Annotated in this window: 52 protein-coding genes and 1 riboswitch (2 of these 53 cut by a window edge); of the genes, 32 read left to right on the forward strand and 20 right to left on the reverse strand. The window is 71.0% G+C overall.

Annotation, left to right across the window (positions count from 1 at the left end; all coding sequences use genetic code 11):
• The 8 genes from ESP57_RS15175 to ESP57_RS15210 form a co-directional block, all read left to right on the forward strand.
• A protein-coding gene (locus ESP57_RS15175) for a heavy metal translocating P-type ATPase (protein WP_129232124.1) crosses the window boundary here: on the forward strand, positions 1–1,425 show its 3' portion. The gene continues 456 nt to the left of window position 1, outside the view; the window shows 1,425 of its 1,881 coding nt (coding positions 457–1,881); the start codon falls outside the window, past its left edge; it ends in the stop codon at positions 1,423–1,425.
• Positions 1,426–1,523: 98 nt separating this feature from the next.
• Entirely contained in the window at positions 1,524–2,735 is a 1,212-nt protein-coding gene (locus ESP57_RS15180) for an ROK family transcriptional regulator (protein WP_129232195.1), read from the forward strand.
• 68 nt (positions 2,736–2,803) lie between these two features.
• Positions 2,804–4,048: a sugar ABC transporter substrate-binding protein gene (locus ESP57_RS15185; protein WP_056010639.1), complete on the forward strand. Its 1,245-nt coding sequence runs from the start codon at positions 2,804–2,806 to the stop codon at positions 4,046–4,048.
• Positions 4,049–4,189: 141 nt separating this feature from the next.
• A complete protein-coding gene (locus ESP57_RS15190) occupies positions 4,190–5,179 on the forward strand; it encodes a carbohydrate ABC transporter permease (RefSeq protein ID WP_056010636.1) in 990 nt (329 codons plus the stop codon).
• Positions 5,176–6,135, forward strand: coding sequence for a carbohydrate ABC transporter permease (locus ESP57_RS15195; RefSeq protein ID WP_341539098.1), 960 nt, complete (start codon positions 5,176–5,178; stop codon positions 6,133–6,135). The genes ESP57_RS15190 and ESP57_RS15195 overlap by 4 nt, the downstream gene beginning before the upstream one ends.
• Positions 6,132–7,667, forward strand: a complete 1,536-nt coding sequence (locus ESP57_RS15200) for a glycoside hydrolase family 3 protein (protein WP_115961342.1) — start codon at positions 6,132–6,134, stop codon at positions 7,665–7,667. The genes ESP57_RS15195 and ESP57_RS15200 overlap by 4 nt, the downstream gene beginning before the upstream one ends.
• Positions 7,664–8,638 carry an ROK family protein gene (locus ESP57_RS15205; RefSeq protein WP_115961345.1) on the forward strand — a complete coding sequence of 325 codons (975 nt, stop codon included), beginning with the start codon at positions 7,664–7,666 and terminating at the stop codon, positions 8,636–8,638. The genes ESP57_RS15200 and ESP57_RS15205 overlap by 4 nt, the downstream gene beginning before the upstream one ends.
• Positions 8,617–9,402, forward strand: a complete 786-nt coding sequence (locus ESP57_RS15210; RefSeq protein ID WP_056010627.1) for a glucosamine-6-phosphate deaminase — start codon at positions 8,617–8,619, stop codon at positions 9,400–9,402. The genes ESP57_RS15205 and ESP57_RS15210 overlap by 22 nt, the downstream gene beginning before the upstream one ends.
• Positions 9,403–9,575: 173 nt before the next feature.
• On the opposite strand, the gene ESP57_RS15215 is transcribed toward ESP57_RS15210, so the two are convergent.
• A complete protein-coding gene (locus tag ESP57_RS15215) occupies positions 9,576–10,166 on the reverse strand; it encodes a TetR/AcrR family transcriptional regulator (RefSeq protein ID WP_056010620.1) in 591 nt (196 codons plus the stop codon).
• 101 nt (positions 10,167–10,267) lie between these two features.
• Between ESP57_RS15215 and ESP57_RS15220 the strand changes: the two genes are divergently transcribed.
• Complete coding sequence (locus tag ESP57_RS15220; RefSeq protein ID WP_115961348.1) at positions 10,268–11,323, forward strand: hypothetical protein; 1,056 nt, start codon at positions 10,268–10,270, stop codon at positions 11,321–11,323.
• Positions 11,324–11,368: 45 nt separating this feature from the next.
• Here ESP57_RS15220 and ESP57_RS15225 read toward each other — a convergent pair whose 3' ends face one another.
• From ESP57_RS15225 to ESP57_RS15265, 9 genes are all read right to left on the reverse strand, one after another.
• On the reverse strand, positions 11,369–11,734 hold the full coding sequence (locus ESP57_RS15225) for a YrdB family protein (protein WP_056010614.1): 366 nt from the start codon (positions 11,732–11,734) through the stop codon (positions 11,369–11,371).
• 23 nt (positions 11,735–11,757) lie between these two features.
• Positions 11,758–12,639: a formyltetrahydrofolate deformylase gene (gene purU, locus ESP57_RS15230; protein ID WP_056010607.1), complete on the reverse strand. Its 882-nt coding sequence runs from the start codon at positions 12,637–12,639 to the stop codon at positions 11,758–11,760.
• The gene (locus ESP57_RS15235) at positions 12,636–14,756 is read right to left on the reverse strand and encodes a sigma-70 family RNA polymerase sigma factor (RefSeq protein WP_129232125.1); all 2,121 of its coding nucleotides are present in this window, start codon (positions 14,754–14,756) and stop codon (positions 12,636–12,638) included. Before ESP57_RS15235 ends, purU begins: the two co-directional genes overlap by 4 nt.
• Positions 14,757–15,203: 447 nt before the next feature.
• Positions 15,204–16,364 (reverse strand): N-acetylglucosamine-6-phosphate deacetylase, encoded by a 1,161-nt coding sequence (locus ESP57_RS15240; protein WP_129232126.1) that lies wholly within the window; start codon positions 16,362–16,364, stop codon positions 15,204–15,206.
• On the reverse strand, positions 16,365–17,150 hold the full coding sequence (locus ESP57_RS15245; RefSeq protein WP_056010595.1) for a DeoR/GlpR family DNA-binding transcription regulator: 786 nt from the start codon (positions 17,148–17,150) through the stop codon (positions 16,365–16,367). It abuts the gene before it with no gap.
• A gap of 138 nt (positions 17,151–17,288) precedes the next feature.
• Complete coding sequence (locus ESP57_RS15250) at positions 17,289–18,137, reverse strand: class II fructose-bisphosphate aldolase (RefSeq protein ID WP_056010592.1); 849 nt, start codon at positions 18,135–18,137, stop codon at positions 17,289–17,291.
• Positions 18,134–19,126, reverse strand: coding sequence for a 1-phosphofructokinase family hexose kinase (locus ESP57_RS15255; protein ID WP_129232127.1), 993 nt, complete (start codon positions 19,124–19,126; stop codon positions 18,134–18,136). Before ESP57_RS15255 ends, ESP57_RS15250 begins: the two co-directional genes overlap by 4 nt.
• Complete coding sequence (locus tag ESP57_RS15260; protein ID WP_056010585.1) at positions 19,123–20,097, reverse strand: ROK family protein; 975 nt, start codon at positions 20,095–20,097, stop codon at positions 19,123–19,125. Before ESP57_RS15260 ends, ESP57_RS15255 begins: the two co-directional genes overlap by 4 nt.
• Positions 20,097–20,966 carry an SIS domain-containing protein gene (locus tag ESP57_RS15265; RefSeq protein ID WP_056013087.1) on the reverse strand — a complete coding sequence of 290 codons (870 nt, stop codon included), beginning with the start codon at positions 20,964–20,966 and terminating at the stop codon, positions 20,097–20,099. Before ESP57_RS15265 ends, ESP57_RS15260 begins: the two co-directional genes overlap by 1 nt.
• 416 nt (positions 20,967–21,382) lie before the next feature.
• Between ESP57_RS15265 and ESP57_RS15270 the strand changes: the two genes are divergently transcribed.
• From ESP57_RS15270 to ESP57_RS15280, 3 genes are read left to right on the forward strand one after another with little or no spacing between them, the layout of a single operon-like run.
• Entirely contained in the window at positions 21,383–22,630 is a 1,248-nt protein-coding gene (locus ESP57_RS15270) for an extracellular solute-binding protein (protein WP_115961363.1), read from the forward strand.
• A 58-nt stretch (positions 22,631–22,688) separates the two neighbouring features.
• Positions 22,689–23,675 carry a carbohydrate ABC transporter permease gene (locus ESP57_RS15275; RefSeq protein WP_129232128.1) on the forward strand — a complete coding sequence of 329 codons (987 nt, stop codon included), beginning with the start codon at positions 22,689–22,691 and terminating at the stop codon, positions 23,673–23,675.
• A gap of 2 nt (positions 23,676–23,677) precedes the next feature.
• Positions 23,678–24,586 carry a carbohydrate ABC transporter permease gene (locus ESP57_RS15280; protein ID WP_235507728.1) on the forward strand — a complete coding sequence of 303 codons (909 nt, stop codon included), beginning with the start codon at positions 23,678–23,680 and terminating at the stop codon, positions 24,584–24,586.
• Positions 24,587–24,790: 204 nt separating this feature from the next.
• Here the strand turns inward: ESP57_RS15280 and ESP57_RS15285 are convergent, their stop codons facing one another.
• Both ESP57_RS15285 and ESP57_RS15290 read right to left on the reverse strand, forming a co-directional pair.
• A complete protein-coding gene (locus ESP57_RS15285; RefSeq protein ID WP_129232129.1) occupies positions 24,791–25,180 on the reverse strand; it encodes a VOC family protein in 390 nt (129 codons plus the stop codon).
• Between the two features lie 100 nt (positions 25,181–25,280).
• Complete coding sequence (locus ESP57_RS15290; RefSeq protein ID WP_129232130.1) at positions 25,281–26,933, reverse strand: beta-N-acetylhexosaminidase; 1,653 nt, start codon at positions 26,931–26,933, stop codon at positions 25,281–25,283.
• 117 nt (positions 26,934–27,050) lie between these two features.
• A riboswitch (ZMP/ZTP riboswitch) is annotated at positions 27,051–27,131 on the forward strand.
• Positions 27,132–27,199: 68 nt separating this feature from the next.
• Between ESP57_RS15290 and glyA the strand changes: the two genes are divergently transcribed.
• The 5 genes from glyA (at position 27,200) to ESP57_RS15315 (ending at position 33,017) form a co-directional block, all read left to right on the forward strand.
• A complete protein-coding gene (gene glyA / locus ESP57_RS15295; protein ID WP_129232131.1) occupies positions 27,200–28,474 on the forward strand; it encodes a serine hydroxymethyltransferase in 1,275 nt (424 codons plus the stop codon).
• 8 nt (positions 28,475–28,482) lie between these two features.
• Positions 28,483–29,367, forward strand: a complete 885-nt coding sequence (locus tag ESP57_RS15300; protein ID WP_115961375.1) for a bifunctional methylenetetrahydrofolate dehydrogenase/methenyltetrahydrofolate cyclohydrolase — start codon at positions 28,483–28,485, stop codon at positions 29,365–29,367.
• Positions 29,368–29,438: 71 nt separating this feature from the next.
• Positions 29,439–30,827 carry an acylneuraminate cytidylyltransferase gene (locus tag ESP57_RS15305; protein WP_129232132.1) on the forward strand — a complete coding sequence of 463 codons (1,389 nt, stop codon included), beginning with the start codon at positions 29,439–29,441 and terminating at the stop codon, positions 30,825–30,827.
• Positions 30,828–30,837: 10 nt separating this feature from the next.
• Positions 30,838–31,713, forward strand: coding sequence for an N-acetylneuraminate synthase family protein (locus ESP57_RS15310; RefSeq protein ID WP_129232133.1), 876 nt, complete (start codon positions 30,838–30,840; stop codon positions 31,711–31,713).
• Positions 31,714–31,748: 35 nt separating this feature from the next.
• Positions 31,749–33,017 (forward strand): DUF6716 putative glycosyltransferase, encoded by a 1,269-nt coding sequence (locus tag ESP57_RS15315; RefSeq protein WP_341539099.1) that lies wholly within the window; start codon positions 31,749–31,751, stop codon positions 33,015–33,017.
• 61 nt (positions 33,018–33,078) lie between these two features.
• Here ESP57_RS15315 and ESP57_RS15320 read toward each other — a convergent pair whose 3' ends face one another.
• The gene (locus tag ESP57_RS15320; protein WP_129232135.1) at positions 33,079–33,615 is read right to left on the reverse strand and encodes a gamma carbonic anhydrase family protein; all 537 of its coding nucleotides are present in this window, start codon (positions 33,613–33,615) and stop codon (positions 33,079–33,081) included.
• A 9-nt stretch (positions 33,616–33,624) separates the two neighbouring features.
• Positions 33,625–34,944, reverse strand: a complete 1,320-nt coding sequence (locus ESP57_RS15325) for an APC family permease (RefSeq protein ID WP_129232136.1) — start codon at positions 34,942–34,944, stop codon at positions 33,625–33,627.
• A gap of 86 nt (positions 34,945–35,030) precedes the next feature.
• On the opposite strand from ESP57_RS15325, the gene ESP57_RS15330 reads away from it, so the two are divergent.
• On the forward strand, positions 35,031–35,516 hold the full coding sequence (locus ESP57_RS15330) for a YbaK/EbsC family protein (protein WP_129232137.1): 486 nt from the start codon (positions 35,031–35,033) through the stop codon (positions 35,514–35,516).
• 40 nt (positions 35,517–35,556) lie between these two features.
• On the opposite strand, the gene galK is transcribed toward ESP57_RS15330, so the two are convergent.
• Positions 35,557–36,726, reverse strand: a complete 1,170-nt coding sequence (galK, locus tag ESP57_RS15335) for a galactokinase (protein WP_056010557.1) — start codon at positions 36,724–36,726, stop codon at positions 35,557–35,559.
• Positions 36,723–37,892 (reverse strand): galactose-1-phosphate uridylyltransferase, encoded by a 1,170-nt coding sequence (gene galT / locus ESP57_RS15340; protein WP_056013069.1) that lies wholly within the window; start codon positions 37,890–37,892, stop codon positions 36,723–36,725. The genes galK and galT overlap by 4 nt, the downstream gene beginning before the upstream one ends.
• A gap of 100 nt (positions 37,893–37,992) precedes the next feature.
• On the opposite strand from galT, the gene ESP57_RS15345 reads away from it, so the two are divergent.
• A complete protein-coding gene (locus ESP57_RS15345; RefSeq protein WP_115961395.1) occupies positions 37,993–38,838 on the forward strand; it encodes a DeoR/GlpR family DNA-binding transcription regulator in 846 nt (281 codons plus the stop codon).
• Positions 38,835–39,767, forward strand: coding sequence for an aldose 1-epimerase family protein (locus ESP57_RS15350; protein ID WP_129232138.1), 933 nt, complete (start codon positions 38,835–38,837; stop codon positions 39,765–39,767). The genes ESP57_RS15345 and ESP57_RS15350 overlap by 4 nt, the downstream gene beginning before the upstream one ends.
• 21 nt (positions 39,768–39,788) lie before the next feature.
• On the opposite strand, the gene ESP57_RS15355 is transcribed toward ESP57_RS15350, so the two are convergent.
• On the reverse strand, positions 39,789–40,967 hold the full coding sequence (locus ESP57_RS15355; protein WP_158556771.1) for a MarP family serine protease: 1,179 nt from the start codon (positions 40,965–40,967) through the stop codon (positions 39,789–39,791).
• Between the two features lie 153 nt (positions 40,968–41,120).
• Positions 41,121–41,789, reverse strand: a complete 669-nt coding sequence (locus ESP57_RS15360) for a fasciclin domain-containing protein (RefSeq protein ID WP_129232139.1) — start codon at positions 41,787–41,789, stop codon at positions 41,121–41,123.
• Positions 41,790–41,946: 157 nt separating this feature from the next.
• Here ESP57_RS15360 and ESP57_RS15365 point away from each other — a divergent pair, with 157 nt between their 5' ends.
• The 6 genes from ESP57_RS15365 (at position 41,947) to ESP57_RS15390 (ending at position 47,570) form a co-directional block, all read left to right on the forward strand.
• Positions 41,947–43,659, forward strand: coding sequence for a cytochrome c biogenesis protein CcdA (locus ESP57_RS15365; RefSeq protein ID WP_165877491.1), 1,713 nt, complete (start codon positions 41,947–41,949; stop codon positions 43,657–43,659).
• A gap of 65 nt (positions 43,660–43,724) precedes the next feature.
• Entirely contained in the window at positions 43,725–44,321 is a 597-nt protein-coding gene (sigK, locus tag ESP57_RS15370) for an ECF RNA polymerase sigma factor SigK (RefSeq protein ID WP_056013066.1), read from the forward strand.
• Complete coding sequence (locus ESP57_RS15375; protein WP_129232140.1) at positions 44,318–45,202, forward strand: anti-sigma factor; 885 nt, start codon at positions 44,318–44,320, stop codon at positions 45,200–45,202. The genes sigK and ESP57_RS15375 overlap by 4 nt, the downstream gene beginning before the upstream one ends.
• Positions 45,203–45,302: 100 nt before the next feature.
• Positions 45,303–46,343: an LLM class F420-dependent oxidoreductase gene (locus ESP57_RS15380; protein ID WP_129232141.1), complete on the forward strand. Its 1,041-nt coding sequence runs from the start codon at positions 45,303–45,305 to the stop codon at positions 46,341–46,343.
• A gap of 92 nt (positions 46,344–46,435) precedes the next feature.
• Positions 46,436–46,618 carry a YegP family protein gene (locus ESP57_RS15385; RefSeq protein ID WP_056010529.1) on the forward strand — a complete coding sequence of 61 codons (183 nt, stop codon included), beginning with the start codon at positions 46,436–46,438 and terminating at the stop codon, positions 46,616–46,618.
• 646 nt (positions 46,619–47,264) lie between these two features.
• Complete coding sequence (locus ESP57_RS15390) at positions 47,265–47,570, forward strand: hypothetical protein (RefSeq protein ID WP_129232142.1); 306 nt, start codon at positions 47,265–47,267, stop codon at positions 47,568–47,570.
• Positions 47,571–47,616: 46 nt separating this feature from the next.
• Here the strand turns inward: ESP57_RS15390 and ESP57_RS15395 are convergent, their stop codons facing one another.
• Both ESP57_RS15395 and ESP57_RS15400 read right to left on the reverse strand, forming a co-directional pair.
• Positions 47,617–48,735, reverse strand: coding sequence for a ScyD/ScyE family protein (locus ESP57_RS15395; RefSeq protein ID WP_129232143.1), 1,119 nt, complete (start codon positions 48,733–48,735; stop codon positions 47,617–47,619).
• 153 nt (positions 48,736–48,888) lie between these two features.
• Positions 48,889–50,049, reverse strand: a complete 1,161-nt coding sequence (locus ESP57_RS15400; RefSeq protein WP_129232144.1) for a hypothetical protein — start codon at positions 50,047–50,049, stop codon at positions 48,889–48,891.
• Between the two features lie 132 nt (positions 50,050–50,181).
• On the opposite strand from ESP57_RS15400, the gene ESP57_RS15405 reads away from it, so the two are divergent.
• The 6 genes from ESP57_RS15405 to ESP57_RS15430 all read left to right on the forward strand — a co-directional run.
• A complete protein-coding gene (locus tag ESP57_RS15405; RefSeq protein WP_129232145.1) occupies positions 50,182–51,450 on the forward strand; it encodes a sensor histidine kinase in 1,269 nt (422 codons plus the stop codon).
• On the forward strand, positions 51,447–52,166 hold the full coding sequence (locus tag ESP57_RS15410) for a response regulator transcription factor (protein ID WP_129232146.1): 720 nt from the start codon (positions 51,447–51,449) through the stop codon (positions 52,164–52,166). Before ESP57_RS15405 ends, ESP57_RS15410 begins: the two co-directional genes overlap by 4 nt.
• An 11-nt stretch (positions 52,167–52,177) precedes the next feature.
• Entirely contained in the window at positions 52,178–52,816 is a 639-nt protein-coding gene (locus tag ESP57_RS15415; protein ID WP_056010512.1) for a hypothetical protein, read from the forward strand.
• A gap of 233 nt (positions 52,817–53,049) precedes the next feature.
• The gene (locus ESP57_RS15420) at positions 53,050–53,937 is read left to right on the forward strand and encodes an aminodeoxychorismate lyase (protein ID WP_056010508.1); all 888 of its coding nucleotides are present in this window, start codon (positions 53,050–53,052) and stop codon (positions 53,935–53,937) included.
• Positions 53,938–54,110: 173 nt separating this feature from the next.
• Positions 54,111–56,606, forward strand: a complete 2,496-nt coding sequence (locus ESP57_RS15425; RefSeq protein WP_129232147.1) for a helix-turn-helix domain-containing protein — start codon at positions 54,111–54,113, stop codon at positions 56,604–56,606.
• A gap of 106 nt (positions 56,607–56,712) precedes the next feature.
• Positions 56,713–57,671, forward strand: partial view of a glycosyl hydrolase family 18 protein gene (locus tag ESP57_RS15430; RefSeq protein WP_207904560.1) — the 5' portion only. Its footprint extends 1,591 nt past the window's final position; 959 of the gene's 2,550 nt are visible here — the first part of the coding sequence; the start codon lies at positions 56,713–56,715; its stop codon lies beyond the right edge, outside the window.

Genomic DNA, 57,671 nt, shown 5'->3' on the forward strand with positions numbered 1-57,671 from the left:
CCGGTCGATGCCACCCTGCGGTCGGATGAGGCGAGCTTCGACGAGTCCTCGATCACGGGGGAGTCCGTTCCCGTCGAGAAGCATGCAGGCGACCTCGTGCTGAGCGGCTCGATCAACGGCCAGGCCGCCGTCGAAGTCGTCGCCGCGGCATCCGCCGCCGACAGCCAGTACCAGCAGATCGTCGCCCTCGTCACCGCGGCCGCCGACTCGAAGGCGCCCGTCGTGCGCCTGGCCGATCGATACGCCGTGCCGTTCACGGTCTTCTCGCTCGCGCTCGCCGGGGTGGCCTGGTGGGCCTCGGGCGACCCCACGCGGTTCGCCGAGGTGCTCGTGCTCGCCACCCCGTGCCCGCTGCTCATCGCGGCGCCCGTCGCGTTCATCGGCGGCATGAGCCGCTCGGCGAGGAACGGTGTCATCGTGAAGGGCGGGGGAGTGCTCGAGCAGCTCGCCGCCGCGAAGACCGCCGTGTTCGACAAGACGGGCACGCTCACCTACGGAGCACCGACGCTCGTCGCGATCCGCCCCGAACCGGGATTCGGCGAGGACCAGCTGCTCGCGGCAGTCGCCTCGGCCGAGCAGTACTCTTCGCACGTGCTGGCGACGTCGATGATCGAGGCGGCGAAGCAGCGCGGACTGCCGCTCGCCGAGGCGGACTGGGCACGCGAGGCCGCGACGAACGGGGTCACGGCCGAGCTCGACGGGCGCGAGGTCGTGGTCGGCAAGTTCGCGTTCGTGCACGAGCACGCGCCGGAGGCCGAGCGCACGGATATCGCACCGGGGCAGCTCGCCGTCTACGTCGCGGTCGACGGGCGCTTCGCCGGGGCGATCCTCGCGAGCGATCGGCTGCGCGACAACGCGGCGGCCACGCTCGCGCGCCTCGGCGAGCTCGGCGTTCACCAGACCATGATGCTCACGGGCGACGCGAAGGCGACCGCCGATCACATCGCCGCAGAGCTCGGCATCACCCGCGTGCGCGCCGACTGCCTGCCCGCCGACAAGGTCGCGGAGGTCGCGGCGATCGCGGAGCGACCGGTCATCATGGTCGGCGACGGCGTCAACGACGCACCCGTACTCGCGGCCGCCGACGTCGGCATCGCGATGGGCGCGAAGGGCGCGACGGCGGCGAGCGAGTCGGCGTCGGCGGTGATCCTGGTCGATGACATCTCGCGTACCGCGAAGGCGGTCGAGATCGGGCGCGACACCGTGCGCATCGCGCTGCAGAGCATCTGGATCGGCATCGCGGTGAGCATCGGGCTGATGGTCATCGCCGCGTTCGGGGTGATCCCGGCGACGATCGGCGCGCTCCTGCAGGAGGTGGTCGACCTCGTGACGATCCTCGCGGCGCTCCGCGCGATCGGCGGGCGACTCGATGCGAAGGCCGAGGCGGCGGATCGCGACATCCGCTCACTGGTCACAACTCGGTAACGCCCCCGGGAAATCGACGCGCACTCTTGCGTCGGGTTTGTTCGTAAGGTTTACTAACAAACGTGACTGCAACGGATGCGCAGCGAGGCCCCGTCACCATGGAGCCGACGCCCCCCACCTCCCCGGTGGCGTCCGAGCTGCATGCCGCATCCGCTCCCGGCGCTGCGATCTTCGGTCGCTCACGCGCGCTCCGGCCGACCGGCAAGGTCCTGCCCGAGCACGCCCGCACGCACAACCGCGCCCTCGTGCTGCAGACGCTCTACACGGCAGGAGCCCAGAGCCGAGCGGATGTCGCGCGCGGCACCGGTCTCACCCGGGTCACGATCTCCGACCTCGTCGGCGACCTCATCGCCGAAGGCCTCGTGATCGAACTCGGCCAGCGCGAAGACGCCCGCCCCGGCAAGCCGGCCACGCTCATCGACATCGACCGCGAGGCCTTCCACATCATCGGCGTCGACCTCTCGGAGCACGAAGTGTTCCGTGGCGCGGTGGTCGGCCTCGACGGCCAGATCATCGGGCGCGACGAGGTCGCCCGCGACGGTGCCACCGCCGAAGCGGCCGAACTGCTCGTCGAGCAGCTCGTCGAGCGACTGCTCGCCCGCACCACGACCCCCGTGCTCGGCATCGGCATCGGCTCGCCCGGCGTCGTCGACGAGCACGGCGTCGTGCGCTCGGCCCCGAACCTCGGCTGGAGTGACGTCGCCCTGCAGGATCGCATCGGCGCCCGGTTCGCGCTGCCCGTGCACGTCGCGAACGACGCGAACGTCGCCGTCCTGGCCGAGCACGGCTCCTCCCACCACGACGACCTGCTGCTCGTGAAGGTCGGCCACGGCGTCGGCGCCGGACTCATCATCGGCGGGCGCCCCGCCGTCGGGGGAGGGTTCGCGGCCGGCGAGATCGGGCACGTCGTCGTCGGCACCGACGGCGGCCCGCGCTGCGCGTGCGGCAAGGACGGATGCCTCGAGGCCTGGCTCGCCGTGCCGCGGCTCACCGCGCAGCTCGCCGAGCTCGACGGGGCGGGTCGCACCGCGGCATCCGCTCGCGACGACATCCTCCGCGAAGCCGGCCGACGACTCGGCATCGTGCTCGCACCGGTCGTGGGCGCGCTGAACCTCTCCGAGGTCGTGCTGAGCGGCCCGACCCAATTGCTTGACGGACCGCTGCACGAGGCGACCGTCGACACGCTCCGGACCCGGACCATGGCGGAATTCAACCGTGATCTGAGGCTCCGGATGACCGAGCACGGGCAGGACATCGTTCTGCGCGGCGCGGCCGTCATGGTCCTCTCCGGACAACTCGGAGTCTCGTGAGGGACTCCACGCATCAAGGGTGACAGCGAACCCCCGCTGCCTCCCACACCCCACGAAAGGAAACGACAATGAGGAAACTCGGCATTGTGGCGCTCGGCGCCGTTGCTGCCCTGACCCTCGCCGGTTGCAGCGCCGGTGGTGGCAGTGACTCGGCCGACGGTGGCAAGATCACGGTCTGGGTCGTCGGCACGGACACGCCCGACACGGCTCGCGAATACCTCAAGGACACGTTCGAGTCCGAGAACGAAGGCTGGACCCTCACGGTCGAGGAGAAGACCTGGGCCGACGTGAGCGACACCTACGCGGCCGCCCTGCAGTCGAACGACTCGCCCGACGTCGTCGAGGTCGGCAACACCCAGACCGCGAGCTTCGCGGACCAGGGCCTGTTCCTGCCCCTGAGCGACTTCGCAGCCGACGACTACCTGCCCGGCCTCGTCGAGTCCGCCACCTACGACGGCGACCTCTACGCCGCGCCGTACTACGCCGGCGGGCGCATCGTGTTCTACAGCGAGCAGGTGCTCGGAGCGACGCCGCTTCCGGCGACGCTCGACGAGTACGTCGCGACGGGCACGGCGCTGAAGACCGACACGGTCTCGGGCATCTGGGCACCGGGTCGCGACTGGTACAACGCGCTTCCCTACGTCTGGGCTCACGACGGCTTCATCGCCGAGCAGGAGGGCGATGAGTGGAAGGCCGGTTTCTCGAGCGAAGGCGGCATCGAGGGCCTGACGCAGCTGCAGGGCGTCTACATGAACGCGTCCAACGCACCGAAGGACGGCGACGAGACCGACCCGCAGGTGCCGTTCTGCGCCGGTGAGATCGCACTGCTCTCGGCTCCCGCGTGGGTGCAGTGGTCGATCACGGCTCCGGCCGACGCCGAGGCGCCGGGCTGCCCCGACACCTACGGCTCCGACCTCCGCGCCTTCCCGCTGCCGGGCCTCGAAGCGGGCGAGACCGCCCCGATCTTCGCCGGCGGCTCGAACATCGCCGTCGCGACGAAGAGCGCCAACCCCGAGCAGGCTCGCGCCGCGCTCGACATCATGGCCGGCGAGGGCTACCAGACCCTGCTCGCCGAGGGCGGCCTGACGCCGGGCCTCACCGCGGCGGCATCGTCGCTGCCCGACACCGAGATCGCGAAGGCACAGGCCGTCGCGCTCGAGAACTCGAAGGTCACCCCGACCACGCCCAAGTGGGCCGAGGTCGAGGCTGCGCAGATCATCCAGGAGGCGCTCGTGAAGATCGCCCAGGGTGGGGATGTCGCGGCGATCGCCGCCGACCTCGACGCGCAGATCGAGGAGATCCTCAACAGCTAGCCTGTTGAGCCCCGCGGGGGCGGAGTCCCACACAGCTCCGCCCCCGTTCCCGCGATTTCCTCCGGCCCGCCGCCGTCGCCGCGCCCGAGACGTACCATCAGTCAAACCGCGATTCCCCCGCGATACATCCGAGGAGCAGCCATGAGCGCAACCCTCACCGAGCCTGACGCAGCGCCGCGCACGCCGAACACCAAGCCACCCCGTCCTCCCAAGGGCTCCGCCGCGGGCCCCCGCAAGAAGAAGCCCCTGCCGTGGGCTCCGTGGCTGCTGCTCGGCCCGAGCATCGCGCTGCTGGGCGTCATGGTGGTCTACCCCACGATCGTGATGTTCGTGAACTCCTTCACGAACCTCGAGATCAAGAACAAGATGCTCGGCACCGCGCCCGACTTCGTGGGCTTCGACAACTACATCGAGGTCTTCACGGAGTCCGACTTCCCAGCAGTGCTCGCCCGCAGCCTCGGCCTGATGGTCGTGCTCACCGTGCTGATCACCGCGATCGGCATGGTCGTCGCGCTGCTCATGACGAAGCTGTCGAAGGGCTGGCGCCTCGCCGTGTCGATCGGACTGATGCTCGCGTGGGCGATGCCGCCGCTGTCGGCGACCGTCGTCTTCGGCTGGATCTTCGACACCGACTACGGGCTCGTCAACTGGGCGCTGAACACGATCACGGGCACGCAGGACTTCCGGGGCCACTCCTGGCTCATCGACCCGTGGTCGTTCATGATGGTGCTCGTCATCATCGTCGTGTGGCAGAGCGTGCCGTTCGCCGCGGTCACCTTCTACGCGGGTCTCGGGCAGGTGCCCGACGAGGTGCTCGAGGCGTCGTCGCTCGACGGCGCCGGCCCGTGGCAGCGGTTCCGACTCATCGTCCTGCCGTACATGCGGGGCGTGCTGACCGCCGTGCTGGTGCTCGAGACCATCTGGAACCTCCGGATCTTCACGCAGGTGTACGCACTGCAGCAGCAAGGAGGGCTCGCGAGCGAGACGAACATCCTGCCCACGTACCTGTTCCGGCAGGGTCTCGGCGAGTTCGGCGTGACCGCCGCGATCGGCGTGTTCATGGTCATCCTCCTCATGGCCATCTCCTACTTCAACGTCCGTTCCTCCCTGAAGGATGAGGCAGAGCTGTGACCGTCAGCCCAGGAATCCAGGTCGCCGAGACTCCGGCGTCGACCACGACCTCCACGCGTGCCGCCTCCATGATCGGCGACGGAGGTCGCCTCGGGCGACGCGCGGGCCGCGCCAAGGGCCGCGCCGGCCGGTTCGGCCTCAACGTCTTCGCATTCATCGTGATCGTCTGCTCGATCTTCCCGGTCTACTGGATGGTGAACATGTCGTTCACCCCGCCGAACCAGATCATCAGCCGCAACCCGAGCTTCCTGCCGTTCGACTTCACCTGGAAGAACTACGTCACGGCGTGGACTCGCGAGGCAGCACCCGGGCAGACCGACTTCCCGCACGCGCTCGTCTCGAGCCTCACCGTCGGCCTCGCGGTCGTCGTGGTCGGTGCGATCATCGCGTTCCTTGCGTCGATCGCCATCGCGCGCTTCGCGTTCAGGGGCCGCTACGTCTTCATCGTCAGCGTGCTCGTGGTGCAGATGGTGCCGGGCGAGGCCATGATGTTCACGATCTACAACATGATCGACGACTGGCGTCTCATGAACACCCTCATCGGGCTGTTCATCGTGCATCTCGCCTCGGTCGTGCCGTTCACGATCTGGACCCTGCGCGGCTTCGTGCGGGGTGTGCCGGCCGAGCTCGAAGAGGCGGCCCAGATCGACGGCTGCTCGAAGGCGCAGGCCTTCTGGAAGGTGACCTTCCCGCTTCTGGCCCCGGGTCTCGTCGCCACGGGCATCTTCGCCTTCATCCAGAGCTGGAACGAGTTCCTGATGGCCCTCCTCCTGCTCAAGGGCTACAACCTGACCCTGCCCCCGTGGCTGAACTCCTTCCAATCAGCCACCGAGGCGACGAACTGGGGTGCCGTCATGGCCGGATCCACGCTCATCGCCCTCCCGGTCGTCATCTTCTTCCTGTTCGTGCAGGGCCGGATGGTCGGCGGGCTCGTGAGCGGCGCGGTCAAGGGATGACCCGGCTCGATTCGACCGGCGCAGGCACCGACCTCCGCCGGGACATCCTCACGACGTTGCTTCCGGGCTTCGAGGGGCTGCAGGCGCCCGGCTGGGTGCTGGAGCTCCTCCGCGAAGGCCTCGGCGGCGTCTGCCTCTTCGGGCCGAACGTGGAGACTCCCGAGCAGCTCCGCGCGCTGAACGCCGAGCTCCGGGGTGCCAATCCGCTCGCGGTGATCGCGATCGACGAAGAGGGCGGCGACGTCACCCGGCTCTTCTACGATCGCGGGGCGCCCTTCCCGGGCAACGCCGTGCTCGGCCGCATCGACGACGTCGAGCTGACCGCTCGCGTCGCCAGGGCGGTGGGCGAGGCGCTCGCCGCGACCGGGTGCACCGTGACGTTCGCGCCCGACGTCGACGTGAACGCGAACCCCGACAACCCCGTCATCGGCGTGCGCAGCTTCGGGGCGGATCCCGAGCTCGTCGCCCGTCACTCGGCCGCCTGGACGCGTGCGCTGCAGGAGACGGGCGTCGCCGCCAGTGCGAAGCACTTCCCGGGGCACGGCGACACCGCGACGGACTCGCACCTCGCCCTGCCCGTCGTCGACGTGCCGCTCGCCACCCTGCGCGAGCGCGAGCTCGTGCCGTTCCGGGCCGCGATCGCCGCGGGCAGCCGCACGATCATGACCTCCCACATCCTGATCCCCGACCTCGATCCCGAGAACCCGGCCACCCTCTCTCCGCAGATCCTGAACGGCCTGCTCCGCGGGGAGCTGGGGTTCGACGGCGTCATCGTCACCGACGCCCTCGACATGAAGGGGGCGAGCGGCGTGCACGGCATCCCCGAAGCCGCTGTGCGCGCCCTCGCCGCCGGTTGCGACCTGCTCTGCATCGGCTCCGACAACTCGGCCGCCGAGATGGCCGAGATCGTCGACGCGGTCGAGGCCGCGATCGCGTCGGGCCGGCTGCCGGAGGAGCGCGTGCGCGACTCCGCAGCGAGGGTGCGCGCGCTCGCGGTCGACTCCGTGCGGGTGCCGGCCGGGCCGGTCCTGCCCGCCGTGATCGAGCCGCAGCACGACGCCGACGAGATCGGCCGGGTCATCGGCGCGTTCGAGGTGACGGATGCCTCGCGCGACCGCCTTGCCCGGTCGCCTCGGGTCGGCACGGTCGTGCGGGTCGACACCGTCGCGAACATCGCCGTCGGCGTCGCGCCGTGGGGTCCCTTCGCAGCTGAGGACGTCGCGACGCGGACGTCGTGGCTCGGCGAGGCCGTCACGGTCGCCGTGTCCGAGCGGCAGGGTCTCGTCGATCCCGCAGCACTCGAGGGCACCGTGCTCGTCGTGGGCAAGGACCTGCACCGGTTCGCGTTCGCGCGGGCTGCGATCGACGCGCTGCGTGCGGTGCGCGACGACGTCGTGACGATCGACATGGGCTGGCCGTCGAATGATCGTGCCTACGCCGACATCTCGACGTTCGGCGCCTCGCGCCTCCTCGGCGAGGCCGTCATCGAGTTCGTCGACGACGCGCTCAGGGCTGCGGTGGCGACGCCGTGAAGCTCGGCATCGACATCGGCGGCACGAAGACGGCGGCGGTGGCGATCGGTGCCGACGGAGAGCTGAGCGACCAGGTTCGCATGCCCACGGGCTTCGGCGCGGAGGCGGTCGTCGCGACCGCCCTCCGCACCGTCGAGCGCATGAGCGAGCTCGCCGGCCTGCGCACGGCGTCCTTCACCTCGATCGGCATCGGCATCCCCGGCGCGGTCGACAGCGCGACGGGTCGGGTAGAGCACGCGGTGAACCTCGGGCTCGAAGGGCTCGACCTCGGACGTCGCCTCTCCGACCGTCTCGGCATCGACGTGCGCGTCGAGAACGACGTGAAGGCGGCCGCCCTCGGGGCCCACCACCTGCTCGGCGCGGCGGCTGGCGCCGGTGCCCGGGCGGGTGCCGACTCCGGCGACGAACTGGGACGCCCGGCGACGTCGATGGCCTACCTGAACCTCGGCACCGGGCTCGCGGCGGGTGTCGTGCTCGACGGCCGGCTGCTGCGCGGCGGCCACGGCATCGCCGGCGAGATCGGCCACATCCCGATCGACCCGGCCGGCGTCCGGTGCGGCTGCGGTCAGCGCGGCTGCCTCGAGACCGTGGCATCTGGCCTCGCGATCGCCCGTACCTGGCCGACGGCCTCGGAGCATCCGGCTCGTGAGCTCTTCGACGCGGCGGACGCGGGCGACGCGCGGGCGATCGTCGTGCGCGAGGAGTTCCTCTCGGGGGTCGCGACCGCGGTCAGGCTGCTCGTGCTGACCGTCGACGTCGATGCGGTCGTGATCGGCGGCGGGCTCGCCGCGCTCGGCGGGCGACTCATGGACGGCACACGCCGTATCCTGAATCGGTGGGCGGCCGACTCGGCCTTCCTCGCATCGATCGACCTTGCTGCTCGCGTGCAGGTCGTCCCACCCGGATTCCCAGCGGCCGCCGTCGGCGCCGCCCTCGTAGGAGAACACCCATGGCTGAAGTCGTCGTCGTAGAGAACGAAGACGCCGCAGGCGCACTCGTGGCCGACACGATCGTCTCGCTCATCCGCTCGAAGCCCGATGTCGTCCTCGGCCTCGCGACTGGCTCGACGCCGCTCGCGAGCTACCGCGCTCTCGCGCGACGCATCGCCGACGACCGGATCGACGTGCGCGGCGTGCGCGGTTTCGCGCTCGACGAGTACGTGGGGCTGCCCGCCGGCCACCCCGAGAGCTATCGCGCGGTCATCTCGCGCGAGGTCGTCGAGCCGCTCGGCCTGACCCCGGAGCTCGTACGCGTGCCGAACGGCGATCCCGCCTCGATCGAGCACGCAGGGGCCGACTACGAGGCGGCCATCACGGCGGCAGGTGGCGTCGACCTGCAGATCCTCGGCATCGGCCGCACGGGCCACATCGGGTTCAACGAGCCTGGCTCGTCGCTCGCGTCGCTCACGCGGGTGAAGACCCTCACCGAGCCAACCCGCCTCGACAACGCCCGATTCTTCGATTCCCCGGCCGACGTGCCCATGCACTGCATCACGCAGGGCATCGGCACGATCCTCCGCGCCCGCCACCTCGTGCTGCTGGCGTTCGGTGCGGCGAAGGCCCACGCCGTCGCGGCGGCCGTCGAGGGAGCGGTGACCGCCAGCCAGCCGGGCTCGGCGATCCAGCTGCACCCGCACGCCACCGTCATCATCGACGCAGCCGCAGCGGCCGAACTCGAGAACATCGACTACTACCGGCACGCGTGGGCGAACAAGCCCGCCTGGCAGGGAATCTGACCCGAGCGGTCGTCGACGAAGAGCGGATGCCAGGCGGCATCCGCTCTTCGTCGCGTCGGGCGAGTGGATGGCACGCGGCGTCTGCTCTTCGTCGCGTTTGGTGAGCGGATGCCACGCGGCGTCTGCTCTTCGTCGCGTCTGGCGAGTGGATGCCACGCGGCATCCGCTCTTCATCAGTGGGGGAGTGCCTCGATGAGGGTGCGCAGGTACGCCTCGTCGTCGAAGTCGTCGACGATCAGTCGCTGCACCATGTAGCCGGGACCGAGGCCGAGCACGACCGGAGCGAGCCGCGTGGCCCACTCTTCGGGGTCGCCGTCGACGCGCCGCGGATCGGCGGCGGCCCATTCGAGGAGCCGGGCTCGCACGGTCTCTCGCAACCGGTGGAACACGCCCTGTACGAGCAGGCGCATCTCGTCGTCGACGGCGGCTTCGGCCCAGAGTTGCACGATGACGTTGCTGAACGGCTCGCGGCGCATGCCGTCGAGGAGGGTGGCGATGATCTGACCGGGCGGGAGCGGCTCCCCGCCTCCGCGCTGGGCCTCGAGTTCGGTGCTGCGGGAGTCGAGCACCCGGCCGGCGACGGCGGCGAACAACTCTTTCTTGCCGGCGAAGTGGCCGTAGATGGCGCCCGCCGACAGGCCGGTCTCTGCGATGACGTCGGCCATCGAGGTGCCCTGGAACCCCTTCGCGGCGAAGGCGCGGAGGGCGGCGTCGATGATCTCGTCACGGCGGGCCTCGCGGTACGCGGCGGTGACCTTCGGCATGCTCGGCTTCCCCGTCGATGAGCTGGTTGTCGTCTTGACAAGCCTAGACGGCGGCCGCAGAATTATAAAGAACGAACATTCGTTTTTCTTCGGAGGAGATCATGGCCCACCCGGATGCCGCCAGCAGGCACACCCCGATCGGCCGCGTCGTCGGACTCGCACTCGCACTCGCGGCCGTCGTCGCGGTCATCGTGCTCGCGTTCTCATGGCCATCGGTGACGGCCGACGCGAAGAACCTGCCCATCGCGATCGCGGGCCCCGACGAGGCGGTCTCAGCGGTCGAGGCGACGGTCGACGAGCAGTCGCCGGGCGCCATCGCCTTCGACACCGTCGACGATCGCGACGCCGCCGTGGCCGCGATCGAATCCCGTGAGGTGTACGGAGCCATCGTGCTCGGTGCCGAGCCCGAGGTGCTCACGTCGTCGGCGTCGAGCCTCGTCGTCGCCCAGTTGCTCACCGGCATCGCGAGCGGACTCGAAGAGGGCGTGAACGCCCAGGCCGCGGCCGCGGCTGCGGCAGCGGGTGCTCCCACGGCGCCGCCGCACATCGAGGTCGCCGTCACCGATGTCGTGCCGCTCGCCGAGAGCGACCCGCGGGGCACCGGTCTCACGGCCGCGCTCTTCCCGCTCGTGCTCGGCGGCATGCTCGGGGGCATCGCCATCTCGATCGCCGTCATCGGTGCGATGCGCCGCGTCTTCGCCGTGCTGCTCTACTCGGCAGCGGGCGGGCTCGTGCTCGCCGGAATCCTGCAGGGCTGGTTCGGGGCACTGCAGGGCGAGTACCTCGTGAACGCTGCGGCCATCGGACTCGCGCTCGCGGCCATCGCCGCACCGATCACCGGGTTCGTGGCGCTCATCGGCCGCGCCGGCATCGCCGTCGGACCGGTGGTCATGCTCCTCTTCGCGAACCCGATCTCGGGCGCGGCGGTGCCGAAGGAGTTCTATCCGGCGCCCTGGGGCGAGATCGGGCAGTGGTTCCCACCGGGAGCGGCCGCGACCCTCGTGCGCGAGCTCTCCTACTTCCCGTCGGCCGACATGACCTTCCCGTGGCTCGTGCTCGGGGCGTGGGCCGTCGGCGGGCTGCTGCTCTCAGTCGTCGGCCACTTCCGCACCGCGGGCGGCGCCGAGCCCGACGCGGAGGCGGCCGTCGCCGACTGAGTCGCAGGCGACGAGGCAGCCCGGTTCAGGCCGAGCCGTCTCCGGTCAGCCCGCGAGTTCCTTGCGGCCGTTGATGATGCCGCTCACCGCAGCGACCACCGCGAAGACGACGGCGACGACGGGCTGGCCCAAGGTCCACCAACCGATCGCAGCGGCCGAGAAAACCGCGATCTCGACGATCGCCTTGCCGAACGGGTCGATGCGGAAGACCGCCTTCGGCGAGACGAAGAGCGCCCACGCGAGAATCGCGAGGAGCGGTGCGCCGATGCCGACGAGCACGCCCGGCCACGGCAGCGGGAAGGCCAGGAAGCCCCAGACGCCGAGCGAGACGAACGCGAAGAGCTCGAGGAAGAACCGCAGGATGTCGTTCGGTCCGATCTTCGGCTGCTGGTGCTGTTGTGCGTCGCTCACAACCCTCGATCCTACCGGCGGGTTCAGCGGAAGATGATCGTGCGGACGCCGTCGAGCAGCACCCGGCGTTCGGCGAACCACTTCACCGCCTGGCTGAGCGTGCGGCTCTCCTCGTCCTGGCCGATGGCCACGAGCTCACCGGGACTGCGCGAGTGGTCGACGCGCACGACGTTCTGCTCGATGATCGGCCCCTCGTCGAGGTCGCTCGTCACGAAGTGCGCGGTCGCGCCGATGAGCTTCACGCCGCGCGAGTGCGCCTGGCGATACGGGTTCGCGCCCTTGAATCCGGGAAGGAAGGAATGGTGGATGTTGATGCAGCGGCCCTCGAGGGCGGCGCACAGTTCGGGCGACAGGATCTGCATGTACCGGGCCAGCACGACGAGCTCGATGTCGTGCTCGTCGACCGCGTCGAGCACGCGTCGTTCGAAGGCCGCCTTCGACGCGGCATCCGTCACGGCGAGGGACTCGAAGGGCACGCCGTAGAAGTCGACGAGGTCGCGCAGCGTGCCGTGGTTCGAGAGCACGAGCGGGATCTCGACGGGCAGCTGCCCGGCGCGCTGGCGGAACAGCAGGTCGTTGACGCAGTGACCGGCGGTCGAGGCGAGCACGAGGGTGCGCAGCGGCCGGCCGACCTCATCGAGGTGCCACTGCATGTTCCACCGCTCGGTGACCGGCGCGAGCGCGGCCTCGAACTCGTCGCGTCCGGCCGAGGACTCGACCTGCAGGCGCATGAAGAAGTTGCCCGTGTCGAGGCTCGCGAACTGCTGGCTCTCGGTGATGTTGCCGCGCGCCGCGACGATCGCTCCGCTGATCGCGTGCACGATACCGGGGCCGTCGGTGCAACTGAGTGTGACGACCCAGTGGTGGAGGTGCTCGGGTGCTGCGCCGGGAACGTGCTCGGTCATCCCGTCAGACTACCGGGCGACGGTTCGAAAGTCGGCGTCGGCGACAACGTCGGCAGCGGCGCCGGTGTCGGTGTCGGTGTGGGCGTCGCATCGGTCGTCGTATCGGGCTCGGCGGTCGCTGGAGCGAGGTCCGTCGCGGGCGCCGGAGGAGCCGTCTCGGGCGCGCTCGCCGGTGCGCTCGCGCGGTCGGAACCCCACGTCGGCGTCGCGACGGTGCTCGGGCCCGTTCTCCCGTCGTCGGTGACGTAGCGAACGGTCACCGTGCTGAACATCCATCGCCAGGAATCGTTCGACTCGCGGGCGCGACCCTTCGCGTCGAGCACGAAGGTCCGATACGGCGTGCCGTCGATGTCCATGCGGATCGTCGCGCCCGGGACTCCCGTGAAGTCGAGCCTGAAGGGCACGCGCTTCGCCGTCGGGGCCTGCAGGGTCACTTCGATCGGCGCGCTCGGCTCGGAGCGGTTGCCCGCCACGTCGGTCTGCGTGACGCTGAGCACGTGCCGACCGGCCGACAAGCCCGAATAGACGAGTGACCAGCGGCCGGCGGCATCGGCGACGGCGTCCGGCGCGGGGTCCCCGAATGCGGAGGCGAGCGCCATGCCACCCGACTGGGCGGTGACGCGGATGGCCGCGCCAGGCTCCGCCGTGCCGGAGAGGCGAGGATCGACGAGTCCTCCGGCGGTGTCCGGTGCCGAGACCCGGGGCGGCAGCGCCTCGGTGTCGACCGGATCAGGAGTCGGCGTGGGCGTCGGGGTCGGCGTGGGCGTGGGCGTGGGCGTGGGCGTGGGCGTCGGAGTCGGAGTCGGGGTCGGCTCGGGGGACGGGGCCGGTGAGGGCTCCGGGAGCGCCTGCAGGGACTCTAGTGGGGCCGGGTCTGTCGTCGGCGCGTCGCCGTCTTCAATCGCATCCGGTGCCGGATCGACGACGGGTGCCGGTGCCGGAGGCGCCGGCGGAACCACGACCGGGGCGTCGATCGACCCGTTCGTTCCGGCATCGGCGGGCGCAGCGGCCACCGCAGCGGGCGGCGACTCCGGCACGACCGGATTCACGAGGCCGGGCACGACGATGACTGCGGCGACCGCGGCGGCGGCGACGAGGGCACCGGCTCCGACGCCGACCACGACTCCGGTGCCGCCCAGTGCGCCGAGGCCGGTCGCCGAGGCGGCCCCGCCGGCCGCGCCCGCAGTGCCTGCGCCGCCGGCACCCGCGCCTGCCGTCGAGCCGGCTCCTGCGGCGGAGCCCGCGGTGCCGGACGCGCCGGCCCCTGCGCCGTGCCCGATGATGGCGGCGGGCATCGCGGCGGCGCCCATCGCGACCTCGGCGACCGGTGCTCCCTGCGAGAGCCACGCAGAGTAGGCGGTGGCGCCGCCGATGCCGGCGGTGAGCGGCAGCAGCACGAGCGCGAGACGGGAGCCCACTTCGCGTGCCTCAGCGGCGACGATCGTGCAGCGGGCGCAGTCGTCGAGATGCGCCTCGAGACGCGTCGTCTCGCGGGCTCGGAGCTTGCCGCGCGTGTACGTGCCGAGCCGGTCGATGCTCCACTGGCACTCGGGGGCGTTGGCCGGGTTGCGGAGGTGCACCCGGATCCAGGACTGACGGAGGCCCTCACGGGCACGGTACGCGAGCGCCGCCGTGCTGTTCGCGCTCATGCCGAGGAGCGGTGCGATCTGCTGCGGAGTCATGTTCTCGACCTCGGAGTACCAGAGCACCTCCTGCCAGCGCGTGGGCAGGGCGCGGAACGCCTGCGCGGTGGCGCTGCGGTCGAGGGCGTCGAGCGTGGCGGACTCGGTGGTCGTGGGGTCCTCGAAGGACTCGAGGGTCTCGAGCGTGGTCTCGTGGCGCGCGCGGCCCCAACCGGCGGCAGTGTTGCGGATCGTCGTGAAGAGGTACGGGCGGAAGGCGCCCGTGGGCCCGCCACCGGCGAGGATCGCGCTGTAGATCTTCGTGAAGGACTCGGCGACGAGGTCGTCGGGGTCGAGTGAACTGTACGAACGCGCAACGGTGCGTGCCGACGCGGCATGTCGTTCCCACAGTTCGGCATACGCGGAGCCGTCGCCCTTGCGCGTCCGCTCGATGAGCGCGGCGTCGGCCGATCGGTCGGTGCGCAGCGGCGGCACGACGGTCTCCTTCGGGTAGCAGGTGGGATGCGCTCGGATGGGGGAAGCGGCTCACCTGAGGTTGCGCCCGGACGGGATTCATGACGCGCGCGATTCGGGTGCCCCTATTCCAGCAGAAATCCCTGAGAAACGGGTGCGGAAAATTTTCTCCGGATCTCGCGTCATAGAAGTGCCGATCCGCCGTCTCTCAGGTGGAAGGCACTCAACCGCCTTCCGGAACAACCGCCGTCTCAGGCGACCCGAACCCCCGAGACGGATGCCGGCAGCCCAGTCGGCGAATGAGCGGAGTGCATCGGGGGAACGATGCGATCCGCTCGAACGGGCGAGGGTCTCGGAGGCGAAGGGGAACACGCCTCCGGGCCCCGTCTCGCCCGAGCGTCCACACGGCGGGCCGGTCGATCCCCGTCTCGCCCGAACGTGTCATGGCGCGGCGAGGGCTCGGCGTGGTCAGGCCAGGCGTACCCCGGCGCCCCACACGGCCTCGACGCCGAGCTCGGCATCGAGGAGCACGGCGTCGGCGGCGAACCCGGGGTCGAGACGGCCGAGGTCGCCGGCTCGACCGATCGCCGCAGCGGGCGTCACGGTGAGCGCGCCGACCGCCTCGTCGATCGGGATGCCGCAGTCGAAGACCGCCCGGCGGAGCGCGTCGTCCTGCGTGAGCGTGGAGCCGGCGATCGATCCGCCCTCGCGGAGTCGGGCGACGCCGTCGGTGACGACGACCTCGAGCGAGCCCAGGATGTAGACGCCGTCGGCGGAACCCGTCGCCGCCATCGCATCCGTGATGAGGGTGACGCGGCCCGGCGCGCCCGCGAAGGCGAGCTTCACGACATCGGGATGCACGTGCACGCCGTCGTTGATGATCTCGAGCGTGACGTGGTCGGCGTGCATCGCCGCGGTCACGGGACCGGGAGCGCGGTGGTGGATGCCCCGCATGCCGTTGAACGCATGCGTCAGGATCGAGGCGCCGGCGTCGAACGCGGCGAGGGCGGTCTCGAAGTCGGCGCCGGTGTGGCCGACGGCCACGCGCACGTCAGCTGCCACGAATCGGGCGATCGCCTCGAAGGCTCCGGGGTGTTCAGGTGCGATGGTGATCTGCCGCAGGGTGCCGGCGGCTGCCTCGAGCAGGCGTTCGACGGATGCCTCGTCGGCGCTGCGCAGGAGCCCCGGGTCGTGCGCTCCGCGGAATTCGGAGTCGAGGAACGGCCCCTCGAGATGTGCGCCGAGCACGCGCGGGTCTCGTTCGGCGAACCTGGCGATCGTCGCGAGATCGCGTCCCAGTCGATCGACCGACGAGGTCACGAGGGAGAGCACGGAACGGGTCGTGCCGTGGGCGTTGTGCACCGCGAGGGCGGCCTCGATGGCCGCATCGCCGTCGTCGACGGACGAGCCGCCGGCACCATGGCAGTGGAGGTCGATGAATCCGGGAGTGAGGAAGCGCCCCGCGGCATCCGTCACCGTCGCCGACGAGGCGGCGAGGCCGTCGCGCCATCCGTCGCCGATGCCGCGCGCGGTCACCTGATCGCCGTCGAACCGCACCCACGCGTCGGTGACGGTGTCGGCGCCGCTCACGAGGCGTGCGGAGTGGATGACGACGGGTGGGGTGCTCACCTAAGCAACGATAACGTCGTAGCCCGCGTCGGACAGCCGCTCGAGCTGCTCCTGCGTGGCCCCGGCGTCGGTGATGACGGTCGAGAAGAGGCGCCTCGGGCCGATCGCCGCGAACGCCCGCTTGTCGATCTTCGAGGAGTCGGCGACGAGCACCGCCTGCGTCGCACGCGCGGCCATGAGGGCGTTGACCGCGGCTTCGCGTTCGTCGTGCGAGGTCGGCCCGACGATGGGGTCGATGCCGTTGACGCCGATGAACGCGAGGTCGAGGGTGATGCTGCCGAGCACCGCGTCGGTATAGGCGCCGACCAGCTCGTACGAGCGGGCGTGCACGACGCCACCGGTCACGACGGTCTTGATCTGCGGACGCATCGCGAGCTGCATGGCGATGTTGATCGCGTTCGTGACGACGGTCAGGCTCGGGTCGGGAGCCGGTTCCATGATGTCGGCGCGAGACATGAGCGCGTCGGCGATCGCGGTCGACGTCGTGCCGCCGCAGAGGCCGATGACGGCGCCGCGCGGCACGAGCGCGCTCGCCGCCAGGGCGATGGCGGCCTTCGCGTTCGGGTTCTGCTGGTTCTTGTACCGGATCGGCAGGTCGTAGGCGACCGAGTGCGCGACGGCTCCGCCGCGCGTGCGGGTCAGCAGCTGCTGACTGGCGAGGGCGTCGAGGTCGCGACGGGCGGTCGCGGGCGACACCTCGAGGCGCTCGACGATCTGGTCGACATCGACCTGACCGCCCTCCGCGAGGAGGTCGAGGACTGCACTCAGACGCTCGGCACGATTCATCCGTTGGGGTCCTTCCCGGCGAGGAGATCGAGGACTGCACTCAGTCGCGAGTGGCGTTCCGAACGATTCATCCGTTGGGGTCCTTCCCTGCGAGGAGATCGAGCACGGCGCTCAGCCGCCAGTCGGCTTCCGAACGATTCATCCGTTGGGGTCCTTCCCGGCGAAGAGGCGGAGCAGGCGGGCCGCCTCCGCCTCGATGGCGTCTCGTCCGGCGGCGAGGTACTTTCGCGAGTCTACGACCGTCGGATGCTCGTCGAGGAATCTGCGGATCGCGCCGGTGAACTGCGCGTTCAGGTGCGTCGAGACGTTGATCTTCACGAGACCGGCGCGGATGCCCGCGACGATCGTCTCATCGGGCACGCCCGACGACCCGTGCAGCACGAGCGGCACGGGCACCGCCGCCCGGAGGCGGGCGATGAGTTCGAGGTCGAGCGCCGCGTTCCGCTCGGTCATGGCATGCGACGACCCGACGGCGACGGCGAGGGCCTCGACGCCCGTCTGCGCGACGAACTGCGCGGCCTCGGCGGGGTCGGTGCGCACGCCGGGCGCGTGGGCGCCGTCCTTGCCGCCGATCTCGCCGAGCTCGGCCTCGACGAGCACGCCGGTGGTCGCGGCGTGCGCGACGACCCTGCGCGTCGTCTCGACGTTGTCGGCGAAGTCGAGCTTGGCGCCGTCGTACATGACCGAACCGAAGCCGTGGTCGATCGCGAGGAGTGCGAGCTCGGGGTCTTCGGCGTGGTCGAGGTGCACCGCGACGGCGGCACTCGATGCCTCGGCCACGGCGAGCGTGGCGCGGGCGATCGGCTCGAAGCCGCCGTGGTACCGGATCGCGTTCTCGGAGATCTGCAGGATCACCGGCAGTCCGGTCGACTCGGCCGCCCGCACGAGGGCCTCGGCGGTCTCGAGGTGCAGCACGTTGAAGGCGCCGACGGCACGGCCGGCGACGACGGCGTCGGTGAGGATGGCGCGAGTGGGGGTGAGGGTCATGCGGTCGCTTCCCGATCGGATGGTCCGGCGTTGCCGGTGCTGGTCGTGGTCACGACGACCTCGTGTTCGAGGGCGGCGTGTTCGGGGGAGAGGTCGCCCGCGAGCGGCATGAGCACGGCCGAGGCCGACCAGGCGGTCGCGCGGCGAGCGAGTCGTGCCCGCGCATCGGCCGAGGCGGGGCTGTCGGCGGCGAGGTCGGGGGTCTCGGCGAGTGCCGCGGCCATCGCGGCGACCGCGGCGTCGCCCGCGCCGGTCGCGTTGCCGTGCAGCCTGCGGGGCAGGCCGGCGCGGATGCCGCCCGGAGCATCCGCCGTCTGGATCAGGAGGCCCTCGGAGCCGAGCGAGGCGACGACGATGCCTGCGCCGAGCGCGAGCAGTGCGCGCGCTCCTGCTGCGGGTTCGTCGAGCCCGGTCTCGGCGCGGAGCTCCTCGGCGTTGGGCTTCAGCGCCGAGGCGCCGGCGCGCGCGGCGGCGGCCAGGCCGGGCCCGCTCGTGTCGACGATCACGGGCACGCCGGCGTCGCGGAGCGCACCGACGAGTGCGCCGAGCTCGTCGGGGCCGAATCCCGTGGGCAGGCTCCCGCAGATCGCGACGGCATCGGCGCCGCGGCCGAGCTCGAGTGCGCTCGCGGTCAGCGCGGCGACCTCATCGGGCGCGAGGCCGTCGCCGCGTTCGTTCAGCACCGTCGTCTCCCCGCTCGACTCGTCGACGAGGGCGATGCTGCGCCGGGTCGCGCCCGCGACGGGGACGAGGCGATGCGGGATGCCGCTCGACTCGAGCTCCGCGGCGAACTCCTCGCCGACCGCGCCACCGGAGGTCGTGAGGGCGAGCACCTCATGTCCTTCGGCGTGCAGCACGCGGGCGACGTTCAGCCCCTTGCCGCCGGCACGCGCGGCGCCGGCATCGACGCGGTGCGTCTCGCCGGGCAGCAGGCGGTCGGCGTGCCAGGTCAGGTCGAGTGCCGGGTTCGGCGTCACCGTGAGGATCACGCGGCACCGCCGCCGAGCCGGGCGGATGCGAGATCGCGGGCCGCGAGCGCCGTGCCGAGGAGGCCGGCGTCGTCGCCGAGCTCGGCGTGCACGAGGGCCGGGCGGCGGTGGAAGCTGAGCAGGGCGTCGAGCCGTGCCCCGAGCGGGCCGAAGAGCGCGGGACCGGCCTGGGCGAGGCCCCCGCCGATGACGACCGCCTCGGGCGCGACGACGGCGACGAGACGCGCGATCGCCTCCGCGAGCGCCTCGACGGCGTCGTCCCATACCCTGCGCGCGAGCGCGTCGCCCGCGGTCGCGGCATCGAGCACTTCACGAGCCCCGCTGACGGGCGTGCCCGTCGCGGCGGAGTATCGGCGGGCGATCGCACCGGCCGAGGCGATCGTCTCGAGGCATCCGATCGCACCGCAGGGGCAGCGCTCGCCGAGCGGGTCGGCGAGGGAGTGGCCGATCTCGCCCGCGAAGCCGCCGCCCGCGTAGGGGTGGCCGTCGAGCACGAGCGCGCTCGCGATGCCCGTGCCGATCGCCAGCACGACGACGTCGCCGTAGCCGCGAGCGGCACCGAGCCGGTGCTCGGCGTCGCCGGCGGCCCGCACGTCGTGGCCGAAGGCGACCGGCAGGTCGAGGGCGGCCTCGGCGAGAGAGCGGATCGGGGCGTCGCGCCAGCCGAGGTTCGAGGCGAACATGCCGACGCCGGTGAGTTCGTCGACGAGTCCGGGCACGCTGACCCCGGCGGCGACCGGAACGATGCCGGGAGCGGCCGCGAGGTGCTCGCGCGCGAGGACGGCGAGCGACGCGACGATCGTGCCGGCGGGATCCGCGGGGTCGAGGGGCGTCGGCGTGCGGCGGAGGCCGAGCACCCGCCCCGACGCGTCGACGAGCGCGGACTTCGTGTCGGTGCCGCCGACGTCGAAGGCGAGCACCGCATCGCCCGGGCCGAGCCGGGTCGCGTCGAGGGAGGGGCGTTCGGTCATCAGGCGTCGAGGATGACGGAGCGGGTGAGGTTGCGCGGAGCGTCGGGGTCGAGGCCCTTCGCGCGGGCGCGGGCGAGCGAGACACGCTGCGCGCGCACGAGTTCGGCCATCGGGTCGAGCGTGCCCGCCTCGAAGTGGGCGCCGGTGGCGGCGACGTCGCCGGCGAGGCCCTCGGGCGTCTCGCCGAACTGCCAGGTGACCCGGCCCGGAGCCGCGATCGCGATCGGTCCGTGGCGGTACTCCATCGACGGGTACGACTCGGTCCACGACTGGGAGGCCTCGCGCATCTTCAGGGCGGCCTCGTGCGCGAGCCCGACCGACCAGCCGCGGCCGAGGAAGGTGTACTGCTCGGCATCGGTCAGTTCGGGTGCGAGTTCTTCGGCCACGGCGCGCTCGGCGTCGGCGATCGCACCGCTCAGGTCTTCGCCGAGCGACGCGCGGAAGAGCGCCAGCGCGGTCGTCGCGAAGCGGGTCTGCACGACCGACTGCTCATCGGCGAACGGCAGCAGCACGGCGTCGTCGACGAGGCCGACGAGCGGCGAGGATGCGTCGCCGATGACGCCGACGGTGCGCACACGGCCGCGCAGGCCCTCGACGAGCTGGAGCACCTCGGTGGTCGTGCCCGACCGGGTAAGGGCGACGACGGCGTCGTAGCCGCGGTCGACGAAGGCCTCGGATGCCGCGAAGGCGTCGGTCTGGCCGTGGCCGCCGGCTTCGCGGAGCCAGGCGTACGACTGCGCGATGAACCAGGAGGTGCCGCAGCCCACCACGGCGATGCGTGCTCCGCGAGCGGGGAGCAGTGCCTGCTCGGCGCGGAGCGACTCCGCTTTCGCCCACGTCTCGGGCTGCGAGTCGAGCTCGGCCGACATGTGTTCGGCAGCGGTGTGTTCGGTGGTCGAATGCTCGGTCAAGACGGCTCCAGACGGGTGTTCGGCGGCCGGCGCACGATATCGGCGCCGACATGACTACTCATGATTGCAGATGACTGCAATCCATGTCCAACGATCAGTCAAACGATCGATTCGATCACATCGATCACAGTTGCGAATTTGTGAGGGATCTGAACAAAATCTCATAACGAATCAGTTGCACGGCTTGACGGCCGATCCGGATTCGACATAGATTTCGTGCGTCGAGTGAACGAACATGATCGTTTACACGGCGAAACGTTCAGGAAACAGCACTCGGGCAGAGTCGTCGGGTGCGAGGTTCTCGAACACACGCACCGTCGCGCGAGGCTCCATCCGGGCGTAGGTGCACCATCCACCACAGTGAGGAAGCATCCATGAAGAAGTCTCTGCGCCTCGGCACGGCCGTCGCGCTCGCCGCCACGGCGTCGCTCACACTCGCCTCCTGCGGCTTCGGCGGCGGTTCCGGCGATGACGAAGCCGGTGGGAAGACCACCCTCGACCTGCTCGTGCCGAGCTACTCCGACAACACCCAGGGCCTCTGGGAAGACGTCATCGAGGGGTTCGAAGCCGAGAACACCGACATCGACGTCAAGCTCGAGGTGCAGTCGTGGGACAACCTCGAGACCGTCATCGCCACCAAGATCCAGGGCGGTGAGGCACCCGACATCTACAACGGCGGCCCCTTCGCCGGCTTCGCAGCCGACGAACTGCTCTACCCGGCCGAAGACGTCGTCTCGCCCGACACGTTCAGCGACTTCCAGGACTCGTTCATCGCGAACGCCGAGGTCGACGGCACGGCGTACGCCCTGCCGCTCATCGCCTCGGCTCGTGCGCTGTTCGTGAACAACGCGCTGCTCGAGCAGGCCGGCGTCACGGCGCCGCCCACCAACTGGGACGAGCTGCTCGACGCTGCCACGAAGGTCTCCGCCCTCGGCGGCGGCATCGCCGGGTACGGCATGCCCCTCGGCTCCGAAGAGGCGCAGGCCGAGGCGGCCGTGTGGCTCTGGGGCGGCGGCGGCACGTTCGGCGACGCGACCGAGATCACCGTCGACGACCCGGCGAACCTGCCCGGTGCCGACCAGATCAAGAAGATGATCGACGCGGGCGCCACGCAGGCCGACCCGGGCTCGACCGACCGTTCGCCGCTCATGGACATCTTCATCCAGGGCAAGATCGGCATGCAGGTCGGCCTCCCGCCGACCGTCGGCCAGATCGAGGAGAACAACCCCGAGCTCGACTACTCGATCGTCCCGATCCCCACGCAGGACGGCAGCCCGATGACGGTCGGCGTCATGGACCAGCTGATGGCCTTCGAGAACGACGGCGACAAGCAGGACGCCATCACGAAGTTCCTCGACTACTACTACACCTCCGACGTGTACGTGCCGTGGGTGCAGGCCGAGGGCTTCCTCCCGGTCACGAAGTCGGGTGCTGAGGCGCTCTCGGGTGAAGAGGCGCTCGCGCCGTTCCTCGAGGTCCTGCCGGACGCGAAGTTCTACCCGAGCACCAACCCGCAGTGGTCGGCGACGGATGCCGCGTTCAAGGCGCTGTTCGGACAGCTTCAGACGAAGCCCGCACAGGACGTGCTGACCGAGATCCAGGCGCAGGCCGACGCGGGCTGATCCCGCCTCGACCAGCAGTTCGTTCGCACTACCCGGAGGGATCGGTGACCACCGAACCATGAGCACCACATCCGATGCGTCACCGATCCAGGCGGGGGCGGCCGACGGCCGCCCCCGTCCCGGGAGCGGAGCACCCGCCAAGGGTGGAGCCGCCGCTCCTCGCCCCAGGGGCCGCGACCTGCTCCATGCCCTGCCGTGGATCGGCCCCGCCCTCATCCTCATCTTCGGCGTCGTGCTGTTCCCGGCCGTCGTCATGTTCTACAACTCGACCCGCGACATCTCCCAGAGCGGCGTCGACAAGGGATCGGTCGGCCTCGACAACTACATCGAGGTCTTCAACTTCCCCTACTTCTGGCCGATCTTCGGCCGCACGATCATCTGGGTCGTCGTGGTCGTCGTCGCGACGGTCGTCATCTCGCTCGGCCTCGCGCAGATCCTGAACAAGGCCTTCCCCGGCCGCCGCATCGTGCGCCTCGCGGTCATCATCCCGTGGGCGGCATCCGTGGTCATGACGACGATGGTCGTCTACTACGGCCTTGAGCCCTACTTCGGCATCATCAACAAGTTCCTCGTCGACATCGGCCTCGTCGACACCCCCGAGGGCTACGGCTGGACCCGGAACCCGGTGACCGCCTTCGCGTGGTCGATCGTCGTCGCGATCTTCGTGTCGCTGCCGTTCACGACGTACACGATCCTCGCGGGGCTCCAGACGGTGCCGGGCGAGGTGCTCGAGGCCGCCAAGATGGACGGCGCCGGGCCCATTCGCACCTACTGGGGGGTCGTGCTGCCCCAACTGCGCAGCGCCCTCGCCGTCGCGGTGCTGATCAACATCATCAACGTCTTCAACTCGCTGCCGATCCTGAAGGTGATGACCGGGTCGATCCCCGGCTACGACGCCGACACGATCATGACGATGATCTTCAAGTACATCCAGAACCAGCACAAGGTCGATGTCGCGAGCGCCCTCTCGGTCGTCGCGTTCGTCATCGTCATCGTGATCGTCGCCGTCTACGTGCGCGTGGTCAAGCCCATGAAGGAGGTCTGATCGTGGCCGTCACCGCACCCGCGTTCGAGACGATCGCCCCGCCCGCGGCATCCGCTCGCAAGCGCCGTTACACCGAAGACCAGGTGCCGCTCCGCAAGGTGATCGTGCGCATGATCGCGGGCTTCATCGTGCTCGCGATCTTCGTGCTCCCGTACGTCATCATGTTCTTCGGATCGGTGAAGACGAAGGCGCAGATCCGCTCGGTCGACCCCACCTACTTCCCCACGGAGTGGCACTGGGAGAACTACGTCAACATGTGGTCGACGCCCGAGACGCCGCTGCCGCAGAACCTGATCTCGACGATCATCATCTCGGTCTTCGCGACGTTGATCGTGCTGCTCGTCGCGATGCCGGCGGCGTACTACACGGCCCGCTTCAAGTTCCCGTTCCGCATGGTGTTCCTCTTCCTCGTGATCGTCACGCAGATGCTGCAGCCGGCCGTGCTGACCTCGGGCCTGTTCCGCCAGTTCCTCGCGTTCGACATGATCGACACGTGGGCCGCGATGATCTTCATCAACGCCGCGTTCAACCTCTCGTTCGCCGTGTGGATCATGCACTCGTTCTTCGCCGGCATCCCGAAGGAGGTCGACGAGGCTGCTCAGATCGACGGCGCGGGCCGGCTCCGGGTGCTCTTCACCATCAGCCTGCCGCTCGTCTGGCCCGGCATCGTGACCGCGATCGTGTTCACCTTCGTCGCGTGCTGGAACGAGTTCGCGGCCTCGCTCGTGATCCTCTCGACGGCGGGCAACCAGCCGCTCTCTGTGGCCCTCACGAAGTTCGTCGGCCAGTACGAGACCTCGTGGCAGTACGTGTTCGGCGTCTCGATCGTCGCGATCGTGCCGGTGGTCATCCTCTTCATGATCATCGAGAAGCGCCTCGTCGGCGGCCTCACCGCCGGCAGCGTCAAGTAACCACCAGAACCAGCGGATGTCGCGGGTGCCGCCTGCCCCGCGACATCCGCTTCTCTGTGCTCGCCCTCCGGCCACGGCGCTGAGGCAAAGGCTCCAGCCGACTTCGAGGAGTTCCCCGATTTCGAGGAGATCCTCGATTCCGAGGAGTGATCGGCGCGATCCCGTCCTCTGATCTGCAGATCTCCGCTCGAACCGCCGGTCCGGTCAGGCGGCGCCGGGGTCGGTCGTCCAGAGCCCGAGCACGTTGCCCTCCGAGTCCTCGAAGTACGCGAACCAGCCCATGCCGGGCACCGGTGCGCGCGGGGACACGACGGAACCGCCGATCTCGACGATCCGTTCGAGCGAGCGGTCGATGTCCTCGACGTCGACCGTGAGGATCGGCGTCGTCAGCCGATCGGCTCGCTGGAACATCCCGCCGTTGATGACACCGGGCTCCAGCGGCTGCTGGGTGGCCTCGTCGACCGGCGTCGTGACGACGTTCGTGTAGTCCATGCCCGGAATGGGGTCGAGCGACCAGTCGAACGCCGCACGGTAGAACTCGCGCGCACGATCCTGGTCGTCGGCCGGAATCTCGAAGTGCACGATGCCGGGCATCTTCGCCTCCTTCGTCGGGGCGCGGCACGACCGCGCCTGCCGGGAGGATAGACCCGGCGGAGCGACGCCGACAGTGCACGCGGGACGGGCTGCCCCGGACTCACTCGGCCCAGGGCACCCCGCCGACCTTGCGGTAGGCGACGCCGAGCGCGTCGAGATGGGTGCCGAGCGAGGCGAGCCGGGCGTGGAACGAGGCCTCGTCGCGCGCCGCACCGCCGGCCGGCGCGGGAGACCACCCGATCTCGGCGATCGCCGCGATGCGCGGGAACACCATGAACTCGAGGTCGGTCGCCGTCGCGATCGTCTCGGTCCAGACGGGCGCCTCGACGCCGAGGATGTCGGACTCGGCGAGGCCGGGCACGACGGCCGACGGCTCCCACGAGTACGACTCCTCGAGGGTCGTCGGTCCGTCGGCCCAGAGCTGCCCGACCTTGCCGCCGAGCGGGCCGTCGGGGTCGTCGGGGTACTTCATGTCGAGGTAGGCGACATCGGCGGGGGAGAGGATGACGCTGCCGCCCTGCTCCACGAACGAGTTCGTGAGCTCGGCCGCATCGTCGCGCGGGGTGACGAAGTCCCAGTACTGTCCGACGGTCCCCTCGGGCAGCTCCCGTGACGCGCCCATCTCGTGCCAGCCGATGACGGTCTTGCCGGTCGCCGCGCCGGCCGCCGTGATGCGCCGGACGAGGTCGAGGTAGTCGGCCTCGGAGGTCGCGAGCGACTCGTCGCCGCCGACGTGCAGCCACGGCCCGGGCGTCATCGCCGCGACCTCGCCAAGGACATCGGCGAGGAACCGGTCGGTGGCCACCGCCCGCTCGGGCGAGGCGCAGAGCGACGAGAAGCCGACCTCGAGGCCCTCGTAGGGCTTCGTCGCGACGCCGTCGCAGTTCAGCTCGGGGTAGGCGCTGAGGGCGGCGTTCGTGTGGCCGGGCAGGTCGATCTCGGGCACGACGTTCACGAATCGCTCTGCGGCGTACTCGACGATCCGGGCGTAGTCGGCCTTCGAGTAGAAGCCGCCGCCGTCGCCTCCGGTCGAGGTCGACGCCCCGATGCCCGTGAGCTCGGGCCATGCGTCGATCTGCAGTCGCCACCCCTGGTCGTCGGTGAGGTGCAGGTGCAGCACGTTGAGCTTCAGCAGCGCGATGCGGTCGATGTGGTCGAGCACGTCCTCCACCGGGAAGAAGTGTCGGGCCACGTCGAGCATCGAGCCGCGGTAGGCGAAACGAGGGGCATCGACGACGGATGCCGCGGGCACGATCCATCCCTCGGCCGGTGCCCTCGCGGCATCCGTTCGTTCGATCTCGGCCGGCAGCAGTTGCCGCAGTGTCTGGGTGCCCCGGAAGAGCCCGGGCGCGGCCGGTGCGGCGATGCGGACGCCGTCGGCGCCGCTGTCGAGCGTGTACGCCTCGGGATCGTCGCCGGCCGCCGGGTCGATGGCGAGCGCGAGGTCGGATGCCCCGGCCTCGCCGCCGACCACGGGCAGGTCGAACCCGGTGGCGATGCGCGCCTGCGCGGCGAAGGTCTCCGCGACGGTCGCCGCCTCACCGTCCGCGACGAAGCGCGACTCCTCCGTGAGCGTGAACGGGCCACTGCCTGTGAGCTCGAATTCGACGGGGGCCGGGATGATGCCGGTCACGGCGTCTCCGTTCTGTTGGGCGGTGCAGCCGGTGAGGGCGAGGGTCGTGCCGATGAGCGCTGCGGCGACGAGGTGCGCGGCGGTGCGGGTGCTCGTGCGGGTGCGGCTGCGGCGCTGCATGCGTCCTCGCTCGGTCGGGAGGCGAACAAAGGTAAGGATTCCTAACCCTCATCGTGGCACGAATCACCGCCGGGCGGCAGTGCGGTCGTCGTCATGCAGGCGCATCCGTTGCTAAGCTTCGAGGGTCGCGACTGGCGTTGAGATGGATACCATCGGGGAGCGACTGGCACGGACCGACCGCACGCCTGGGCCGGTACGCATACCTCGGCGCTGGCGCGCGCGAGGCAGCACCCCACGTAGGTCCGTTTGTCATGAAGGAGCCAGTCTTGGCCGAGTCCGTTTTCAATGCGCCGCTTTCCGAAGTCGACCCCGAGATCGCCGAAGTTCTCGAGCTCGAACTCGGTCGCCAGCGCGACTACCTCGAGATGATCGCGAGCGAGAACTTCGTTCCCGTCTCCGTCCTGCAGTCGCAGGGCAGCGTCCTCACGAACAAGTACGCCGAGGGCTACCCCGGCCGCCGCTACTACGGCGGCTGCGAGTACGTCGACGTCGCCGAGTCGCTCGCCATCGAGCGGGCGAAGTCGCTCTTCGGCGCCGAGTACGCGAACGTGCAGCCCCACTCGGGCGCCACCGCGAACGCCGCGGTGCTCTCCGCGATCGCGACCCCGGGCGACACCATCCTCGGCCTCGAGCTCGCCCACGGCGGTCACCTGACGCACGGCATGAAGCTGAACTTCTCGGGCAAGCTCTACAACGCCGTCTCCTACGGCGTCGACCCCGAGACCTTCCTCGTCGACATGAACGTCGTGCGCGACAAGGCCCTCGAGCACAAGCCGCAGGTCATCATCGCCGGCTGGTCGGCCTACCCCCGCCACCTCGACTTCGCCGCGTTCCGCGCGATCGCCGACGAGGTCGGCGCGAAGCTCTGGGTCGACATGGCGCACTTCGCCGGCCTCGTGGCGGCGGGCCTGCACCCGAGCCCCGTTCCCTACGCCGACGTCGTCTCCTCGACCGTGCACAAGACGATCGGCGGCCCCCGCTCGGGCTTCATCGTCTCGCGCGACATGGAGCTCGCGAAGAAGCTGAACTCCAACGTGTTCCCGGGCCAGCAGGGCGGCCCGCTCATGCACGTCATCGCGGCGAAGGCCACGGCGTTCAAGATCGCGGCATCCGAGGACTTCAAGAACCGCCAGGAGCGCACCATCCGCGGTGCGCAGATCCTCGCCGCGCGCCTCACCTCCGACGACTCGCGCGCCGCGGGCATCGACGTGCTGACGGGCGGAACCGACGTGCACCTCGTGCTCGCCGACCTCCGCAACTCGAAGATCGACGGCCAGCAGGCCGAAGACCTCCTGCACGAGGCGCTCATCACGGTGAACCGCAACGCCGTGCCGTTCGACCCGCGCCCGCCGATGGTCACCTCGGGCCTGCGCATCGGCACGCCGGCGCTCGCGACCCGCGGCTTCGGCGACGCCGAATTCACCGAGGTCGCCGACATCATCGCGCTCGCGCTCCAGGGCGAAGCGGATGTCGCGTCGCTCCGTTCGCGCGTCGAAGCCCTCACAGCGGCGTTCCCGCTGTACCCGGGCCTCGCGCAGTAGGGAATCCCATGACCGCGATCACGCTCGACGGCGTCGCCACCGCGTCGGCCGTCAAGTCCGAACTCGCCTCGCGCATCCAGCTGCTGAAGGCGCATGGCGTCGTGCCGGGCCTCGGCACGCTCCTCGTGGGCGACGATCCGGGTTCGCGGTCGTACGTCGCGGGCAAGCACCGCGACTGCGCCGAGGTGGGCATCGAGTCGATCCGCATCGACCTGCCCGCCTCGGCCACCACGGCCGATGTGCGCGCCGCGATCCGCGACCTCAACACGGCCCCCGAGGTCACCGGCTACATCGTGCAGCTCCCGCTGCCGGCAGGGCACGACGAGAACGCCATGCTCGAGCTCATCGACCCCGACAAGGACGCCGACGGGCTGCACCCGACGAACCTCGGGCGTCTCGTGCTCGGCATCGAGGGCGAGCTGCAGTCGCCGCTGCCGTGCACGCCGGCCGGCATCGTCGAGATGCTGCGTCGCTACGACGTGCCCATCCGCGGGCGCCATGTCACGGTGATCGGCCGCGGGCTCACCGTCGGCCGCCCGCTCGGGCTGCTGTTCACCCGCAAGGGACTCGACGCCACCGTCACGCTCACGCACTCGCGTACCGAAGACCTCGCTGCCGAGGTGCGCCGAGCCGACATCGTCGTGGCCGCCGTCGGTGTGCCGCACCTCGTGCAGCCCGAGTGGATCAAGCCCGGCGCCGCCGTGCTCGACGTCGGCATCACGCGTGTGCAAGACGAAGACACGGGCAAGGGCAAGCTCACGGGCGACGTCGATCCCGCCGTGGCGGAGGTCGCCGGGCACCTGTCGCCGAACCCCGGCGGCGTGGGGCCCATGACCCGCGCGATGCTCCTCGCGAACGTCGTCAAGGCCGCGGAGCAGCGCCTGCACCGCTAGTCGACCTGCCGGTCGCCCGGTGTTCACCACGTGTGCACCGGGCGGCCGTCTGGCGCGCGTAGCTTCGCGCCATGGCCAGTGTCGAACTCGTCGAAGCGCCGCGCGCAGCGGTCCTGGCCGGGCGCGCTGCGGCGACTCGGGTCGACGGCAGCGAAGTGAGCTCCGGCACCGGGCGAGCGGATGCCGCGCCCGCGCGTGCGACCGCCATCATCCCGGCTCGGGGCGGCTCGGTGGGGCTGCCCGGCAAGAACCTCGCACGGGTCGGCGGAGTGCCGCTCATCGCCAGGGCCGTCCGCGCCGCGCTCGCCGCGGAACGCATCGGCCGGGTCGTCGTGACGACCGACGACGCCGGCATCGCGGACGCCGCCCGGGCGGCCGGGGCGACGGTCGTCGATCGGCCCGCCGGCCTCGCGGGATCCACCGCGTCGAGCGAGTCGGCGCTGCTCCACGCGCTCGATGAACTCGAGCTGCGAGGCGAGCTCGAGGTGCTCCCGCCCGAAGCGCAGGACGGCGACCTCGACGTCGGCGACGGACGCCCCGTCACGGTGTTCATCCAGGCCACCTCGCCCTTCATCGACCCGGCCGATCTCGACGCCGCGATCCACCGTGTCGCCTCCGGCGAGCGAGACGTCGTCTTCTCGGGTGCGCCGACCCACGCGTTCCTCTGGCGCGATGACGCCGACGCGGGCTCCATGGCCGGGGTGAACCACGAGGCATCCCGCCGTCTCCGTCGTCAGGAACGCGAGCCCGAGTACCTCGAGACCGGTGCGTTCTACGTCTTCACCACCGAGGGGTTCCGCGCCGCAGGTCACCGGTTCTTCGGACGTATCGGCGTGCAGCCGGTCGACGCCGACCACGCCGTCGAGATCGACGACCCCGCCGACCTCGAGCGGGCGAGGGCGATCGCGCCGCACGTGGATCGCGGCCTCGGCCCGAACGGCCCGCTGGTCGACGTCGACGCGCTCGTGACCGACTTCGACGGCGTGCACACCGACGACACCGTCATGGTCGACCAGCTCGGCCGCGAGTCGGTGCGGGTGAGCCGCAGCGACGGCGCCGGCGTCGCGCGCCTCCGCGCCGCCGGCATCCCGGTGCTGATCCTGTCGGCCGAGCAGAACCCGGTCGTCGGGCGCCGTGCCGAGAAGCTTGGCGTCGAGTGCGCGCAGGGCGTGGGTGAGAAGGGCGAGGTGCTACGCGAGTGGGCGGAGCGCCGCGGCATCCCCCTCGATCGCATCGCCTACCTCGGCAACGACCGCGGCGACCTGCCTGCCCTCGAACTCGTCGGCTGGCCGATCGCCGTGCCGGACGCGGCTCCCGAGGCGCTCGCCGCTGCGCGTCACGTGCTCTCCCGAACGGGCGGCCGCGGCGCGGTGCGCGAACTCGCCGACCTGATCCTCGCCGCGCGCGACGCCGCGGCGGACGAAGAACCCGATCCCGCGCCAGCGCGCGATCCTGAATGAGGGAGCGAACATGTCCGTGCGCATCGGCCGATCGGTCGTCGGCAGCGAGTACCCGGTCTACGTCATCGGCGAGATCGGCCTGAACCACAACGGCGACGTCGAGATCGCCAAGCGCCTCATCGACGTGGCCGTCGAGTCGGGGGCGCAGGCGGTGAAGTTCCAGAAGCGGACCCCCGAGATCGCGACGCCCGAGCACATGCGCGACGTGCCGCGGGAGACGCCGTGGGGCACGATGAGCTACCTCGACTACCGGCGGCGCGTGGAGTTCGGCGAACCTGAGTACCTCGAGATCGCCACGTACGCGCTGCGTGCCGGCATCGACTGGTTCGCGTCGCCATGGGACGTGCCCTCGGTCGAGTTCCTCGAGGGGCTCGATGTCGTCGCGCACAAGGTCGCGTCCGCCTCGGTCACCGACCTGGCGCTGCTCGACGCGATCGCCCGCACGGGCAAGCCCGTGATCCTCTCGACCGGCATGTCGACGCTCGACGAGATCGACCGGGCCGTCGAGGTGCTCGGCACCGATCGCCTCGTCATCATGCACGCCACGTCGAGCTACCCGATGCCGCCCGAGGAGGCGAACCTCCGAACGATCGAGACGCTGCGGGGTCGCTACCTCGGCGTGCCGATCGGCTATTCGGGTCATGAGCGCGGCCTGCAGATCTCGCTCGCCGCGGTCACCTTGGGTGCCGTCGCCGTCGAGCGCCACATCACGCTCGACCGGGCGATGTGGGGATCCGACCAAGCGGCCTCGCTGGAGCCGACCGGCTTCGACCACCTCGTGCGCGACATCCGCGTGATCGGCGAGGCGATGGGCGACGGCGTCAAGCGCGTCTTCCCCGGCGAGGAGGCGCCGCGCGCCAAGCTCCGCCGGGTTCCCGCGCTGTGAGTCGCGGCCGACCCAACAGGGCCCGCCGTCTGCTCGTGATCGCCGACTCGGATTCGTACGTGAAGTGGGGTGCCGCCTTCGCCTCGCGACTACCCGGCGGGTGGAGCGCAGAACTCGTCGTGCTCACGACGCCGGTGCAGCCGAGCGTCCGGCAGCTGCACGCGGCACTCGCCGGCACCTCGTTCGAGGCAACGGCGGTGCCGACGGTGGGCCTCGACGAACTTCCCGAGCTCCTCGCCCGAATCCGGCCCGACGCCGTGCTCCTCGCGCTGCGGGGCCCCCTCGTGCGAGTCGTCGCGCCGATCGCCGCCCGCGGGCCGGGACGGCCGGTGCTCGTGAGCGGGTTCCCCGGGCTGACGATCCCGGCCGAGCCGAAGGCGATCGTGTACCGCGAGCAGGTGGACCTCATCGTGCTGCACAGCCGGCGCGAGGTGCGAGCATTCCGCGCCAACGCGGTCGAACTCGGCATCCCGGTCGAGTTCGGGCTCGCGACGCTCGCCTTCCTGCACGGCGCCAGGGCAGCGGATGCCGCGGCGCCCGAGCCCGCCACCGACCTCGTCTTCGCGGCGCAGGCCAAGGTGCCCGCCGAGCGCGACGATCGGGTTCGACTGCTCGGCTGGCTCGCCGATGCGGCTCGACGGCGCCCCTCGCGGCGCGTCGTCGTCAAGGTGCGCGCGCGGCGCGGCGAGGCCCAGACCCATGCCGAGGCCCACGACTACGCCGAACTGCTCGGGGACCCCGGGGTGCGCCGCGCGCTCGGCGGCTCGCTGCCGCCGAACCTTGTGGTGGAGGACGGGCCCATGGCCGACCATCTCGCGCGCGCCGCCGGACTCGTGACCGTGAGTTCGACAGCTGCGCTCGAGGCCGTGGCATCGGGCCTGCCGACCCTGCTGATCGACGAGTTCGGCGTCACGCCGAAGCTCATCAACACGGTCTTCGAGGGCAGCGGGCTGTTCGGCGGGGCGGATGCGGTCGCCGGCTGGGAGTTCCGGCGCCCGGCTGAGGTGTGGCTCGCCGACAACTACTTCCACGGCGGCGAGCACGACGACTGGGCCGCGCGACTTGATGTGCTGCTCGATCGCCGGGCCGCGGGTGAGCTGCCGCTGCGGATGCGCGCGCACAACCTCTCGGGCGGAGCACTGCGCCGGGCCTTCGAACGCAAGCGCATGCTCGGCGAGCACGACCGTTCGCTCGCGGGCACTGCAGCGATGGTCGTGGCCATCCCGACGCGTTGGGTCGTGCGCCGCGCCCGCCGCGTGCGTGCGCTGCTCGTCGCTCGCCGCGTGACTGCTGCCGGGGCTTGACACAGGCGGACGGCGGGGCGGCGGGGCACGCCCGCGGAGGCGAGCGAGGTCGGCCGGCGCCTCAGTCGACCGGCGCCGAGTGCTCCTCGACGTGGGCGAGGTAGGACGCGGCGTTGCGCTGGATGCCGGCGCGCTCGATGTCGCTGAGCTCACGGCGCACCTTCGCGGGAACCCCGGCGACGAGCGAGCCGGGCGGAACGACCGTGCCCTCGAGCACTACGGCGCCCGCGGCGACGAGCGAGCCGGCGCCGATCACGGCGCCGTTCAGCACCGTCGCGTTCATGCCGACGAGACTGTGGTCCTCGACGGTGCAGCCGTGCAGCACCGCGCCGTGCCCGACGGACACGCCCCGGCCGACGGTCAGCGGGTAGCCGGCGTCGACGTGGCAGACGACCGTGTCCTGCAGGTTCGACCCCTCGCCGATGCTGATCGGCTCGGCCTCGGCGCGGAGCACGGCGTTGTACCAGACGCTCGATCCGGCGCCGAGGCGCACGTCGCCGACGATCACGGCTCCGGCGGCCACGAACGCCGTCTCGTCGAGCGAGGGTGCGGCGATGCCGGCGATGGTCAGGATGCGAGCCGAGGGATCTGCAGACATGCGCACAGCCTACGCGCGCCCATCGCGCGGGCCCTCGTGCGGCCCGGCCCCACCGCGACGCCGTCGCGCGGACCGCACCCCTCGGGCGATGACGCGGTACGCGGCGCCGATCGCGAGCACCGCCACTCCCGCGACGATCGAGACGAGCGGAAGGGTTGCGACGAGCACGAGGCATCCGATCGCGCCTGCTGCGGAGAGCGCCCGCGGGACGCGCCGTTCCGGTCGCGGCTGGGTGATCGCCGCGACGTTCGCGACGAGGTAGTAGAGCAGCACGCCGAACGACGAGAAGCCGATCGCGCCGCGCAGGTCGACCGTCGCGACGAGCACGATGACGACGAGCGAGACGGCGATCTCGGCGACGTGCGGCACCTGGAACCTCGGGTGGATCCGGGAGAGCGGTCGCGGCAGCTCGTCGTCGCGGGCCATCGCGAGGGCGGTGCGGCCGATGCCCGCGAGGAGGGCGAGCAGCGCCCCGAGCGCCGCCACGGCGGCGCCGACGCGCACGACGGGTGCGGCCCAGTCCCAGCCGACGGCGTCGACGACGTCGACGAGCGGGGCGACGGATGCCGCGAGCCGATCCGGGCCGAGGGCGCCGAGTGCCGCGGCGCCGACGGCGGCGTAGACGATCACGGCGACGGCGAACGCGATGCCGATCGCCCTCGGGATCGTTCTCGAGGGCTCGCGCACCTCTTCGCCGAGCGTCGCGATGCGCGCGTACCCCGCGAACGCGAAGAACAGCAGGCCCGCCGACTGGAGGATCCCGAGCCAGTCCTGGCCGGATGCTCCGGCGCCGAGGACGGGTACCCCGTCGCCCGCCGCACCGCCGTACGTCGCCGTCGCGCCCGCGGCGACGACGAGCGCGAGCACCCCCAGCACGCCGATCACGATGACCGTCGCCACTCGCGCGGTGCGGGTGATGCCCCGCAGGTTCACGGTCGCGATCGCGATGACGGCGACGATCGCGAGCGGCCGCTGCCACTCGGGCGGGGCGAGGTAGGCCGCGAAGGTCATCGCCATGGCGGCGCAGCTCGCGGTCTTGCCGATGACGAAGCTCCAGCCGGCGAGGAACCCCGGCCACTCGCCCAGGCGCTCGCGCCCGTACCGGTAGGCGCCGCCCGACTCCGGATAGCGTGCCGCGAGCTGCGCCGTCGAGCCGGCGTTGGCGAGCGCCACGAACGCCGCGATCGCGAGCCCGATCATGAGCCCCGCGCCGGCGGCCTGCGCCGCGGGGGCGAACACCGAGAAGACGCCGGCGCCGATCATCGCGGCGAGGCCGATCGCGACGGCGTTTCGGAGACCCAGTCTGCGGGCGAGGGAAGGCTGGTCCACGCTCGCACATTAGAGCATGGAGGTGACGAGCGGGGTGCTCTTGGGACGGCGTCCGCGCGACCGCGCCGGTCGCTAGGATCTTCGGCATGCCGTCGCCCTCGCACACCGCCGTCGACCGAGTCGCCGATGCCCTCGCCGGGCATGGGCTCACGCCCGAGATCGTCTGGTTCGACGATGCCGTCACGACCGCCCCGCTCGCCGCGGAGGCGCTCAGCGTCGAGGTCGGCCAGATCGCGAACTCCCTCGTCTTCACGATCGACGAGGAGCCGATCCTGGTGCTGACGTCGGGGTCGCACCGGGTCGACACCGAGTGGCTCGGGCAGCAGCTCGGCGGCGTCATCCGTCGTGCCTCGAAGGAGACGGTGAAGGAGGCGACCGGCCAGGTGATCGGCGGCGTCGCCCCGCTCGGCCATCCCGCGCCGGTGCGCACCGTCGTCGACGTGCAGCTCGCCGACTACCCGGTGGTCTGGGCGGCGGCCGGCCACGCGAAGACGGTCTTCCCGACCTCCTTCGACGAGCTCGTGCGCATCACGGGCGGTACGCCGCACGCCGTCGAGGCGCCGCGCCTCTGACCCGCCGCCTCGACGACGCAGCAGTGGCCCGGACGCACAGTCAGGAGTCGCGCCTGGCGCCCTCGCTCGGACGCACGACGAAGATCGTCGGTTCGCGGTAGCCCTGCTCGGCGAACTCGCGGCGGACCGCGCGCTCGATCACGGGCACGAGCGCGTCGATCATGAGCGCGATCGCGGAACCGCCGAAGCCGCCGCCGGTCATGCGGGCGCCGATCGCACCGTTCGCCTGCGCGGTGCTGACGGCGAGGTCGATCTCGGGGACGCTGATCTCGAAGTCGTCGCGCATCGACACGTGCGAGGCGTCGAGCAGCGGGCCGATCGAGGCTGCGCCATGCTCGCGCAGGGTGCGCACGGTGTCGAGCACGCGCTGGTTCTCGGTGACGATGTGGCGCACCCGGCGGAAGGTCTCGTCGTCGAGCACCGTGGCGGCGCGATCGAGGTCGCCGACGTGCACGTCACGCAGCGATTCGACGCCGAGCGTCGCGGCACCCGCCTCGCAGGACGCGCGCCGGGCGGCGTATCCGCCCGTGGCGTGCGCGTGCGACACGTTGGTGTCGATCACGAGGATCGAGAGGCCGTCGGCGGCGAGGCCGAGCGGGATCACCTCGGCGTCGAGACTGCGGCAGTCGAGGAAGACGGCCGCGTCCGCGTGGGAGAGGAGCGAGGCCGACTGGTCGAGGATGCCCGTGGGTGCGCCGACGACGCGGTTCTCGGCGAGCTGGCCGACCTTGGCGAGCGTGGGCCGATCGAGGCCGAGCCCCCAGTGCTCGTCGAGGGCGAGCGCGACCGAGCACTCGATGGCGGCCGACGACGACAGGCCGGCTCCGACGGGCACCGTGCTGGAGATGTGCAGGTCGACGCCGGCGAGTGCCGTGAGGTCGGCGCCGAACTGCCCGAGCGCCCAGATGACGCCGAGCGGGTAGGCCGACCATCCGGCGAGCGACTCGGGCGAGAGGTCGTCGAGGTGCAGTTCGACGGTTTCGGGCGCGAAGGTCGAGGAGACTCGCACGAGACGGTCGTCCCGCGAGCCGAGGGCGACGTTCGCACGCTGGTCGATCGCGAACGGGAAGACGAACCCGTCGTTGTAGTCGGTGTGCTCCCCGATGAGGTTCACCCGGCCCGGCGCCGACCAGACGCCGAGCGGCGGGCGGCCGTATCGCTTCGCGAAGCCGTCGGCGGTCTCTGCGGCAGCGGTGGTGGCGTCGGTCACGAGCGGGTTCCTTCGGGGTCGGAGTCGGGGACGGAGGCGATCGCGGTGCGCAGCGCCTCCGCCTGGGACTCGGGGGTGACGTCGCCGATCCATGCTCCCATCGCGGCCTCGGAGCCCGCGAGGAACTTCAGCTTGTCGGCGCCGCGCCGCGGGCTCGTGAGCTGCAGCATGAGCCGTACCTCGTCCCGGTGCTCGTGCACCGGGGCCTGGTGCCAGGCGGCGATGTAGGGAGTGGGGGTGTCGTACAGCCGGTCGATGCCGCGCAGGAGGCGCAGGTACAGCGAGGCGAGCTCGTCGCGCTCGGCGAGGGTGGTCTCGGCCAGATCGGGCACGTGCCGGTGGGGGAGCAGGTGCACCTCGATCGGCCAGCGCGCGGCGAACGGCACGTACGCCGTCCAGTGCTCGCCGGAGAGCACGACGCGGGGCCCGCCGCGTTCGCGCTCGAGGAGGTCGGCGAAGAGCGTCGGTCCGTACGCGTCGATGGAGGCGAGCAGCCGCTCGGTGCGCGGCGTCACGTACGGGTAGGAGTAGATCTGGCCGTGCGGGTGGCCGAGCGTGACGCCGATCGCTTCGCCGCGGTTCTCGAACGGGAAGACCTGCTGCACGCCCGGCAGCGCAGAGAGGGCCGCGGTGCGCTGGGCCCACGCCTCGATGACGGTGCGGGCTCGGGAGACGGTCTGCGTGCCGAACGAGCCCTCGTGCGCGGGACTGAAGCAGACGACCTCGCAGCGCCCGATCGACGGGTGGGTCCGCTCGAGTCCGACGCGGCGGAGGTCGGCGAGGGCGTCGGCGTCCGAGGCATCCGGATCGGCGAGGGCTGGGCCGAACGACGGCGAGCGGTTCTCGAAGACGGCGACGTCGTACGTGCTCGGGATCTCCGACGGGTTCCCGGGGCGCTGCGGGGCGAGCGGGTCGAGGTCGGCGGGCGGCAGGAACACGCGGTTCTGGCGCGCCGCGGCGATCGACACCCACTCGCCGGTGAGCGGATCCTGCCGCATCTCGGCGTTCGCGGGCCGGGGGTCGAGCACGCGCTCGTCGACCGCGCGCTCGGCGGGCAGCGTCGAGTCGGCGTCGTCGAAGTAGATGAGCTCGCGGCCGTCGGCGAGCAGGGTCGAGGTCACGGTGATGCGCGGGTCGACCAGGGCAGCGGATGCCGCGCCGGTCACGTCGTTCGAGTCGGTCACGCGCACACCCTACGCGCCTTTCGTTTCGCAAACAAACGCATTTCGTATTGCAAAGTCGGGATGCAGCGCGCATGATGCCGGTATGTCCATCGACACCGCGGCCCCGAACGCGCCGCTCGACGCACCGCGACGTCGCGAGCTCGCACTCGCCCTCGTCGCCGAGCGCGGCTTCGTGCGCGTCGCCGAGCTCTCGCGCGCGTTCGGAGTGACGACCGTCACGGCACGCGCCGACCTCGACGCGCTCGAGCGGCAGGGCGGCATCCGGCGGGTGCACGGCGGTGCGGTTCCGCTGTCGTCGCCGCTCGCCGTGGAACGCCCGGAACGCGAGCCGAGCTTCGAAGAGGCGCTCGAGGCATCCGTCGAACCGAAGCGGCAGATCGGCGAGCACGCCGCCTCGCTCGTGCGGAGCGGGCAGAGCATCATCCTCGACGTCGGCACGACCACCCTGCAAGTCGCCAGGGCGCTGCGCGCCCGCACCGACCTCGAGGACCTCGTGGTCTTCACGAACGGCCTGTCGATCGCCCTCGAGCTCGAGCCCGAGATCCCGCGGTTCACGGTGGTCGTGACCGGTGGCACGCTGCGGCCGAAGCAGCATTCACTGGTGCATCCGCTCGCCGGCTCGATGCTCGCCGAGGTGCACGTCGACCTCGCCTTCATCGGATGCAACGGGGTCGACGCCGCCCACGGCGTCACGAACGCGAACCTCCCCGAGGCGTCGGTCAAGTCGCTCATGATGCGGTCGGCGGCCCGCTCGATCGTCGTCGCCGACGCCTCGAAGCTCGGCGAGGTCCACCTCGGCCGCATCGCGCCCGTCGACGATTTCGACGCGCTCGTCACGGATGCCGCTGCGCCCCCGTCGATCGTCGCCGAACTCCTCGACGCCGGGCTCGCGGTGCACCACGCGCGAGACTCTAGAGTGGATCCATGACCCTTCCCACGGGCGAGCAGTTCGCCCTCGAGACGTCGACGTCGAGCGGCGACATCCGCGCCACGATCACCGCCGTCGCCGCAGGCATCCGCACCCTCAGCATCAACGGCATCGACCTCGTGCCGCCGTTCGGCGAAGACCAGACGCCGCCGGCCGGGGCGGGCATCGTGCTCGTGCCTTGGCCCAACCGCATCCGCGACGGCCGGTGGAGCCACGACGGCGTCGACCACCAGCTCGTGATCTCCGAGCCCGCGAAGAACAACGCCATCCACGGGTTGCTGCGCAACACCGAATACCGCCCGATCGCCCGCGAACGCGACTCGGTGACGCTCTCGGCCACGGTGTACCCGCAGCTCGGCTACCCGTACCTGCTCGGCACCGCCGTGCACTACGAGCTCGTCTCCGACGGACTGAAGGTCACGCACTTCGTCGAGAACCTCGGTGCCGAGGCCGCGCCCGTCGCGATCGGCACCCACCCGTACCTGAAGATCGACGGCGTGCCGACGGCCGACCTCGAGCTGCGCCTCGACGCCGCGAGCCACATCGAGGTCGACGAGCGACTGCTGCCCACGGGCGAGGTTCCGGTCGACGGCACCGAATGGGACTTCCGCGAGGGGCGCCGCGTCGGCGACGTCTCGCTCGACGACGCCTTCGGCGAGATCGCGAGCGAAGACGGCCAGGTGCTGCACACGCTCACCGCGCCCGATGGCCGCACGGTCTCGATCTGGGCCGACTCGGCGTTCGAGTACGTGCAGGTCTACACCACGACCACGTTCCCCGGTGAGAACGGCGACGTTGCGATCGCGATCGAGCCCATGACCGCGCCGGCGGAGGCGTTCAACTCCGGGCGCGGCCTGCGCTGGCTCGACCCGGGTGAAGAGTGGCAGATCTCGTGGGGCATCCGTTTCGAGGGTTTCGCAGCGGAGTAGCGGAGTAGTCGAGCTCGGCTCTCAGCCGACGACGCACGACCCCGAGTCGACGGTCGCCTCGAGACCTGCCGCGGCATCAGCGAGCGGCGAGAGCGTCGACGTCGGGATCGCGAAGCCCACGTTGTCGACCGACTCGGACTTCGCGAAGACCACTGCGGCGACCTCCCCGTCGCCGGTGAGCACCGGCCCGCCCGAGTTGCCGTGATCGACATCGGCGGCGAGCGTCACGACGTCGCGGGTCGAGGTGACGCCGTCGGTCCGGATGCTGAGCGGGCCGCTCGACATGATGTTCGCGGGGCGCAGCTCGAACGGACCGCCGAAGGGGTAGCCGGCGATCGCGACCTCCTGGCCGAGCGCCGGCGTCGCGAGGGCGAGGGGCGGGGTCGCGAGGCCGTCGACCGCGATGAGCGCCAGGTCGTGCTCGGGGTCGAAGGACACGACGCGACCGGGCACGGCGGGCTGGCCGGGCGCCTCGATGATGGGCTCGGTCACTCCGGCGACGACGTGCGCGTTCGTCACGATGCGGTCGGGGGCGACGACGAAGCCGCTGCCCGAGAGCGTCGAGCCGCATTGGAAGGCGCTGCCGGTGATGCGCACGACGGATGCCGCGGCACGCGCGAGCTCGACGTCGTCGACCTCGAATGTGGGCAGCGCAGGGGCCTCGGTCGGTCCGCCGAGCACGTCGACGAGCCACGGCAGGCCGTTGCCGAGCGCGGCGGTGCGGATCTCGGCGAGCAGCGTCTTCGTCGGCGCGGGAGTGACGGCGTCGAGGCCCTGGAGCACTCGTGATCCGGCGATCGCCGGGGAGAGCACGGGCACGCCCATCGCCGAGACGCCGGACGCGACGAGCGCGACGACGAAGGCGCTGACGAGCAGGTTGCCGATGGCGCCGAGGATGCGGTCGAGCACGCCGAGCTTGACCGCGCGCACGCCGCGGCTGAGCAGCCGGCCGACCACCGCGCCGAGCCAGGTGCCGAGGCAGAGCAGCGCGATGGCCGCGGCGATGGCCGCAGGCACCCGCCATTCGGGCGACGGCACGATGCCCGCGATCCACGGCATGACGAAGTACGCTGCGATGCCCGCTGCGACGAGACCCACGAGACCGGCGGCGGTGCGCAGGAGCCCGGCGCGCCAGCCGTTCACGATCGCGCCGATGAAGACGAGCACGAGGGCGATGTCGAGCAGGATGCTCCAGACCATGGGGCTCCCTTCGCGGCCGGGGACTCCAGCCTGCGGCATCCGTCTTCGAGAGTCCTGAAGGCGCGCAGGCTGCGGCGGGCGCGACCGGCGCAGCGCACACGCCGAACGACCCCGTCGTTCGGGTCGACGAGGTCGTTCGGCCGTGCACGGGGGCTACATCGTCGGCATCAGCACCGAGTCGATGAGGTACACCGTCGCGTTCGCGGTGTGCACGCCGCCGCAGACGACCGCGGCGTCGTTGACCATGAGCGTGTCGCCCGAGCCCGTCACCTCGACGGTGCCGCCCTCGACGGTGGTCTGCGTGCCGACGACCTCATCGGGCGAGAGCTGACCCGGCACCACGTGGTAGGTGAGGATCTTCGAGAGCGTCGCCGAGTCGGTCTTCAGCGACTCGATCGTCGCTGCGTCGATCTTGGCGAACGCCTCGTCGACGGGGGCGAAGACGGTGAACTCGTCGCCGTTGAGGGTGCCGACGAGGTCGACGTCGGGGTTCAACTGCCCAGAGACCGCGGCGACGAGCGTCGTCAGCAGCGGGTTGTTCGAGGCTGCAACGGCCACCGGGTCGGTGGACATGCCGACCACGGATCCCGGTCCTTCGGGAACGGCCTCGGCGTAGGCGGCGCAACCGGGTCCGACGAGGTCGGCCGCCGGGTCTGCCGCCATGGGCTCTTCGCTGGGGGTGGTCTCCTCCGACGACATCGCAGGTTCGTCGTTCTCGGCGGCGCTGCCGCCCATGCTGCAGCCGGCGAGCCCGAGCACGGCGACGGCCGTGATCGAGAACGCGGCGAGGGCGGTGCGGGTGCTGCGGATCTTGGAACGCATCGGTCGACTCCTTCGTGAATGGCGACCGCGGAAGCGGGTCGTTGCGAGGGATTCGGCACGGGTCGCGGATCGGATTGGAACGGGAATCACGGGCCTTCCGACCAATCGGATCCGGCCTCCGCTGCGAATCACCGTCGACCCGAGAAAGCAGGACCCCGTGATCACCCTCGCCCTCATCGGCCTCCTCGGAGGCCTCATCACCGGCATCTCGCCGTGCATCCTTCCCGTGCTGCCCGTGATCTTCCTCTCCGGCGGGGCGCAGAGCGCGAGGGGCACGGCGGATGTCCCGGCGGCTGGCCGATGGCGGCCGTACCTGGTGATCGCGGGGCTCGTGGTGAGCTTCAGCGTCTTCACGCTCGTCGGCTCGCTCCTGCTCGCGCTGCTCGGCCTGCCGCAGGACGTGCTGCGGTGGGCGGGCATCGTCGTGCTCGTGCTCATCGGCGTCGGGCTCATCGTGCCGCGCTTCGAGGAGCTGCTCGAGAAGCCCTTCTCGTGGATCCCGCGGAAGAACGTCGGAACGGAGCAGGGCGGGTTCCCGCTCGGCCTCGCGCTCGGCGCCGTCTACGTGCCGTGCGCCGGACCCGTGCTCGCGGCCATCACCGTCGCCGGGTCCACCGGGCGGATCGGCGTCGAGACCGTCGTGCTGACCGTCTCGTTCGCGATCGGCGCGGCGCTGCCGTTGCTCGTCTTCGCGCTCGCCGGCCGTCGGGTGGCCGAGCGCGTGAAGACCTTCCGCAAGCACCAGAAGGGCATCCGAATCACGGGCGGCGTCGTCATGATCGCGCTCGCCGTGGGGCTCGTCTTCAACCTGCCGCAACTGCTGCAGCGGCTCGTGCCCGACTACACGAGCGCGTTCCAGCAGGAGCTCGCCGACTCGGAGGAGGTCACACGGGCGCTCGACCTGGGCGGTCTCGTCAACGACGAGAACGCGAAGCTCGACGAGTGCACGAACGGCGCCGCCGAGCTCGAGTCGTGCGGCACGGCCCCGTCGATCAAGGGGATCCAGCAGTGGTTCAACACGGAGGCCGGTGCGCCCGTCGATCTCGCCGAACTGCGCGGCCAGGTCGTGCTCGTCGACTTCTGGGCGTACTCGTGCATCAACTGCCAGCGCTCCATCCCGCACGTCGTCGCCTGGGACGAGGCGTATCGCGATGCCGGCCTCGCGGTCGTCGGCATCCACTCGCCCGAGTACGCGTTCGAGAAGGAGCCGCGCAACGTCGAGGCGGGCATCTCAGCCTTCGGCATCGACTACCCGGTCGGCCTCGACAACTCGCTCTCGACGTGGACGAACTATCGCAACCGCTACTGGCCGGCGCACTACCTGATCGACGCCGAGGGCGTCGTACGGCACATCTCGTTCGGCGAGGGCAACTACGCGGCGACCGAGGCGCTCATCCGCGAGCTGCTGGAGGACGCCGACCCGGCCGTCGCCCTGCCCCCGGTCACCGAGCAGGCGGACGACACCCCCGAGGCCGGTTCCACGACGCCCGAGACCTTCCTCGGCACCACGAAGCGGCAGAACTTCGGCGGCGCAGAACCGTATCGCCGGGCGACGATCGAGTTCGCCTTCCCGGGCGACCTCGTCGCCGACTCCTTCGCGCTCGATGGCGCCTGGGCGCTCGACACGCAGTCGATCTCGCCCTCGGCCGACGACGCCCGCGTGCGGCTCGACTACACCGCGAGCGAGGTGCGGATGGTGCTCGGCGGGGAGGGCACGATCGTCGTCGACGACGGCGAGGAGCGCCGAGCGATCGCGATCAGCGGCGTGCCCCGCTCGTACGAGCTCGTGAAGACGGATGCCGCGGCATCCGGAACCATCACCGTCACCGTGAGTCCCGGTGTCGACGCCTACTCCTTCACGTTCGGATGAGCCATGCGATCACGGAGCACCGCGGGGCCGACGTGGCCCGCACGACGACCGCCGTCAGATCTGGCATGCTGGGGCGCGTGGCCGACCGCGACAGTGACCTCACTGCGCCGGCGTCCGTCTCGACCGCAGAGCAACTGCTCACGCGGGTCGGCGCAGGCGACCGGGAGGCGTTCGGCGAGCTCTACGACCAGACGTCGGCCAGGATCTTCGGCCTCGTGCGCCGACTCGTGGTCGACCCGGCGCAGGCCGAGGAGGTGACGCAGGACGTGTACCTCGAGATCTGGCAGACCGCGCCGCGATTCGATGCGACCCGCGGAAGCGCCCTCGCCTGGATGTTCACGCTTGCCCATCGGCGTTCCGTCGACCGCATCCGGGCGTCCCAGGCCGCGCGCGATCGCGACCTCCGCATCGGCGTGCGCGACCTCGACGTTCCCGTCGACACCGTCGCCGAGACGGTCGAGATCCGAGTGGAGCACGAACGGGTCGTCGGCGCGCTCGGGGATCTCAGCGAACTGCAACGCGAGTGTGTTTCGCTGGCGTACTACGGCGGACTCACGCAGAGCGAGATCGCCGACCGCCTCGAGGTGCCGCTCGGCACCGTGAAGACCCGACTCCGAGACGGCATGATCAGACTGCGAACCGCATTGGGGGTGACGACATGAGCGAGACCAACGAACCGCGAGACGAGCGCGGTGAGACGCGCGGCGAGTCCGCGCCCGATGAGCTCGACGCGCTCCGCGACGCCGTCGCGGCGTATGCGCTCGACGCGGTCGACGCCGACGAGCGGGCGGCCGTCGAGCGTGCGCTCGCCGACGATGCCGATCTCCGCGGCGACGCCGACGGCTTCGCCGAGACGGCAGCCCTGCTCGCCGGCATGGCCGCTCCCGTCGAGCCGCCGCCCGCGCTCAAGTCCCGCCTCATGGCGCAGCTCGACGGGCTGCCGCAGCAGCTTCCGGATGCCTCGGCGCCCACGGTTCCGGAGCCGACGCCCGTGGTTCCGGCGGCGGCGTCTGCGATTCCGGATCCGGCGACCGTTGCGCCGCTGCAGGCGCCCCGCGAGCCCGGCCCGGTGGAGCAGGCCGCGCGTCGGCGCTGGTTCCAGCGTCCGGGTGCGATCATCGCGGCAGCGGCGGCATCCGTCGTGCTCATCGCCGGTGCCATCATCGGCATCGGGTGGGCCGGACCCAACGGCTGGGGTGCGCAGCGCGAGATGGCGGCGATCGCCGAGGCTCCCGACGTCGAATCGTCGACCCATGAAATCGAGGGCGGCGGCGCCGTCACGCTCTACTGGTCGGCCGAGCAGGGCCGCTCGGGAGTCGTCGTCGAGGGCCTGCCCGACGTGGGCGACACGTCGACGTACGAGCTCTGGTACATCGACGATGCGGGTGCGCAGTCGGCCGGAACGTTCGACGTGGCCGACGGCGAGACGTGGCGCGTGCTCGACGGCGACTTCGCGCCCGGCGTCGCGGTCGGCGTCACCGTCGAACCCGCCGGCGGTTCAGCGCAACCCACGACCGAACCCATCGTCGTCATCCCGACGTAGTCGACCTGCCACAACGGATGCCCCGGTGCCGATGCACCTCGGTTAGGGTCTGAGTGCCCGTGGCCGATCGGCCGGGCCAGCACACGATGAGGAGTGACGGATGCGCGTCGGCATGTTCCTGAATTACGCGGGCGGCTTCCGTGAGGTGGCCGACGAGGTCGTCGAACTCGAGCGCGCGGGCGTCGACCTCATCGCGGTGCCCGAGGCGTACTCGTTCGACGCCGTGAGCCAGCTCGGCTTCCTCGCGGCTCGCACCTCGACCATCACGCTGGCCTCCGGCATCCTGCAGCTCTACACGCGCACGCCCACGCTCACGGCGATGACCGCCGCCGGTCTCGACTTCGTCTCGGACGGCCGGTTCGAACTCGGCATCGGGGCCTCCGGTCCGCAGGTCATCGAGGGCTTCCACGGCGTGCCCTACGACGCTCCGCTCGGCCGCACGCGCGAGCTCGTCGACATCTGCCGCATGGTCTGGCGCCGCGAACCCGTCGTGCACGAGGGGCGCCGCTACAAGATCCCGCTGCCGGCGGGGGAGGGCACCGGCCTCGGCAAGCCGCTGAAGCTCATCAACCACCCCGTGCGGGAGCGCATCCCGATCACGATCGCCTCCCTCGGGCTGAAGTCGGTCGAGCAGACCGCGGAGATCGCCGACGGCTGGCTGCCGATGTTCTTCCACCCCGAGCGTGCAGCCGGCGTCTGGGGCGACGCGCTCGCCGCGGGCACCGCGAAGCGCGCACCCGAGCTCGCGCCCCTCGACATCTTCGCGAGCCCCGCGTTCGCGATCACCGACCACCCCGAGCAGGTGCTGCCGCTCGTCAAGCCACAGCTCGCGCTCTACATCGGCGGCATGGGTGCCCGCGGCAAGAACTTCTACAACGAGCTGATCTCGAGCTACGGGTTCGAGGCAGAGGCCGCGCACATCCAAGACCTCTACCTCGAGGGCCGAAAAGACGAGGCGATCGCGGCGGTGCCCGACGAGCTCGTCAGCGCGGTCTCGCTCATCGGCCCCGCCGGCCATGTCGCCGAGCGGGTCGCCGCCTTCGCCGAGGCCGGTGTCACGACGCTCGCCGTGACCCCGCTCGCTCGCACCTCGGCAGAGCGCATCGCGCTCATGGGCGGGCTGCGCGCGATCGTCGGCTGAAACTGCCTCTGGCGCACGGGCCGGGAACGGGGCTACCGTGAGATCGTGCTCGCGATGACGCGGGCGCAAGGGACACCTGGGGAGGAGCCGCCATGGCGGGAACGTTCGAGCTCTACGAGGATGCGAGCGGGCAGTTCAGGTTCCGACTGAAGTCCGGCAACGGTCAGACGATCGCGGCATCCGAGGCCTACACGACGAAGGCAGCCGCGAAGAACGGCATCGAGTCGGTGCGAACGAACGCCGCCGACGCATCCATCGTCGACCAGACCGAGTAGTTCGAGCGCCCGCCGAGGCGGTGCCCGGGAACGGGCCCGCTGCGGCGTGCGTTCGACTCGTTGGAGCGATGTACGCTCGGTTCGTCATTCTGGTGCCCCCAGAGAGGCTCGAACTCTCGACCCACGGATTAACCTGCTGCACTAGGTTTCCCTAGCCACCGTCACCGGCTTGCAGTCTGGACTATATCTTCACCTTCGGCCGAGCCGGTCAGGTGCGCCGCGTGTAGTCTCTGAGGTTCCCTTGCGGTTACCTGCTGATTGCCCAATCCCTCGGATTGTCACTGCCCTCTCGGGCGAGTACCTCGGGCTCTCAGGGTGTTCCAGCATATAGCGGCGGTCATCCAGCGTATTTCGACGCTGGCGCTCCTATTTTTTGTTGAAGTCCGTTGCTCTAACCAACTGAGCTATGGGGGCGGAGACAGCCTAACAGGCCGATTCCGACGGTGGCCCTCGGGGACGTGTCGGGAGGTGCGGCTACCGTGCCGACGTGAAGGAATGCTGCATCTGCCGGCGAAGCCTGCCGCGATCCCAGTTCAACGTGAAGTCCGCGTCGCCCGACGGAGTCCAGAACGTCTGCCGAGAGTGCAATCGGGCACAGGCTCGCGAGTACTACGCACGGAATCGCGACGCACACGTTCGCGTCGTCATGGCGCGCCGGGCCGAGCAGCGGAGGCTCGCGATCGAGGCTGTCGGCGCGTACCTGCTCGCGCATCCGTGCGTCGATTGCGGCGAGGCAGACGTGCGCGTGCTCGACTTCGACCATCGCGTCGGGAGCGGCAAGCAGGCCGAAGTGATGCGGCTGGTCCAGAACGGCTACTCCGTCACTCGCGTCATGGCCGAGATCGCGAAATGCGACGTGCGTTGTCGGAACTGCCACGCCAAGGTGACGTACGAACGCTTGGGAGACAACTGGCGTACGACGCTCATGCGACGTACGGCCGGCGACGAATGAACGACGGGTGGGCCGCGCGTGCGCGCGACCCACCCGTCGTTCGATGTCACTTCTTGGCGTGCGCCCCGCCCTTCAGCGGGACGACGGTGAGCTTCGCGGCGCCCGGCGCCAGCGATTCCGTCGTCACGTAGAGCGACTCGGCGCGGATCGAGACGGCCGAGGGCATCACGACCTCGATGACGGACGTCGCCGAGGTCGCACCGGGGGCGACGACCGCGACCTGTCCGGCACCCATCGGCCCGCCGAAGAGTTCGGCGACGTAGAGCGTGCCGTTCGGTGCCACGGCGATGCCGGTCGCGCCACCGAATCCGGTCGCGGCGACCTCGAGGTCACCGGTGCCGGGGTCGATCGCGTACACGACGCCGCGCGGGCCGAGCGTCGGGTCCTCGGAACCTCCAGGCAGGCTCGTCACGTACAGCAGGCCATCGGGGCCCATCTCGACGTCGGTGGGCACGGGCTCGGCGCTGTATTCGTGACCGTAGACGCAGGCAGGCCACGGGGTCCCGCTGGCGTTCTCAGCAGTGACGGTGATCGGTGCCGCCGGCGGCAGCACGGCGACGGTCGAGACGACGCCCTCCGCATCGACCTTCACGACCGCGTTCGCGCCGGCATCGGCGATGTAGACCTCGCCGTTCACGACCGTCGCGCCGTACGCGTGCGTGTCGAGGATGCCCGTGTAGTTCGGCATCCCGAGCGGCGGGAACTCCGGGAACGGCACGAACTCGGCCTCGCATTCGGCGCTGAGATCGCTGAACCCGTAGGTGTTGACCGCATCGGGGTTCTCGGCGGCCTCGTAGGCCGCCAGATCGACGATGGGCGTCTCGACGCCGTCGATGAGCGAGGTCAGCCACGCACTCGTGTGGTCGAAGCTCGTGCGCACGAAGTAGACGGTGCCGCCGTCCACCGCGGGAGCACTGATCTCCTCGCCGGGTGCTGCGGCGAGCTCGGTGACGCCGCCCTTCTTGTCGACGAGCGAGAGCACGCCGGCGAAGTTCTGCGAGACGATCGCCCGGCCCGATCCGTCGATGGCGAGTCCGAGCGGAGCGTCGAGGTCGTCGGCCATCGTCACGGGGGCACCGGGCGGGGCGGCGAGCGCGGGTGTCGCTGCGGCGAGCGTGATGGCGGCCGCCATCGCCACGCCGATGAGTGGAATACGCGTGTGCATGAAACGATCTCCTCGGGATGGAGTGGTTCTAGGGCATGCCGGACGGCGTTTCCCCGGTGGCGTCGTCTGCGCCAGTCGGTGTCAGAGTATTCCTCGCTTTCGTGGGCGTCGAGGGAGTGCCTCTACCCAGAACAGGGGGGCACCCCTCGGCTCCTACGGCTCACGATCGAGCGCACGCCACTCCACGTACGCCGCGACCGCGAGCCCGAGCATCGGGCCCCAGAACCAGAAGGGCAGCACGAGGTTGACGAGCAGGGCGTCGATCGGCGCATCCGTCCGGCCGACGGTCGTCAGCAGCATCGGCACCGCGGCGATGCAGAGGATCCCGGCCGCGATGAAGCCGGGGACCGCTGCGACCCCGACCGGCACCGGTCGACCGCCGATCCGCGGCATCCACTCGGGGAAGACCCGACCCCACGGGAGGATCAGTCCGAGCGTGAGGAGACTTGCGGCGGTAGCGCCCGCGCCGATCACGAGCCCGGTGACGAGCATCGCCGGGTCGTGGTGCACGGTGCTCGGTGCGAAGAGGGGCCAGGGTGTCACCCAGCTCGCACGAGCCACCACGTAGGGGAGCGGGCCAAGGGCAGCGAGGATCGTGATCGTCTTGCGGTGGCGAACCATCCACGACGCCAGGCGGCCCGAGCCCGCGGAGCGGAGTGTCATGATCGCCAGCGCCGCCCAGACCAGGGCGGAGATCAGGCCGAGTGCGACGATCGCGAAGCCGGGGAGGCCGGCGACGAGTGCGCCGCCCACCGTCACTGCGAATGCTACGACTCCGTCGATGTTCAGCCCGGCCCATAGCACTGCTGTCGCGACCAGGAGGATCAGACCGGCGAGCAGCGAGGCACCGAGGCGCGGCGCTCGCACCACGGTGACCCCGATGGTGACGAGGCCGGCGATCACGGCGGCGGCCCCGAAGAGGTACCCGGTGAGGGAGATGCTCGACATGCTGCCGAACAGGAAGGAGAACGTGATGGCGACGCCGCCGGCGGCGACGCCCGCCGCCACCGAGCGTGGACGTGCCGCACGTGCTCGCGCGAGCAGGGCGGCGAGCGCCACTCCCGCCGCGCCGGCGGCGAGGGCGAGGAGCGCCGCCGCCGTCGGGTCGAGCAACAGCGTCGCGAGGCTCGGCGTCACGGGGCTCACGAACGGGCTGAGTGCGGGATCGGCGAGCCAGGCGATCGAGAGTCCGGTGATGACCGCCGAGGCGACGAGTGCGGCGTAGGCGAGCGGTCGGACTCGTCCCGGGGTCCGGCGGCGGGTCGCGCCGGGCCGTCCAGGAACGGCGCGGGCGGCGGATTCTGCGGTGGTCACGGTGCATCTCCTCGTGATCGGCGTTCGGCCGCACGGTGCGGCAACGGTCAGCGTGCCAGCGCGACGGATCGTGCGCCTCACCCCGACGGGTGAGGCGCACGCCGAAGCGACCCGGGTAGCGTGAGCGGCGATATGGATGCACCGTCCGGCCCAGACGCCACCCTTCGATCGTCGCGGAACCCCTCGCTCGCGGATCTGGTCGCCGCGCTCGCCGCGGCCGCGGCGCTGCTGCCGCTCACGATCGTCGAGGTGCTCGGTGCCGCGCCGTCGAACCCGGGCTGGACGACCGTCGTCATCGGGCTCTTCGTGCTGCTGCACGCGGCCGCGGCCCTGCGTCGGCGTTCGCCGATCGGTGGGATCTTCGTCGCCTCCGTCATCATGCTGGCGCTCACCGCGGCGAGCCTGCCCGGGAGCCCGACCGTCGCGGTGCTCCTGCCGAGCAGTGTCGTCTACCTCGTCTTCGTCTTCACGGCGGCGGAGAGCGGCACGCGGCTGGCCGATGTCGCCGCGATCGCCTTGGGGCTCGCCGGCGCGGCGATGATGACGGCGGTGGCGATCGCGCATGACGCGGTCGATGCGATCGCATCCGAACCCGGTGCGATCATCACGCTCGCGGGCTTCCTCGTCGCGTCGATCGGGGCAGCATGGGCGCTCGGCCGCTCTCGGCTCGAGCTCCGTCGCGCTCGCGCGGCCCGGGAACTCGCTCGAGAACAGGGCGCGGAGCTCCGGCTGCAACGGGAGCGCGAGGCCGCCGCCGATGAGCGTCGCCGGCTCGGCCGCGATCTGCACGACGTCGTGTCGCACTCGCTCGCCGTGATGGTCGCCCAGGCCGAGGCGTCGCGCCTGCTGCTCGGCCGCGACGACGCGAGGGCCCGCATCTCCATCGAGCACGTCGTGTCGACCGGTCGCAGCGCGATGTCGGACATGCGCGGGCTCGTCGCCGTGCTCGCAGCGCCGACGGGCGACGCCGAGCACGGTGCCGCTCCGATGGAGCCCAGTCCGGGCCTCGCGGACCTGCCTGAGCTCGTCGCACGCGCTACGGCACCCGGACGCGCAGCAGCGTTCGAAGAGCTCGGGTCGCCCCGTCAGGTCAGCCCGGGCACCGAACTGACGGTGTACCGCATCGTGCAGGAGTCGCTCACGAACATCCTGAAGCACACGGATCCACCGACGCGCAGCATCGTGCGACTCGAGTGGGGAGTCGACGTGGTCGACGTGGTCGTGGAGGACGACGGCGGCGGCGGTCGAGCCCCGGCCGATCGGCACGACGGCCGCGGCATCCGCGGCATGCGCGAGCGGGCACGGCAGCTCGACGGCACCCTCGAGAGCGGTCCGATCGTCGGAGGAGGTTGGCGCACTCGCCTGTCTCTGCCCTCCGCGCCGATGGAGATGGTGCCATGAGCGACCTCGGCCACGCGTCATCCGCTCGCATTCGCGTCGCGATCGCCGATGACCAGGAACTCATCCGTTCCGCCGTCGCCGTCATGGTGGAGGCGCATGCCGACCTCGAACTCGTCGGTGCGGCGGCCGATGGTGGCGAGCTCCTCGAACTGGCCAGGGCGCATCGCCTCGACGTCGTGCTCATGGACATCCGGATGCCCCGCCTCGACGGCATCGAGACCACGCGCCGCCTGGCCGGGGAGCATCCCGCGACGCGGACGCTCATCCTCACGACCTACGACCTCGACGAGTACGTGTTCGCCGCGATCCGGGCAGGAGCGAGCGGGTTCCTCACGAAGGACGCCTCGAGCGACGAGATCGCCGCGGCGATCAGGGCCGTCCACAGCGGTGATGCCGTGCTCGCGCCGCGCGCGACCGCGAGCCTGGTCGAGTTCGTCGCACTGGCACCGACGCCCGCCGACCCCACCGAGCTGCTCGCCGACCTGACCCCGCGCGAGCGGGAGGTGCTCATGCAACTCGTGACCGGCGCGTCGAACGAACAGGTGGCCGCGCGCCTCTACCTGACCGGCAACACGGTCAAGACGCACGTCCGCTCGATCCTCTCGAAACTCGACCTCGCCGACCGTGTGCACGTCGTCATCTGGGCGTTCGAGCACGGGATCGCCGGCACGCGGGATCGACGGGGAACCCGGAAGGCTCCCGGCCAACGCGAGTAATGTGTGCGGCGATGGCTTCCGAATTCTCCCGCCCCACCAAGTTCCCGCCCGGCATGTTCGAGGCCTTCAAGGGTGCCGAGGATCCGGCGCACCTCAGCCGGGTGGCCCACGACACCGCCGCAGCCCTGCTCGCGCGCGTGCAGGCCGACCCCGACCCCGAGGTCGTCGCCCGTCTCGTCGCCTACACCGACGAGCACGGCATCGATGCGATCGCCGAGCTGTGGTCGCGCGCGTCGGCGAAGAGCCTGCCGGGGGCGCTGTGGCGTGTCTACCTGCTCCGCGCGCTCATCCGTCAGGACCCGCGCAGCATGAGCCTCGCGTTCCAGCGCGGCTCAGAGGTCTCGCACACGATCGATCAGGTCGTCGCCGGAGCCGCCATCCCGGCGGGGCCCGACGAGGTCGTCGAACTCGCCGATCGCATCCTGCACGGGCTGTTCACGGGAGATTTCGCGGTCGCCCTCGAACGCGCCGCGGCATTCGCGCGCGTCGCGGCGACCGGCTCGGTGAGCCTGGCCGACGATGCGGACGAGTCCGATGCCGTGCACCCCGATCGGCCGGCGAAGCTCACGATCCGGGCCCATCGGCTCGTCGAGCTCGCCGACGAGCTGACCTCCTGCGCACGGCTCTGGCGGCGCGACGCGCTCGATTGACGTGCGTCAGCGGCCGGGCGGGAATGAACCGCCTCCCGACGTCGTTTAGAATTGACGTGGCCGGCCGCAGTAACCCCGGGCTCCAATATTCGCCGCTCCGAGCGGCCTCGCGCCGAGAGGCGTTCTGCGGCCGGCCTCTTGCATGTCCGGGAGCGTCCTGCGCCGCATCCTCAGGTGGTGAGCGGATGCCTCGATGCCCGCGCGAGCCCGCGGCATCCGCGTAGCATCGGAGGATGCCCGAGACCGTCACGCTCCTCATCGAACCCGCTCCCGCCGACGCACGCGACCTCGACGTCGCGGGGACCCTGCGCGACGTCGACGCGACCGCGCCCGCACTGCGGGTCGGCGAGCTGTCGACCCAGCGCGGCGACGGCATCTTCGAGACGATCGGCGTCGTCGACGGGCATGCGCAGGAGGCTGGGCCGCACCTCGCGCGCCTGCGCAACTCCGCGCTCATCTGCGAACTCCCGGAGCCGAACCTCGACCAGTGGCAGGCTGCGATCGACACCGCAGTTGCGCGACTGCCGCAACGCGGCGAGTTCGCGATCAAGCTCGTGCTCAGCCGCGGCGTCGAGCACGGTCCCGCCCCCACCGCCTGGCTGCACGCCGTGCCTGCTGCGGACTTCAGCGGGGTGCGTGAACGCGGTGTGGCGGTCGTCACGCTCGACCGCGGGTACGCGCACGACGCGGCGGAACGCGCGCCCTGGTTGCTGCTCGGCGCGAAGACCCTCAGTTACGCCACGAACATGGCGGCGCTTCGCGAGGCCCACCGCCGCGGCGCAGACGACACCATCTTCGTCTCCTCCGACGGCTACGTCATGGAGGGGCCGACGTCGAGCGTCATCCTCCGCCATGGCGACGTCTACTCGACGCCGGCGCCCTCGGGCGCGATCCTGCACGGCACCACGCAGCAGAGCCTCTTCGAGCACCTCGAGTCGACCGGGCGGGCGACGGAGTACCGCGACATCCCGATCTCCGAGCTCTCCACCGCTGATGCGATCTGGCTCGTCTCGAGCGTGCGGCTCGCCGCCGGGGTGACGAGCCTCGATGGCGCACCCGTCGCCTATGACGCCGCCGAAACGCGCGGATTCAACGACTACCTGCTCTCGCCTCGCGACTGATCCTCGCGAGACCGGCGCTCCACTTTCCGTTCGGTGCCGAGGCGGATGGCGCGGTCTCGCGTCCCCTGAACGGGGAATTGCGCGCCGCGGAAAGCGCCCTCGACGCCCGTTTGTAAATGTTGCTAACATAACCGCACGCGATCAGTGAAGTGAGCGAGCGGAGGGTGGCACCCATGAGCGAGGCTCCGCGTCACGACCCCCGCCCCCGCTCCAGCGGTGAGGTCTTCGAGGGCTCGAATGCGATCGTCGAGCTGCTCTCGCAGCACGGCATCACCGTCGCGCCGCACGTCGCGGCCCGACTCGGACTCGGCCTGGCCGGGGACGCCGGCGCCATCATCGAGGTGGCGACGGCCCTGCGCGCATCGCAGCGGCTGGGGCTCACCTCGCTCCCCGATCCGCTTCCGACCGTACCGGCGGTCGACGTGGCCATCGGGCCCGACTGCGAACGGCTCGTCAGCTGGGAACGACAGGCCCTCGTGATCGCAGCCGTCTGCATCGACGACCGCATCGACGTGCTGCTCGCGGCCACGGGCCGCTCGATGGCCGAACTCGTCGAGAGTGCCCTGAGCCGGCACCTGCTGCTCGTCGCCGGACACTTCGCCTTCGCGGACCCGCGAACCCGCGTCTGGGTTCATGGGCATGCGTCGCTGGCCGATCGCACCGCGGCGCACGGCGCACTCGCCGACGCGTATCGGATCATGCGGATCCCCGAGCACGAGACCTGGCACCGATCGCTCGCCACGCTCGAGGGGTCGAGCGACCTCGTCGGGCCGCTGCTGGACATCGCGGAGCGAGCGGATGCCGCGGGTGAAGCGGAATGGGCGCACACCGTCGCACGCGAGGCGGCGAGCCACGCCGGCGGCGAGCAGGCGGTCCGGGCCCGGAGCATCGCCGGTCGCGCCGCGCTGCACGCCGGATTCGTCGAGGAAGCCGAACGCTGGTTCGGCGACGTGCTTCGCCGGGGAGATGAGCCCTGCCGAACCGCGGTGCTCGGCGAGTACCTCATCGCCGTGGCGATGCTGAGCGGCGACGTGCCCGACCTCGAACTCGACGAACGACTCGAGCATGTCGAGTCCTGCACCGAGGGCGGGCGGCATGCACTCGCCCGGGCACTGCTCATCGCCGCCGGCCTGCTCGCGGAGCGGGGCGCGATGCACCGGGCAGTACAACGACTCGCGCAGGCACGCGAACTCCTCGACCGATCGGGCCTCCCGCGCGACGAGTGGCGCGCAATGCGCGACTGGTGCGCGCTGTTCGGCAGTGCGGGCTGCGATTCCGAGCTCGCAACGGGCGGCCCGACACTCGAGTCAGGGCCCATTCCCGAGACGACGTACTTCGGTGCCGTCCGCGTGCTCGCCCTCGCCCTCGAGCGCGGACTGGCCGGAGACGCCGTCGGGGCGGCGCGTCGGCTCGCCGTGCACCGGGACGTCGTCGGCGCGACCGAGGGGGTCGCCGCCGCGGTCGAACGGTCGCCGCTCATGCGCGCCGAGCGAGCGGTCGCGATCGCACTGCTCGAACTCTGGGCGGGGGAGGTGGGACGCGCGGCGAACGGCCTGAGGCAGGCGGCATCCGACCTGCCGATCGCGCTCGCGTTCGGCGGACTCGGTGCCGCCCTGGCGCGTCGGATCGAACTCGTCTCGACGGGCGAGATCGGGCCGTGGGCGCGCGCGATCGAGTCCGTGCTGCCGCAGCCGGTCCTCGGCGTGCGGCGCGAGGACCTGATCGATCGGGCCGTTTCGGCGCACCTGCACGGGCGCAGGGCGGAAGCGGAGACCCTCGTCGCGCTCGCTGACGAGCGGTCCCTTCGCGAGTTCGGTTGCGGCCTGCACGTGCCGGGTCTCGACGCCGCCTCCGAAGACCTCGGAGGCTCCGGCGATGCCCCCGTGCACGGCGTCGGGCGCACCGAGCCGGCCCATGGTGCAGGGCGGCGCACGCCCGACGCCCGGCTGGCGAGCGAGCTCCGGCATCGGATGCGGTGCATCGACCGTGCCGGCTTCGACGCCGACCACGCGGCCGTCGCCGAACTGGCGCGAGCGATCGTCTCGCCGTACGAGCGCGCGCGGACGGAGCTCATGCTCGCTCGGACCTGCGCCGCGTTCGGCGCGAGCGACCTGGCAGAGCGGCACCTCGTGGCGGCGGAGCACCTGTTCGGCGACTGCGGTGCGATCGGATGGTTGCAGGCGGTCGCCGCCGAGCGGGAGTCGCACGGCGGAGGCATCCCGGCCGGCGCGCCCGCGGCCGGCTCGCTCGAACCGCCGGGCATCGGATCCGAGGCCACCGAGCAATGGGATGCGGGCGCGCGCGGGGTCGGCCGCATCCCGCCGCCGATCGAGGCCGGGAACGCCGAAGGGGCACCGCGTGCGGCGTCGGCACCATACCGACGTGAGGCCGCCTCCGCACCCGCCGATGAGGCCTCGCGGCAGACGTGGGATCTCGCGGACTGCCGAGCGGCGTGGGCCCAGGTGCTCACCGACCGCGAACTCGAGGTCGCCATGCTCGTGGTCGAGGGCATCTCCAACCGCGACGCGGCCGCACGGCTGTTCGTCTCCGTCCGCACGGTCGAGGTGCACGTCGGGAGGGTGTTCTCCAAGCTCGCGGTGCATTCGCGTGTCGAGCTGGCGGTGCTCGCGCACCGGATGCACGGACGGATGTCGGGCACCCATACGTAGTCCTGCGTATGCGTGGATGTGCTGATTCGCCGTCGTCCTGCCTCCACTAGCGTCGGGCTGCCCGCGAGTCGCGTGGGCCGAAACATCCGAATCGGACGGGAACGACATGCGAACACCCCATCGAATGCGCGCGCGGCTCGTGACCGCCGCGGCCGGCATCGGCCTGCTCCTGGCAGCCCTCATCCCACCAGCGATCGCGAACGCGGCGGAGCCGTGCAGCGTCGCATGGAGTGCCACGACGGCGTACTCGGGCGGGGCGAAGATCTCGTACGAGGGCGTGAACTACACCGCGAAGTGGTGGACGCAGAACAACGTGCCGGGCACCGAGCAGTGGGGGCCGTGGGGGAGCGACGGTGCCTGCGGAACGACCACGCCGACGCCGACGCCCACGCCCACGCCGACGCCGACTCCGACGCCGACGCCGACGCCGACGCCCGAGCCGGGCACGCCGTGGACCGCCAACCCCGACGAGAAGTGCCGACCCGACGGTCTCTACCAGACGCCGGGCGTGAACGTGCCGTACTGCACGGTGTACGACGCGAACGGTCGCGAGAAGCTCCCGAACGGACTCGAGCACCGGGTGATCGGCTACTTCACCAGCTGGCGCACGGGCGTCGACGGCACCCCGCGGTACCTCGCGAGCGACATCCCGTGGACCAAGATGAGCCACATCAACTACGCCTTCGCGCACATCGACGGCGCCGGAAAGGTGTCCGTGGGTGCGGAGAACGCGAACGACGCGGCGACCGAGCTGACCTGGCCCGGCGTCGCCGGCGCCGAGATGGACCCGGCGCTGCCGTACCGGGGCCACCTCAACCTGCTCGAGAAGTACAAGAAGGCCAACCCGGGCGTGAAGTCGCTCGTCTCGGTCGGCGGCTGGGCCGAGACCGGCGGATACTTCGGTGCCGACGGCGCCCGCGTCGCGAACGGCGGCTTCTACACGATGACCGAGTCGCAGGCGAAGATCGACGTGTTCGCGGACTCGGCGGTCGCGTTCATCCGCCAGTACGGCTTCGACGGGGTCGACATCGACTACGAGTACGCGACGAGCAACAACAAGGCGGG

Source organism: Agromyces fucosus (assembly GCF_004134865.1).
Lineage (GTDB): Bacteria > Actinomycetota > Actinomycetes > Actinomycetales > Microbacteriaceae > Agromyces > Agromyces fucosus.

Coding starts and splice junctions, on each gene's coding strand:
- ESP57_RS15180 (WP_129232195.1), top strand. CDS start 1,524: ATGGAGCCGACGCCCCCCACCTCCCCGGTGGCGTCCGAGCTGCATGCC.
- ESP57_RS15185 (WP_056010639.1), top strand. CDS start 2,804: ATGAGGAAACTCGGCATTGTGGCGCTCGGCGCCGTTGCTGCCCTGACC.
- ESP57_RS15190 (WP_056010636.1), top strand. CDS start 4,190: ATGAGCGCAACCCTCACCGAGCCTGACGCAGCGCCGCGCACGCCGAAC.
- ESP57_RS15200 (WP_115961342.1), top strand. CDS start 6,132: ATGACCCGGCTCGATTCGACCGGCGCAGGCACCGACCTCCGCCGGGAC.
- ESP57_RS15210 (WP_056010627.1), top strand. CDS start 8,617: ATGGCTGAAGTCGTCGTCGTAGAGAACGAAGACGCCGCAGGCGCACTC.
- ESP57_RS15215 (WP_056010620.1), bottom strand. CDS start 10,166: ATGCCGAAGGTCACCGCCGCGTACCGCGAGGCCCGCCGTGACGAGATC.
- ESP57_RS15220 (WP_115961348.1), top strand. CDS start 10,268: ATGGCCCACCCGGATGCCGCCAGCAGGCACACCCCGATCGGCCGCGTC.
- purU (WP_056010607.1), bottom strand. CDS start 12,639: ATGACCGAGCACGTTCCCGGCGCAGCACCCGAGCACCTCCACCACTGG.
- ESP57_RS15245 (WP_056010595.1), bottom strand. CDS start 17,150: ATGAATCGTGCCGAGCGTCTGAGTGCAGTCCTCGACCTCCTCGCGGAG.
- ESP57_RS15250 (WP_056010592.1), bottom strand. CDS start 18,137: ATGACCCTCACCCCCACTCGCGCCATCCTCACCGACGCCGTCGTCGCC.
- ESP57_RS15260 (WP_056010585.1), bottom strand. CDS start 20,097: ATGACCGAACGCCCCTCCCTCGACGCGACCCGGCTCGGCCCGGGCGAT.
- ESP57_RS15265 (WP_056013087.1), bottom strand. CDS start 20,966: ATGTCGGCCGAGCTCGACTCGCAGCCCGAGACGTGGGCGAAAGCGGAG.
- ESP57_RS15270 (WP_115961363.1), top strand. CDS start 21,383: ATGAAGAAGTCTCTGCGCCTCGGCACGGCCGTCGCGCTCGCCGCCACG.
- ESP57_RS15275 (WP_129232128.1), top strand. CDS start 22,689: ATGAGCACCACATCCGATGCGTCACCGATCCAGGCGGGGGCGGCCGAC.
- ESP57_RS15285 (WP_129232129.1), bottom strand. CDS start 25,180: ATGCCCGGCATCGTGCACTTCGAGATTCCGGCCGACGACCAGGATCGT.
- ESP57_RS15290 (WP_129232130.1), bottom strand. CDS start 26,933: ATGCAGCGCCGCAGCCGCACCCGCACGAGCACCCGCACCGCCGCGCAC.
- ESP57_RS15300 (WP_115961375.1), top strand. CDS start 28,483: ATGACCGCGATCACGCTCGACGGCGTCGCCACCGCGTCGGCCGTCAAG.
- ESP57_RS15305 (WP_129232132.1), top strand. CDS start 29,439: ATGGCCAGTGTCGAACTCGTCGAAGCGCCGCGCGCAGCGGTCCTGGCC.
- ESP57_RS15310 (WP_129232133.1), top strand. CDS start 30,838: ATGTCCGTGCGCATCGGCCGATCGGTCGTCGGCAGCGAGTACCCGGTC.
- ESP57_RS15320 (WP_129232135.1), bottom strand. CDS start 33,615: ATGTCTGCAGATCCCTCGGCTCGCATCCTGACCATCGCCGGCATCGCC.
- ESP57_RS15330 (WP_129232137.1), top strand. CDS start 35,031: ATGCCGTCGCCCTCGCACACCGCCGTCGACCGAGTCGCCGATGCCCTC.
- ESP57_RS15345 (WP_115961395.1), top strand. CDS start 37,993: ATGTCCATCGACACCGCGGCCCCGAACGCGCCGCTCGACGCACCGCGA.
- ESP57_RS15350 (WP_129232138.1), top strand. CDS start 38,835: ATGACCCTTCCCACGGGCGAGCAGTTCGCCCTCGAGACGTCGACGTCG.
- ESP57_RS15355 (WP_158556771.1), bottom strand. CDS start 40,967: ATGGTCTGGAGCATCCTGCTCGACATCGCCCTCGTGCTCGTCTTCATC.
- ESP57_RS15360 (WP_129232139.1), bottom strand. CDS start 41,789: ATGCGTTCCAAGATCCGCAGCACCCGCACCGCCCTCGCCGCGTTCTCG.
- sigK (WP_056013066.1), top strand. CDS start 43,725: ATGCTGGGGCGCGTGGCCGACCGCGACAGTGACCTCACTGCGCCGGCG.
- ESP57_RS15375 (WP_129232140.1), top strand. CDS start 44,318: ATGAGCGAGACCAACGAACCGCGAGACGAGCGCGGTGAGACGCGCGGC.
- ESP57_RS15380 (WP_129232141.1), top strand. CDS start 45,303: ATGCGCGTCGGCATGTTCCTGAATTACGCGGGCGGCTTCCGTGAGGTG.
- ESP57_RS15385 (WP_056010529.1), top strand. CDS start 46,436: ATGGCGGGAACGTTCGAGCTCTACGAGGATGCGAGCGGGCAGTTCAGG.
- ESP57_RS15390 (WP_129232142.1), top strand. CDS start 47,265: ATGGCGCGCCGGGCCGAGCAGCGGAGGCTCGCGATCGAGGCTGTCGGC.
- ESP57_RS15395 (WP_129232143.1), bottom strand. CDS start 48,735: ATGCACACGCGTATTCCACTCATCGGCGTGGCGATGGCGGCCGCCATC.
- ESP57_RS15405 (WP_129232145.1), top strand. CDS start 50,182: ATGGATGCACCGTCCGGCCCAGACGCCACCCTTCGATCGTCGCGGAAC.
- ESP57_RS15410 (WP_129232146.1), top strand. CDS start 51,447: ATGAGCGACCTCGGCCACGCGTCATCCGCTCGCATTCGCGTCGCGATC.
- ESP57_RS15415 (WP_056010512.1), top strand. CDS start 52,178: ATGGCTTCCGAATTCTCCCGCCCCACCAAGTTCCCGCCCGGCATGTTC.
- ESP57_RS15420 (WP_056010508.1), top strand. CDS start 53,050: ATGCCCGAGACCGTCACGCTCCTCATCGAACCCGCTCCCGCCGACGCA.
- ESP57_RS15425 (WP_129232147.1), top strand. CDS start 54,111: ATGAGCGAGGCTCCGCGTCACGACCCCCGCCCCCGCTCCAGCGGTGAG.